Source organism: Acinetobacter sp. UC24323, assembly GCF_024151445.1.
Taxonomy (GTDB): domain Bacteria; phylum Pseudomonadota; class Gammaproteobacteria; order Pseudomonadales; family Moraxellaceae; genus Acinetobacter; species Acinetobacter baumannii.
The window spans coordinates 115,343-173,013 of record NZ_JAHIBY010000003.1; the positions used below are offsets into that span (position 1 = coordinate 115,343).

The 57,671-nt window shown below is 39.9% G+C and carries 52 protein-coding genes, 2 tRNA genes, 1 pseudogene and 1 riboswitch (2 of these 56 running past the window's edge); of the genes and pseudogenes, 26 read left to right on the forward strand and 29 right to left on the reverse strand.

Going from position 1 to position 57,671, the window contains the following annotated elements:
• Both hemH and KNQ97_RS05660 read left to right on the forward strand, forming a co-directional pair.
• A protein-coding gene (gene hemH / locus KNQ97_RS05655) for a ferrochelatase (protein WP_086442565.1) crosses the window boundary here: on the forward strand, window positions 1-753 show its 3' portion. Its footprint begins 264 nt before the window's first position; the window shows 753 of its 1,017 coding nt (coding positions 265-1,017); its start codon lies off the left edge, out of view; it ends in the stop codon at window positions 751-753.
• A gap of 23 nt (window positions 754-776) precedes the next feature.
• A complete protein-coding gene (locus KNQ97_RS05660; protein WP_000942273.1) occupies window positions 777-1,421 on the forward strand; it encodes an MBL fold metallo-hydrolase in 645 nt (214 codons plus the stop codon).
• Here the strand turns inward: KNQ97_RS05660 and KNQ97_RS05665 are convergent.
• Window positions 1,418-1,612 carry a DNA gyrase inhibitor YacG gene (locus KNQ97_RS05665; protein ID WP_001138289.1) on the reverse strand — a complete coding sequence of 65 codons (195 nt, stop codon included), beginning with the start codon at window positions 1,610-1,612 and terminating at the stop codon, window positions 1,418-1,420. The two genes, KNQ97_RS05660 and KNQ97_RS05665, sit on opposite strands and share 4 nt — an antisense overlap.
• An 87-nt stretch (window positions 1,613-1,699) precedes the next feature.
• Here KNQ97_RS05665 and KNQ97_RS05670 point away from each other — a divergent pair, with 87 nt between their 5' ends.
• The 5 genes and pseudogenes from KNQ97_RS05670 to KNQ97_RS05690 all read left to right on the forward strand — a co-directional run bounded on the left by KNQ97_RS05670 (window position 1,700) and on the right by KNQ97_RS05690 (window position 4,887).
• A complete protein-coding gene (locus KNQ97_RS05670) occupies window positions 1,700-2,338 on the forward strand; it encodes an SAM-dependent methyltransferase (protein WP_165946677.1) in 639 nt (212 codons plus the stop codon).
• Entirely contained in the window at window positions 2,328-3,533 is a 1,206-nt protein-coding gene (locus KNQ97_RS05675) for a TIGR03862 family flavoprotein (protein ID WP_253611966.1), read from the forward strand. The genes KNQ97_RS05670 and KNQ97_RS05675 overlap by 11 nt, the downstream gene beginning before the upstream one ends.
• Window positions 3,534-3,610: 77 nt before the next feature.
• Window positions 3,611-4,021: a GFA family protein gene (locus KNQ97_RS05680; protein ID WP_000075982.1), complete on the forward strand. Its 411-nt coding sequence runs from the start codon at window positions 3,611-3,613 to the stop codon at window positions 4,019-4,021.
• 44 nt (window positions 4,022-4,065) lie between these two features.
• A riboswitch (Fluoride riboswitch) is annotated at window positions 4,066-4,132 on the forward strand.
• Window positions 4,133-4,256: 124 nt separating this feature from the next.
• A complete protein-coding gene (gene crcB, locus KNQ97_RS05685) occupies window positions 4,257-4,637 on the forward strand; it encodes a fluoride efflux transporter CrcB (RefSeq protein WP_000291735.1) in 381 nt (126 codons plus the stop codon).
• A gap of 123 nt (window positions 4,638-4,760) precedes the next feature.
• A pseudogene (locus tag KNQ97_RS05690) lies at window positions 4,761-4,887 on the forward strand (hypothetical protein).
• 135 nt (window positions 4,888-5,022) lie between these two features.
• Here the strand turns inward: KNQ97_RS05690 and KNQ97_RS05695 are convergent.
• The 3 genes from KNQ97_RS05695 to KNQ97_RS05705 form a co-directional block, all read right to left on the reverse strand.
• Window positions 5,023-5,355, reverse strand: coding sequence for a HopJ type III effector protein (locus tag KNQ97_RS05695; protein ID WP_000046495.1), 333 nt, complete (start codon window positions 5,353-5,355; stop codon window positions 5,023-5,025).
• Between the two features lie 253 nt (window positions 5,356-5,608).
• On the reverse strand, window positions 5,609-5,863 hold the full coding sequence (locus tag KNQ97_RS05700; protein WP_001224256.1) for a type B 50S ribosomal protein L31: 255 nt from the start codon (window positions 5,861-5,863) through the stop codon (window positions 5,609-5,611).
• A gap of 101 nt (window positions 5,864-5,964) precedes the next feature.
• Window positions 5,965-7,263 (reverse strand): AarF/ABC1/UbiB kinase family protein, encoded by a 1,299-nt coding sequence (locus tag KNQ97_RS05705; protein ID WP_253611967.1) that lies wholly within the window; start codon window positions 7,261-7,263, stop codon window positions 5,965-5,967.
• Window positions 7,264-7,520: 257 nt separating this feature from the next.
• On the opposite strand from KNQ97_RS05705, the gene KNQ97_RS05710 reads away from it, so the two are divergent.
• Together KNQ97_RS05710 and KNQ97_RS05715 are read left to right on the forward strand one after the other, a co-directional pair.
• Window positions 7,521-8,768: an SfnB family sulfur acquisition oxidoreductase gene (locus KNQ97_RS05710; RefSeq protein WP_253611968.1), complete on the forward strand. Its 1,248-nt coding sequence runs from the start codon at window positions 7,521-7,523 to the stop codon at window positions 8,766-8,768.
• Between the two features lie 33 nt (window positions 8,769-8,801).
• Window positions 8,802-10,052, forward strand: coding sequence for an acyl-CoA dehydrogenase family protein (locus tag KNQ97_RS05715; protein WP_199988978.1), 1,251 nt, complete (start codon window positions 8,802-8,804; stop codon window positions 10,050-10,052).
• Between the two features lie 34 nt (window positions 10,053-10,086).
• Here KNQ97_RS05715 and abeM read toward each other — a convergent pair whose 3' ends face one another.
• Complete coding sequence (gene abeM, locus KNQ97_RS05720; RefSeq protein ID WP_005112202.1) at window positions 10,087-11,433, reverse strand: multidrug efflux MATE transporter AbeM; 1,347 nt, start codon at window positions 11,431-11,433, stop codon at window positions 10,087-10,089.
• A gap of 33 nt (window positions 11,434-11,466) precedes the next feature.
• On the reverse strand, window positions 11,467-11,928 hold the full coding sequence (locus KNQ97_RS05725; protein ID WP_001984522.1) for a DMT family transporter: 462 nt from the start codon (window positions 11,926-11,928) through the stop codon (window positions 11,467-11,469).
• Between the two features lie 117 nt (window positions 11,929-12,045).
• On the opposite strand from KNQ97_RS05725, the gene hemW reads away from it, so the two are divergent.
• A complete protein-coding gene (hemW, locus tag KNQ97_RS05730; RefSeq protein WP_130036937.1) occupies window positions 12,046-13,200 on the forward strand; it encodes a radical SAM family heme chaperone HemW in 1,155 nt (384 codons plus the stop codon).
• Window positions 13,201-13,252: 52 nt separating this feature from the next.
• Here hemW and KNQ97_RS05735 read toward each other — a convergent pair whose 3' ends face one another.
• Window positions 13,253-14,008, reverse strand: coding sequence for an SDR family oxidoreductase (locus KNQ97_RS05735; RefSeq protein WP_000207252.1), 756 nt, complete (start codon window positions 14,006-14,008; stop codon window positions 13,253-13,255).
• Between the two features lie 112 nt (window positions 14,009-14,120).
• Between KNQ97_RS05735 and KNQ97_RS05740 the strand changes: the two genes are divergently transcribed.
• Window positions 14,121-15,017: a LysR family transcriptional regulator gene (locus tag KNQ97_RS05740; protein ID WP_000375490.1), complete on the forward strand. Its 897-nt coding sequence runs from the start codon at window positions 14,121-14,123 to the stop codon at window positions 15,015-15,017.
• 63 nt (window positions 15,018-15,080) lie between these two features.
• Here the strand turns inward: KNQ97_RS05740 and KNQ97_RS05745 are convergent.
• The 4 genes from KNQ97_RS05745 to KNQ97_RS05760 form a co-directional block, all read right to left on the reverse strand.
• Window positions 15,081-15,156, reverse strand: a tRNA-Lys gene (locus KNQ97_RS05745).
• A gap of 22 nt (window positions 15,157-15,178) precedes the next feature.
• Window positions 15,179-15,254, reverse strand: a tRNA-Lys gene (locus tag KNQ97_RS05750).
• A gap of 232 nt (window positions 15,255-15,486) precedes the next feature.
• A complete protein-coding gene (locus tag KNQ97_RS05755) occupies window positions 15,487-17,328 on the reverse strand; it encodes a long-chain-acyl-CoA synthetase (protein ID WP_253611969.1) in 1,842 nt (613 codons plus the stop codon).
• A gap of 192 nt (window positions 17,329-17,520) precedes the next feature.
• Window positions 17,521-20,853 (reverse strand): Rne/Rng family ribonuclease, encoded by a 3,333-nt coding sequence (locus KNQ97_RS05760; protein ID WP_000827314.1) that lies wholly within the window; start codon window positions 20,851-20,853, stop codon window positions 17,521-17,523.
• 722 nt (window positions 20,854-21,575) lie between these two features.
• On the opposite strand from KNQ97_RS05760, the gene KNQ97_RS05765 reads away from it, so the two are divergent.
• The 4 genes from KNQ97_RS05765 to KNQ97_RS05780 all read left to right on the forward strand — a co-directional run bounded on the left by KNQ97_RS05765 (window position 21,576) and on the right by KNQ97_RS05780 (window position 24,603).
• A complete protein-coding gene (locus KNQ97_RS05765; RefSeq protein ID WP_001089416.1) occupies window positions 21,576-22,508 on the forward strand; it encodes an RluA family pseudouridine synthase in 933 nt (310 codons plus the stop codon).
• Window positions 22,505-23,179 carry an HAD-IA family hydrolase gene (locus KNQ97_RS05770; protein ID WP_000054127.1) on the forward strand — a complete coding sequence of 225 codons (675 nt, stop codon included), beginning with the start codon at window positions 22,505-22,507 and terminating at the stop codon, window positions 23,177-23,179. Before KNQ97_RS05765 ends, KNQ97_RS05770 begins: the two co-directional genes overlap by 4 nt.
• A 73-nt stretch (window positions 23,180-23,252) precedes the next feature.
• On the forward strand, window positions 23,253-23,948 hold the full coding sequence (locus KNQ97_RS05775) for a YafY family protein (protein ID WP_102759922.1): 696 nt from the start codon (window positions 23,253-23,255) through the stop codon (window positions 23,946-23,948).
• A gap of 49 nt (window positions 23,949-23,997) precedes the next feature.
• The gene (locus tag KNQ97_RS05780) at window positions 23,998-24,603 is read left to right on the forward strand and encodes a glutathione S-transferase family protein (RefSeq protein WP_000053842.1); all 606 of its coding nucleotides are present in this window, start codon (window positions 23,998-24,000) and stop codon (window positions 24,601-24,603) included.
• 57 nt (window positions 24,604-24,660) lie between these two features.
• Here the strand turns inward: KNQ97_RS05780 and KNQ97_RS05785 are convergent, their stop codons facing one another.
• Together KNQ97_RS05785 and hcaR are read right to left on the reverse strand one after the other, a co-directional pair.
• Window positions 24,661-25,338 (reverse strand): DUF1345 domain-containing protein, encoded by a 678-nt coding sequence (locus KNQ97_RS05785; protein ID WP_000232918.1) that lies wholly within the window; start codon window positions 25,336-25,338, stop codon window positions 24,661-24,663.
• Window positions 25,339-25,601: 263 nt separating this feature from the next.
• Window positions 25,602-26,501, reverse strand: a complete 900-nt coding sequence (gene hcaR, locus KNQ97_RS05790; RefSeq protein ID WP_000423241.1) for a DNA-binding transcriptional regulator HcaR — start codon at window positions 26,499-26,501, stop codon at window positions 25,602-25,604.
• 735 nt (window positions 26,502-27,236) lie between these two features.
• Between hcaR and KNQ97_RS05795 the strand changes: the two genes are divergently transcribed.
• Entirely contained in the window at window positions 27,237-28,289 is a 1,053-nt protein-coding gene (locus KNQ97_RS05795; protein ID WP_000653392.1) for an MBL fold metallo-hydrolase, read from the forward strand.
• A 67-nt stretch (window positions 28,290-28,356) separates the two neighbouring features.
• Here KNQ97_RS05795 and katG read toward each other — a convergent pair whose 3' ends face one another.
• The 3 genes from katG to KNQ97_RS05810 form a co-directional block, all read right to left on the reverse strand.
• The gene (gene katG / locus KNQ97_RS05800; RefSeq protein WP_253611970.1) at window positions 28,357-30,513 is read right to left on the reverse strand and encodes a catalase/peroxidase HPI; all 2,157 of its coding nucleotides are present in this window, start codon (window positions 30,511-30,513) and stop codon (window positions 28,357-28,359) included.
• Window positions 30,514-31,029: 516 nt separating this feature from the next.
• Window positions 31,030-33,324, reverse strand: coding sequence for a phosphoenolpyruvate--protein phosphotransferase (gene ptsP, locus KNQ97_RS05805; protein WP_031379580.1), 2,295 nt, complete (start codon window positions 33,322-33,324; stop codon window positions 31,030-31,032).
• An 85-nt stretch (window positions 33,325-33,409) separates the two neighbouring features.
• A complete protein-coding gene (locus KNQ97_RS05810; RefSeq protein WP_000567254.1) occupies window positions 33,410-33,895 on the reverse strand; it encodes an RNA pyrophosphohydrolase in 486 nt (161 codons plus the stop codon).
• 182 nt (window positions 33,896-34,077) lie between these two features.
• On the opposite strand from KNQ97_RS05810, the gene KNQ97_RS05815 reads away from it, so the two are divergent.
• On the forward strand, window positions 34,078-34,728 hold the full coding sequence (locus KNQ97_RS05815; protein ID WP_118978267.1) for an HAD family phosphatase: 651 nt from the start codon (window positions 34,078-34,080) through the stop codon (window positions 34,726-34,728).
• Between the two features lie 4 nt (window positions 34,729-34,732).
• On the opposite strand, the gene KNQ97_RS05820 is transcribed toward KNQ97_RS05815, so the two are convergent.
• Together KNQ97_RS05820 and KNQ97_RS05825 are read right to left on the reverse strand one after the other, a co-directional pair.
• Window positions 34,733-35,593: a LysR family transcriptional regulator gene (locus tag KNQ97_RS05820; RefSeq protein WP_253611971.1), complete on the reverse strand. Its 861-nt coding sequence runs from the start codon at window positions 35,591-35,593 to the stop codon at window positions 34,733-34,735.
• Between the two features lie 117 nt (window positions 35,594-35,710).
• Window positions 35,711-35,965, reverse strand: coding sequence for a DUF2061 domain-containing protein (locus KNQ97_RS05825; protein ID WP_000244900.1), 255 nt, complete (start codon window positions 35,963-35,965; stop codon window positions 35,711-35,713).
• A gap of 237 nt (window positions 35,966-36,202) precedes the next feature.
• Between KNQ97_RS05825 and leuC the strand changes: the two genes are divergently transcribed.
• The 4 genes from leuC to leuB all read left to right on the forward strand — a co-directional run bounded on the left by leuC (window position 36,203) and on the right by leuB (window position 40,102).
• Window positions 36,203-37,621 carry a 3-isopropylmalate dehydratase large subunit gene (leuC, locus tag KNQ97_RS05830; protein WP_000907607.1) on the forward strand — a complete coding sequence of 473 codons (1,419 nt, stop codon included), beginning with the start codon at window positions 36,203-36,205 and terminating at the stop codon, window positions 37,619-37,621.
• A gap of 18 nt (window positions 37,622-37,639) precedes the next feature.
• Entirely contained in the window at window positions 37,640-38,287 is a 648-nt protein-coding gene (leuD, locus tag KNQ97_RS05835) for a 3-isopropylmalate dehydratase small subunit (RefSeq protein ID WP_000649450.1), read from the forward strand.
• A 112-nt stretch (window positions 38,288-38,399) separates the two neighbouring features.
• Window positions 38,400-38,990 carry a hypothetical protein gene (locus tag KNQ97_RS05840; protein ID WP_001984507.1) on the forward strand — a complete coding sequence of 197 codons (591 nt, stop codon included), beginning with the start codon at window positions 38,400-38,402 and terminating at the stop codon, window positions 38,988-38,990.
• A gap of 32 nt (window positions 38,991-39,022) precedes the next feature.
• Window positions 39,023-40,102: a 3-isopropylmalate dehydrogenase gene (leuB, locus tag KNQ97_RS05845; protein ID WP_000043186.1), complete on the forward strand. Its 1,080-nt coding sequence runs from the start codon at window positions 39,023-39,025 to the stop codon at window positions 40,100-40,102.
• Between the two features lie 54 nt (window positions 40,103-40,156).
• Here the strand turns inward: leuB and KNQ97_RS05850 are convergent, their stop codons facing one another.
• Window positions 40,157-40,564 (reverse strand): hypothetical protein, encoded by a 408-nt coding sequence (locus KNQ97_RS05850; RefSeq protein ID WP_002056803.1) that lies wholly within the window; start codon window positions 40,562-40,564, stop codon window positions 40,157-40,159.
• Between the two features lie 169 nt (window positions 40,565-40,733).
• Between KNQ97_RS05850 and KNQ97_RS05855 the strand changes: the two genes are divergently transcribed.
• Window positions 40,734-41,102 (forward strand): lysozyme inhibitor LprI family protein, encoded by a 369-nt coding sequence (locus KNQ97_RS05855; RefSeq protein ID WP_002067188.1) that lies wholly within the window; start codon window positions 40,734-40,736, stop codon window positions 41,100-41,102.
• Between the two features lie 51 nt (window positions 41,103-41,153).
• Here the strand turns inward: KNQ97_RS05855 and infA are convergent, their stop codons facing one another.
• Window positions 41,154-41,375: a translation initiation factor IF-1 gene (gene infA / locus KNQ97_RS05860; protein ID WP_001284370.1), complete on the reverse strand. Its 222-nt coding sequence runs from the start codon at window positions 41,373-41,375 to the stop codon at window positions 41,154-41,156.
• Window positions 41,376-41,639: 264 nt separating this feature from the next.
• Here infA and KNQ97_RS05865 point away from each other — a divergent pair, with 264 nt between their 5' ends.
• Complete coding sequence (locus KNQ97_RS05865; protein WP_002009591.1) at window positions 41,640-42,650, forward strand: AraC family transcriptional regulator; 1,011 nt, start codon at window positions 41,640-41,642, stop codon at window positions 42,648-42,650.
• 19 nt (window positions 42,651-42,669) lie between these two features.
• On the opposite strand, the gene truA is transcribed toward KNQ97_RS05865, so the two are convergent.
• The 5 genes from truA to asd all read right to left on the reverse strand — a co-directional run bounded on the left by truA (window position 42,670) and on the right by asd (window position 48,465).
• Window positions 42,670-43,467: a tRNA pseudouridine(38-40) synthase TruA gene (gene truA / locus KNQ97_RS05870; RefSeq protein ID WP_002067320.1), complete on the reverse strand. Its 798-nt coding sequence runs from the start codon at window positions 43,465-43,467 to the stop codon at window positions 42,670-42,672.
• Window positions 43,468-43,481: 14 nt separating this feature from the next.
• Window positions 43,482-44,453, reverse strand: coding sequence for an asparaginase (locus KNQ97_RS05875; protein ID WP_000717075.1), 972 nt, complete (start codon window positions 44,451-44,453; stop codon window positions 43,482-43,484).
• Between the two features lie 58 nt (window positions 44,454-44,511).
• Window positions 44,512-45,774, reverse strand: coding sequence for a hypothetical protein (locus tag KNQ97_RS05880; protein WP_002067343.1), 1,263 nt, complete (start codon window positions 45,772-45,774; stop codon window positions 44,512-44,514).
• Between the two features lie 59 nt (window positions 45,775-45,833).
• The gene (locus KNQ97_RS05885) at window positions 45,834-47,198 is read right to left on the reverse strand and encodes a FimV family protein (protein ID WP_086374539.1); all 1,365 of its coding nucleotides are present in this window, start codon (window positions 47,196-47,198) and stop codon (window positions 45,834-45,836) included.
• Window positions 47,199-47,346: 148 nt separating this feature from the next.
• On the reverse strand, window positions 47,347-48,465 hold the full coding sequence (gene asd, locus KNQ97_RS05890; RefSeq protein WP_000862762.1) for an aspartate-semialdehyde dehydrogenase: 1,119 nt from the start codon (window positions 48,463-48,465) through the stop codon (window positions 47,347-47,349).
• A gap of 189 nt (window positions 48,466-48,654) precedes the next feature.
• On the opposite strand from asd, the gene KNQ97_RS05895 reads away from it, so the two are divergent.
• Window positions 48,655-49,776, forward strand: coding sequence for an endonuclease/exonuclease/phosphatase family protein (locus KNQ97_RS05895; RefSeq protein WP_253611972.1), 1,122 nt, complete (start codon window positions 48,655-48,657; stop codon window positions 49,774-49,776).
• A gap of 689 nt (window positions 49,777-50,465) precedes the next feature.
• Window positions 50,466-51,752 carry a glutamate/aspartate:proton symporter GltP gene (gene gltP / locus KNQ97_RS05900; RefSeq protein WP_000787680.1) on the forward strand — a complete coding sequence of 429 codons (1,287 nt, stop codon included), beginning with the start codon at window positions 50,466-50,468 and terminating at the stop codon, window positions 51,750-51,752.
• 56 nt (window positions 51,753-51,808) lie between these two features.
• Here the strand turns inward: gltP and KNQ97_RS05905 are convergent, their stop codons facing one another.
• From KNQ97_RS05905 to KNQ97_RS05915, 3 genes are all read right to left on the reverse strand, one after another.
• Window positions 51,809-52,909 carry a glycosyltransferase family 4 protein gene (locus KNQ97_RS05905; RefSeq protein WP_005133226.1) on the reverse strand — a complete coding sequence of 367 codons (1,101 nt, stop codon included), beginning with the start codon at window positions 52,907-52,909 and terminating at the stop codon, window positions 51,809-51,811.
• A gap of 265 nt (window positions 52,910-53,174) precedes the next feature.
• Window positions 53,175-54,110: a lauroyl acyltransferase gene (locus tag KNQ97_RS05910; RefSeq protein ID WP_000078868.1), complete on the reverse strand. Its 936-nt coding sequence runs from the start codon at window positions 54,108-54,110 to the stop codon at window positions 53,175-53,177.
• Between the two features lie 119 nt (window positions 54,111-54,229).
• Window positions 54,230-54,862, reverse strand: coding sequence for a LysE family translocator (locus KNQ97_RS05915; RefSeq protein ID WP_253611973.1), 633 nt, complete (start codon window positions 54,860-54,862; stop codon window positions 54,230-54,232).
• Window positions 54,863-55,001: 139 nt separating this feature from the next.
• On the opposite strand from KNQ97_RS05915, the gene KNQ97_RS05920 reads away from it, so the two are divergent.
• On the forward strand, window positions 55,002-56,012 hold the full coding sequence (locus tag KNQ97_RS05920; RefSeq protein ID WP_024436548.1) for an acyltransferase family protein: 1,011 nt from the start codon (window positions 55,002-55,004) through the stop codon (window positions 56,010-56,012).
• A 15-nt stretch (window positions 56,013-56,027) separates the two neighbouring features.
• Here KNQ97_RS05920 and KNQ97_RS05925 read toward each other — a convergent pair whose 3' ends face one another.
• Window positions 56,028-57,671, reverse strand: partial view of an ATP-binding cassette domain-containing protein gene (locus KNQ97_RS05925; RefSeq protein ID WP_000323470.1) — the 3' portion only. Its footprint extends 267 nt past the window's final position; 1,644 of the gene's 1,911 nt are visible here — the last part of the coding sequence; the start codon falls outside the window, past its right edge — the gene reads right to left on this strand; its stop codon occupies window positions 56,028-56,030.

A 57,671-nucleotide genomic window follows, 5' to 3' on the forward strand; every position in this document is an offset into this window, starting at 1 on the left:
GTGCAGGCTTATTTAGAGCGTGAAAATAAACAGTTTGATTTAACTGTGTTGCCCGCTATGACTTATGGTAATCCGGGTATTGATGCAGTTTTAGAAAAACTGGCGACTAATCCGCAAGAGCATGTCATTTTATTGCCTTTATTTCCTCAATATTCAGCCACTTCTACAGCACCGTTATACGACGCATTTGCTAAGTGGATTCCTACTCAGCGAAATTTGCCGGGTCTGACCATTATTAAAGATTATTATCAACATCCAATGTTCATTCAGGCATTGGCAGAAAGTGTTCTAGTTTACCAAGAGCAACATGGAAAACCTGAAAAGCTGTTGATGTCATTTCATGGTATTCCACAGCCTTATGCAGATAAAGGCGACCCTTATGCAGACCGTTGTCGTATTACCGCAAAGTTAGTCGCTGAAGCTTTGCATTTAAAAGATGATGAATGGGCAATTAGTTTCCAATCACGTTTTGGCAAACAAGAATGGGTTAAACCTTATACAGACCAACTTTTGCAAGATTGGGCGAAGCAAGGCGTTAAGTCAGTACAGGTTTTAAGTCCAGCTTTTTCTGCTGACTGTTTAGAAACGCTTGAAGAGCTCGCTATTCAAAATGCTGAGTTATTTCAGCAAGCTGGTGGTGGTAGCTATGCTTACATTCCTGCTTTAAACAGTGATCAAGCGCATATTGATTTGATTGCAGGTTTAGTTCAGGCTAATCTTGATGCCCTTACCTATACCTTAGCCCACCGTTAATTGCGTTTTAGCCAGAGGTTCTTATGCTGCAAGTCAAAATTGTTCCAGTTACTGCTTTTGCTCAAAATTGTTCTTTAGTTTGGGACAGTGAAACAAAAGAAGCAGTTTTGATTGATGCTGGCGGTGACGCTGCTGTTTTGAAGAAAGAAGTAGAAGCCTTAGGTTTAAAAGTAAAAGCGTTATGGCTTACTCATGGGCATTTAGATCACGCAGGGGCAGTGGGTGAACTCGCAAAAGAGTGGAGTGTTCCTGTTGTTGGTCCGCATAAAGAAGATCAGTTCTGGCTTGATATGATTCAGGAAGTTTCGGCACGTTATGGTTTTCCAATCCCACAGCCTGTAAAAGTCGATCAATGGCTTGAAGGCGGTGAAGTGCTAAAACTGGGTGAAGATGAGTTTGAAGTGCGTTTTGCACCAGGACATACACCAGGTCACGTCATGTTCTATAACAAGAATCATGGTTTACTCTGGACTGGCGATGTCCTGTTTAAAGGCTCAATTGGAAGAACAGATTTTCCACGTGGTAATCATGATCAACTGATTGAATCAATTCAGCGTGAGTGTTTTAGCTTACCAGATGAAACCCAGTTTATTTCAGGGCATGGACCAATGAGTACCATTGGCTATGAAAAACAATTTAACCCGTTTGTCGCAGGTAAAGCGGGTTAATCCTCATAATCATCTTCATGCTGACTACCCTTGTCTTGCTGAGGAGCATCTTGGGTAGGCAGTCTATATTCATCGTTTGCCCAAGCGCCTAAATCAATAAGTTTGCAACGTTCAGAACAAAACGGACGAAATTCATTACCTTCCCAAACACTTGGTTCACCACAGCGTGGGCAGGGAAATGTACGTGGCATAAAGCAGTAACCTCAAAGTGAAGAGAAATAGATTAGGCAAAAGTCAGGTGACTTGTTAGACTTGTGCCGATTTTTATTTAGTTTGATGTGATTATGCAGATTCGTCAATTTCAAGCACAACGTATGCAAGCGCCTCGCGATTTTACCCCAATTGAAAATACTCCGATTTGTGTAGAAATTGGGGCAGGCAAAGGTAAACATGCTTTGCTATTTAGTGGGCAAAATCCTCAGCACACGTTATATGCAATTGAACGAACTAGAGAAAAATTCTTGGCCATGCAAAAGCAGCATGGTTTGGAACCACGAGACAACTTGGTGCCTGTACATGCAGATGCTTTACCTTGGGTTGTACATGCTCTACATCCTGCTCAAGTAGAACATTTTTTTATTCTCTATCCGAACCCAGAACCCCATAATCCGGCACAACGCTGGTTGAACATGCCATTTTTTGAGTTCCTGTTATCACGCCTGAAAACAGGTGGAACGATTACATTGGCAAGCAATATTTCTGAATATATTGAAGAAGCTGAACAACAGTTATTAAATGTGTGGAAGCTGCCTTACCAAAAAGAAAAAATTGCGCAAACCTCTGCACGTACTCATTTTGAAATTAAATATTTAGAGCGTGGCGAGCTTTGTCAACAGCTCATTATGACCAAGCCTGAAGGTTATAAAACTCGATTTGATGAGTTTGCACCGCTGCAAGGGCAAGTGTATGGCGAATAAGCGGATTGCCATTATTGGTGCTGGTCCGGCTGGGTTAATGGCAGCTGAGGTACTGAGTCAGTATGCTTATGAAATTGATGTGTTTGAGCAAAAACCTTCGGCTGCGCGTAAGTTTCTGATGGCTGGTAAAACAGGGCTAAATATCTCGCATGCTGAACCATTACCCCAGTTCATTGAACGTTATGACCATGCAGAATGGCTCAAATCGTGGGTTGAAAAATGGGATGCAGTCTGGATTCAGAACTGGATGAAAGGATTGGGAATAGACTCGTATGTGGGTAGTTCCGGTCGTATTTTTCCTATTGAAATGAAAGCTGCTCCTTTGCTTCGCGCTTGGTTAAAACGGTTAGCAGAACAGCAGGTTAAATTCTTTTATCGTCATCGTTGTATTAATTTGCAAGGTACAACAGTGACTTTAGAAAACCAAAATAAACAGAACACTGCAACCTTTACCCAGCAATACGATGCAGTCGTGTTGGCTTGTGGAGCTGTCTCTTGGTCTCAATTGGGCAGTGATGGTGCTTGGCAACAATGGATGGATCAATCTAGTATTGAACCTTTTCAAGCAAGTAATGCAGGGGTATTGCATACTTGGTCAGCTTTTATGGAAAGCTGTTTTGGTGAGCCTTTAAAGCGTATCAATGCGTGGGTTGAACCCAGCCAAGTTACTCATGGTGATATTGTGATTACTCACTACGGTTTAGAAAGTGGGGTCATTTATAAACTCGGACGTGCCTTAAGAGAACAACAAAAACAAGGAAAAAGCTTAAATCTATTTTTAGATTTATTGCCTGATGTAGAGCTTACACAGTTAGTTAAAAAGTTACAGGCTAGCAAAAAGCAATCGCTCACCAATATCTGGCGTAAAGCAGGCTTAGACACAGCTAAAATTAACTTAATTAGAGAAGTGGTTGATAAAGCACTATGGAGTCAACCAGAGACGATGGCGCAAAAAATGAAAGCACTTCAAATTAAGTTAGATGGCTTTAGGCCTATTGAAGAAGCGATTAGCTGTGCTGGTGGTGTTAAGCAAGATGCATTAACTGAAAGTTTAGAGTTGAAACAAACTTCAGGTGTTTTTTGCTGTGGCGAAATGCTGGATTGGGATGCTCCTACAGGAGGATATTTGCTGACAGCATGCTTTGCTACGGGACGAGCAGCTGGTGAAGGTGTGCATTCATTCTTAGAAAAATAACAACGAATTCGGTGCTATGTTTGATATGTGAAAAGTGTTATTTTTGAGCGATCAATAATAATAGGAGTCGGAATCGTATGTCTCAAGCATCGCCAGTCTATCAGGGAAGTTGTTTATGTCAGGGTATTCGCTATGAAATTAAAGGCGATATCGGAGATATTATCCAATGCCATTGTCAACGCTGCCGAAAATCCAATGGAACAGCATTTGCAACGAATGCTCCTATCAACAGTGCAGATTTTAAAATTACGCAAGGTGAAGACCTTATCAAAAAATTTGCTGTGAATGGTGTGTACCGTTGGTTTTGTAGCGAATGTGGTTCACCGCTTATTAGCTCGCGTGATGCTCAGCCTGAACTGTATCGTTTAAGAATTGGGACACTAGATACACCATTAGACCAAAAACCGACTATGCATATTTTTGCTGCTTCAAAGGCAGAGTGGGAATGTATCCATGACGATTTACCGCAATATGATGAACGTCCATGATTTAAAAAGTATGTTTTAATCAAATTTTAGATGATTTAATATACCTAAAACAGGGAGATGGCATTCCTCCCTTGAAAAACCGCCGTATTGGCTAATGATGCCTACGTTACCCTCATGTATTTATAGCGCTGGGTACGTAGGTTATTGCGTACTCTGCTTATTTTTGGAGTGCGCCATGTCACGTTTCCCATCATTTTTGTTTGCTCTTTTAGCATCTCACTAAAGGGGTGGTTCTATGTATTATCCTTTACTTTCAATTGCCTTAGGTTCAGTTCTTGGGGCGTGGTTGCGCTGGTTTTTAGGTTTAAAACTGAACCCGATTTATCCGCAAATTCCGTTGGGTACTGTTACTGTTAATTTGGTCGGTGGCTTTATTATTGGTTTTGCGATGGCTTATTTTGCTCATAGTGATTTGAGTCCGAACTATAAGCTTTTTGTGATTACCGGTTTTTGTGGTGCTTTAACTACATTCTCAACTTTCTCAATTGAGATCGTCACCTTATTGCAAAGTGGTAAGTGGGGAATGGCGATGTTGGCTATTTCTATTCATTTAATTGGGTCGTTAATTTTTACGTGTTTGGGGTTGGCGACTTATTATTGGGTAGCGGGCAACTGATTATTGGGATGTTTAAGGAGCGAGATATACGGCACGGCCTCCGTTTTACGATATTCTCAAAGAGCATTTGTATAGGCATACCTTACTTTTGAAAGATCAAAAGTAAGCAAAACAGCGGCATCCATGCCGCTTGTCACGATAGTAAATGACGAATTAAAAACTTCTGATTTATTTTTGGGATTTGATACGCGTTAAAGTCATCAACAGCCTGACTGAAATCAGCTATATCTTGTTTTTGCAAGATAGTTGATAAGTGTAAACAGGGAACAGGTTCTGTTGATGACAAATGCCTTTGGTTACTTTGGGCAAAACCAAAGTAACAGAATTAGCTACTTTCATTTGAGAATAAACGGTAAGACTCCCTCGTGTATTCACAAATTCTTAATTACTTTTCAGTTAAAGCTTGACCTTCAAACTTCACACCATCCCAACCATTTTGCATAAACTGACGAATATTTTGGTGGTCAGTTCCCTCTGGGGTAGCCAATACAGATGCGTAGTGCTCTGCAAATAAACTTAAAGTTTGTGCTTGGTCTAAACCTTGTAACTTGGCAAAAGAGAAAACTTTCGCACTGCCTTGATTTTCAGTTGCAGCGTTATGCTGTGCGCCATTTTGAAAAGCTGTTGGAGTATGTTGGTAGCGTGCTTCAATATAAGCTAAAACATCTGAAAATTTTGCTGTGCCTGCTTGTAATTGGGCAAGTAACTCTTGTGCCATAATCTTAAACTTCCTATCAAATGGGGCTTAAGCATAGCATTGAATACATGTTTTGAAAGCTTGAGAGCTATAAAAAATGATGGGATATTTGGAAAATTGAGAATATTTTTTAGACAAGATGTGGATAAGTTTTAGTTTATACACAACTGAAAAAAATATAGAAAAAATCCACATAAAAAAAGAAGCCTAAGTGGAGGAGATGAGTCTTAGGCTTCCAATGATTTAAGTGTATTGGTTAAAACTTAACGTAAGATTAACTTTTACGATTGAAGCGGGCGAAGCGTTTATTAAAGCTTGCAACACGTCCTTCATTACTTGCTTGACGTACTTCACCTGTATAGAAAGGATGTGAAGCACTTGAAATATCAAGAGTCACATAAGGATAGACTTGTCCTTGATATTCTTTGGTTTGTTTAGTCTGAATAGTACTACCAATTAAGAAGTATACGTCTGCATTGGTGTCATGAAATAACACTTGTTGGTAAGCAGGATGAATATCTTTACGCATGAGAGATTGTCCTAAATTATTTTTGATTAAAGAAATGTTATAACATAACACTTAATAAGTCAATGTAACCCTAAAAAGGCTACATTGATAAGTAAATTAAGTTAGTTAGAAAGTGGTACAAGCTCTTTAAATAGATCGTTAAGATTGTCATGCACTTTTAAGTGAATGAGGTTCCAGTAGTGTCCTGAAATGGTTCTATTGACCATTAATGTATCTGGTGAAGGCTTAAAGACATCCCAATATTTTAAAGATTTCTTCACGAGTAGCATGCCATCATGATGTGATGAGTTCTCTGCAAAATCATAGGTTGTTGTAAGCGGACGCAATAACACTTCAATCCAGAGCTTATAAAGGTCACTCGGGAATTTACCTTTTTCTGCTAGTGAATGTAGTTCGAGTAATTCTGTTTCAATTAAGTCGATATCTTCATGGCGAGCTGCATTCACCAGTCGTTTGAAACTATACACAATTTCATTGGAAAGTGTTTTAACACTGCCATAGTCATAAATAATCACACTACCATCTTGGCGGAAGGCAAAGTTACCTGGGTGAGGGTCACAGTGGAAACGTTTTAAAAAGAACATTTCTTGACCCAAAGCGCGGATTAGACGACGGCCAATTGTGTTTCGAATTTCGATAGGCCAAGAACTAGCAATTTCAATACTGTCACCTTGTTCAAGGCTTAAGGTTAAAATACGTCTTGAAGAGTAATCTTTATAAACAGTCGGGATAATAATTTTGTCGTCTAATTTACTATGAAAAGTTTTAAAGACCTCAAGATTTTGAGCTTCGATTTCATAGTTAAGTTCTGCTGATAGACTATCTTGAATCTCTGCAAAAAGCTGATCTTGTAGCTTTTTATCAATCTTAAGTACACCCATTAAGCGAAGGGCTAAACGTACTTGTTTTAAGTCACTTTCACAGGCTTCATCAACACCGGGATATTGAACTTTAACCACAACTTGTTCGCCACTTGGCAGAACAGCTTTGTGAACTTGCCCAATCGATGCAGCAGCAAAAGGTTCTTGTTCAAAAGATTTAAAGGCAACATTCAGCGGTTTGCCAAGCTCACGTTCAACTTGTTGCTGAATCGCTGCAAAAGGCATAGCTGGAGCTTGGCGTTGTAGTTTTGATATCGCTTTGGCGACTTCGGGCGGGAAGATGTCTTTATATTGCGATGCAATTTGCCCGACCTTCATGACCGCACCTTTCATTTCTCCCAAGGTGTCTGCAATTTGAAGTCCGATATCTTGAAATAATTTTGTTTTTGCAGCCAGTTTCTGTTCTTCATCCGCAGTCAGGTTTCGAATCGAGTTAGAAACGGTTTTTGTTGCAATGCTCGCGGTCATTCCTGCAAGTTTCATAAATCGTTTGCCAGGTGAACTTGCATTCTTTGCCATATCTTCGATACCTCATTGACTACAACATAATATTGCCTAGGTTTGATCATAGGTGACAAAACTTAAAAAGCCTATAAGAAATTGTTTATCTCCTGTAAGAAAATTTTCGAAAAACAAAATGTTATTTTTATAGTAAAAAATATGAAAAGCTTTTGAAAATTCATTTCATAAACAAAGCTTTAATATCTATAAAGTCTCCGTTTTTTTAGTGCTAAGGTGAAGGGCATGTTAAATAAGAAATAGAGACAATAAAAGTTATGACCAGTCTAAATTCGTCCTATGGGCGCTCTCAAGCGGTTCCTTTATCTGTATTCGAGCAGTCAAAAGACGCACATATTATTCGTTCTGATGAAGAGGCAATAGAGATTGCCAAGCAACTTGCTCAAGAGTTTGCCACAGAAGCATCAGATCGAGATAGAGAGCGCCGTTTACCCTTAAATGAAATTCAACAGTTCTCACAAAGTGGTCTATGGGCCATTACAGTACCTAAGCAATTTGGTGGGGCGCAAGTCAAGTATCGAACTTTAGCGGAAGTGATCAAAACAATTGCGAGTGTTGATCCTTCTCTTGCTCAATTGCCTCAAAACCACTTGGCTTTTATTGAACATTTAAGACTAGATGCGAAACCTGAACAGCAACAATTCTTCTTTAACTTGGTGTTAAGAGGAATTCGTTTTGGGAATGCATTTTCCGAAAAACACAGTAAGACAGTCGCGGACCTCACTACCACATTACGAAAGACCGAGCACGGTTATGAAATTAACGGCAAGAAATTCTTTGCAACGGGTGCCTTGCTTGCACATTGGATTCCAATTGTTGCTATAAATGAACAAGGACAACCTTATGCTGCACTTGTGCCACGTGAAACATCTGGGGTCAATATTATTAATGATTGGTCTGGTTTTGGACAACGTACCACGGCTAGCGGCACGGTAGAGCTGAATCAGGTTCCAGTACGTGAAGAATATTTAGTCCCGATTTACCAAGCATTTGAGCGCCCAACACCAGCAGGTGCTATTTCTCAGTTTATTCAGGCTGCGGTCGATGCCGGTATTGCACGTGGTGCAATTGAAGAAACGATTCAATATGTCAAAAATCATAGCCGTGCATGGATTGATTCAGATCTGGAAAAAGCCAGTGATGACCCTTACACCATTGCAAATATTGGTGACCTAAAAATCAAACTGCGTGCAGCAGAAGCGGTATTGGATTTGGCTGGAGATGCAATTGATCAGGCCATTGCCAACACCACCGAAGAACATGTAAACCAAGCCACTCTATTGGTTGCCGAGGCAAAAGTACTCACCACAGAAATTGCTATTTTGGCAGCCAATAAACTTTTTGAGTTATCGGGTACGCGTTCTACTTTATCTGAACTCAACCTTGACCGTCACTGGCGCAATGCCCGTACCCACACTTTGCATGACCCTGTGCGTTGGAAATATCACATTGTTGGTAACTATTATCTCAATGGGGTTCAGCCACCTCGTCATGCATGGAGCTAAATTGAAAGAAAAAACAGAATTAGGAGAATAACGATGACAACAGCTCAAATTGAATTAGAAGAACTGTCGGTCGGTGCTGATTACGAAAAGGTTGCAAACAGATTCCGTCCCATTTTCGAAAAAATTGCACAAGGTGCAATTCAACGGGAAAAAGAGCGAATCTTGCCTTTTGAGCCGATTCAGTGGTTAAAAGAAGCCAAGTTGGGCGCTGTACGAATACCCCGTAAATATGGTGGAGATGGGGTTTCATTACCTCAACTGTTCCAGCTTTTGGCAGAGTTAGCAGAAGCTGATTCCAATATTGTGCAAGCTTTACGAGGTCATTTTGCATTTGTTGAAGACCGCTTGGTTGCTCATAAAGAGCATTCTCAGGAAGTCTGGTTTCAGCGCTTTGTACAAGGTGATTTAGTCGGGAATGCGTGGACAGAAGTTGGAAACGTACAGATTGGTGATGTCGTTACACGTGTCACCAAAGACGCTTCGGGTAACTTGGTGGTAAATGGTGAAAAGTACTATTCAACAGGAAGTATTTTTGCAGACTGGATTGATTTATTTGCTTACGATGAAGTAAATGACCGTCATGTGATTGCTGCTATTTACCGCCATGAAACAGGTGTGAGCGTAATTGATGACTGGGATGGCTTTGGTCAAAAGACAACGGGTAGTGGTACTTTAAAAGTACATCAGGTCCATTTGCCAGCTTCAAATCTCATTCCATTTGACCAACGTTTTAAATATCAGACCGCTTTTTATCAGGTGGTGCATCTTGCAACTTTAACGGGTATTGCGCGTGCCGCGGTTGAGACGTTTAGTCAGGAAATTCGTGAACGTAAACGTATTTTTAGTCATGGTAATGGGGACTTGGTTCGTCACGACCCACAAGTTTTACAAGTGGTTGGCAAAGCCTCAGCTCAAGCGTATGCAAGTGAAGCAATTACCTTAAAAACCGCTGAGGCACTGCAAAAAGCCTATGAAAGTCATTTTGCCGAATCCGAAGTGAAAGAGCATCAATTCAATGTAGATGCCGAGCTTGAGTCGGCACAAGGGCAGGTGGTGATTTCTAATCTAGTACTCGATTTAACAAGCCAGTTATTTAATGCTTTAGGCGCATCGGCGAGTAGCCAAGTGAAACAACTTGACCGTTTCTGGCGTAATGCTCGGACTGTGTCTTCACATAATCCGCTTATTTATAAAGAAAAGGTGATTGGAGATTGGGAAGTAAACCGTACGGATTTACCATTTGTCTGGCAAATTGGAGCAAGCCCACGGGCAAAGACTGCATAAAATAAAAAAAGCCGATGTTTCATCGGCTTTTTTATTAGGTTTGACTTAAACGTTTGGTATTCAAATAGAGTCGTGAGAGCAATAAAACACAGGCAATACTTAAACCAATAATTAAACCTAACCACACACCAGCTACGCCCCAATCGGTATAACGCGCTAAATAAAGACCGATTGGAAAAGCAATTACCCAATACGCCATTAAGGTGATCCACATCGGTGCCTGAGTATCTTGCATACCTCTTAAACAGCCGGCAGCGCTGACTTGTAGAGCATCCATTAATTGATATGCCATTGCAAACCAGAGCAAATACATGGCAACCGGCACAACATTTATATCTTGAGTATAAACCGAGACAATTTGTTCACGGCCTAGAGCAATAAAAGACATGGTCAATAGAGCAAAAAATACTGCTGTGCTTAGACCAATTTTTTGTACTTGGTACATGGAAGCCCAGTTCTTTTCACCATAATACGTCCCCACACGAATGGTTAAAGCAATGGCAAGAGAAAGTGGAATCATAAACAGTACCGAAGTGACTGAAATTGCTACTTGGTGTGCGGCAATAAAGACTTCCCCTAGAGGGCTAAGGACCAATGCCCCTGTACTAAAAATACTCACTTCAAAAAACACAGCTAAACCAATTGGCAGACCAAGCTGTAAAATTCTTTTAACCCAAGTCAGGTTAATTTTATCGAATCTGCTAAAAATAGATGTGTTTCGATAAGCCGAAGCCTTATAAATATAGCCTGCTAACGTAATGAGCATCAGCCACTGTAAAATGGATGTTGCAAAACCACAGCCTGCGCTACCCAAAGCAGGTATTGGTCCTAAGCCATACATAAAAATCATGTTAAGCGGGATTAAAACCACTAAGGCTAGTAAGCTAATGACCGTGACAGGGCGGGGATGGCCTAATGCTTCGGAATAGCCTCGTAGCGCTGCATACATGGTTACAGCGGGCATACCCAAACCAATTGCATGTAAGAATAAACTGGCTTTAGGCTGTAAACTTTCTGGTACGCCAAACACATGTAAGAAAAATGGCATAAGCTGCAAAATGAGCATCGCCAATATCCCTAGAATTACTGCAACCCATAATGATTGGCGGACAATCACTGGAATTTGCTCTGTATTTCTAGCGCCTTTTGCTTCGGCAACTAATGGTGTGGTTGCAATCATGATGCCACTGAACAAGAGCATGACTGGAATCCATAAGCCTACACCTACCGCAATAGCGGCTAAATCTGCGGCAGATAAATGCCCAGCCATAATGGTATCAATTAACCCGAACCCTGCTTGAGCAAACTGCGTAATTAAAATAGGTAACATTAAATGGAAGAGTTGTTTTAATTCAGACCGAAACGACGTGACATTCGACACAAAAGGTACTCTTTATAAATATAAAAAATGAAACTAGCGTTGCAAGGTAAGTAATACACCAACAAAGATGACCACTCCACCTAGAAACCGTTGCCATGTAACAGGTGTCTTTTCGGTACCTAACCAGCCAAAATGGTCAAGTAACATAGAAATGACCAATTGCCCAAAAACGACTAACCCTGTAAAGGTTAAAAAACCAAGCTTAGGTGCAGTATAAATGCTCATGCTAATTGCATAAACCCCAAGAAATCCTCCGGTCCAGAGAAGCCATGGAATATTGGATATTTCACTTAAACTCGGTTTCTCGGCACTTTGGAAGAACACCATAATGGCTAAGACGATAGTACCTATGAAAAATGATAACAATGCTGCTTGCAATGGTGAGTGTAATTGCTCACGAAGCTGAGCATTAATTGCAGTCTGAAAAGCCATGGCAACACCGATTCCCATAGCTAAGGGTAAGATCAGGAAAAGTTGACTAGAGAATTTCATCATTTTTATCAATATTTAAGTATGTTTAAAAACAGTCTAAAGCAATTAAGGTATGTTTTCATAAGCCCATTGATGCAGTCATGTTAAAATAGAAATATTGTGTAAATTGGACCCTGTTCCTTGGCCGTATTAAATCCTGCTTCTGTTCCTTTATCTTTATATATCCACATGCCTTGGTGCGTGCGTAAATGTCCCTATTGCGACTTTAACTCACATGCGGTGCCTGATGGCGCGCTTTCGGCAGAACTCGAGCAAACTTATTTAAAAGCATTGGTGGCCGACTTTGAAACTCAAGTCGAGATGGCACAAGGACGTTCAATTCACAGTGTATTTATTGGTGGTGGAACACCTTCACTCATTTCTGCTAAAGGTTATGCATGGCTATTTGAACAGCTTAAATCGCTGCTTAACTTTGAAGATGACTGTGAAATTACTTTAGAAGCTAATCCGGGAACACTAGAACATGACCCGTTTGCAGGCTATTTAGAAGCAGGAATTAATCGTTTATCGATTGGTGTACAGACTTTTAATACCGATCACTTGCAAAAACTTGGGCGTATTCATTCAGCCAACAATGCTATGGATGCAATTGAGCAAGCAAGACAAGCAGGCTTTAAGCGAGTTAATGTCGATTTGATGCATGGCTTGCCAGAACAAACACTAGAGCAAGCACTTTATGATTTAAAGACGGCTGTAGAGCAGGGTGCAACACATATCAGTTGGTATCAACTGACCATTGAGCCAAATACTGTGTTTTTCCGAACACAGCCTGTTTTACCTCAAGATGAGGTGTTAGAAGATATTCAAGAGCAAGGTGAAGCCTATCTAAAAGCAAATGGCTTTATCAATTATGAAGTGTCAGCTTGGCGTAAAGAGCAGCCTTCAGCTCATAATTTAAATTATTGGCAGTTTGGTGATTACCTTGCGATTGGTGCAGGGGCACATGGTAAAGTAACCCGACCAGATGGTGTATATCGTTTCCAAAAGACTCGTTTGCCAAAAGACTATTTGGCTAAGGTTCCAGCCGAACATTTGCAAATGAAAAAGATTGAGGCAGAAGAGCTACCTTTTGAGTTTATGATGAATGCTTTACGTTTAAATGATGGTGTAGAAGCTAAGCTATATGAGCAGCGTACAGGCTTAAGCTTAGATCATTTAAATAAGATACTCACTTCATTACGAGCTAGAAAGTTACTAGTAGAGGATAGCGGTCGTTTGGCTTGTACAGAGCAGGGGCATATTTTCTTAAACTCGGTACTCGAAGAGTTCTTATAATTAAATCAATATTAAGAAAAAGCCGCACGATGAGATTGCGGCTTTTGTAATTTTAGCGGGTGGTATAACCACCATTTGCGAAAATCGTCTGACCTGTAATCCACCAGCCGTCGGTGACTAAGAAGCGAACTAGAGGTTCAATATCTTCAATTTTAGTAAGTCCACCTAAAGCTGAAGCTGATTTATGGTAAGCGACTGCTTCGGCAGACTCTTGACCATAAAAGAATGGTGTGTCCATTGGTCCCGGTGCAACAGCAGTCACAGAAATTTGGCGATCTCCAAATTCTTTCGATGCAGCGCGGGTGTAATGCTCAACAGGTGCTTTTAAACCTTCATAGGTTGAATAGAACCCTGTGTAAGCAGCCAGAAGAGAAGTTACGATTGAACAGATTTTTCCGCCGTTATTTAAATGTCGACCCGCCGATTGAATAAAGAAATAGGCAATTTTTGAGTTGATATCACTCATGCTATCAAACTCTTGTTCGGTGGTTTCTAAAAACGGTTTTTTAAGGACTTTTCCGACGGTATTAATCGCAATATCGATACCACCAAAATGTTGTTTCGTATCTATAAACAGTTTTTCAATATTCTCAATATGAGTTAGATCTGCCTGAATTAGAATTGCATCTGCACCCAATGCTTTAACATCTGCTAAGGTCTGCTCTGCATCTGCCTGAGTTTCCGAACTATTATAATGAATTGCGAGTTTTGCACCCTGTTCTGCAAATTTACGACTAATGAGTCCGCCTAGGTTTTTAGCACCGCCAGTAATCAATACAACTTTATCTTTGAGGCTATGAGTTGTCATGATGATTGTTCCTATGATGAATTGTTTTAGTGTTTTTAAGTCTAGATTGGCAGTAATTTGTGATCAATTATGCTAGTTTGGTTTAACTATTCGGAAAATACGAACAATTAAAATGGATCGGTTGCAGCAATTTTATATTTTTACAGAAGTCGCTAAACGACAAAGCTTTAGTGAGGTAGCAAATCAGCTTGATCTACCTCGCTCGACAGTGACGAGTGCCATTCAACAGTTAGAAACTCACTATGGAGTACGCTTATTTCATCGGACTACCCGTAAAGTCAGTCTTACTCAAGATGGCCAACGAATATTGCCAGAATGCCAAAACCTGTTGTTTGATTATGAACAATTAGAACAGTTGATCCAGACACAAAAACAGCATTACCGGGGCACATTAAAAATTTCGATGCCTAGCCGAATTGTGCATCAAGTGATTATTCCTGAGCTGCCTGATTTTTATCATCGTTATCCGGATATTCATTTGCAGCTCAATAGTTCTGATGACCTGACTGACTTAATTGAAAAGGGAATTGACTGTGTTGTTCGGGTAGGAGAGCTAGATAACAGTAGTTTAATTGCAAGATTTATTGGCCATTTGGTGATGGTGAATTGTGCCAGCCCGCAATATTTACAAGATTATGGTATTCCTGAGCAGTTAAATGATCTTGAACAGCATAAATTAATTAATTACGCAGGAGCTGTAGGAGAAAAGCAGGGAGAATTTATATATCAAGGTGGAACTGTGATGATGGATAGTGCTTTAAGCGTGAACAATACCGAGGCCTATATCGCCGCCGCTTGTGCAGGTTTGGGAATTATTCAACTTCCTTATTACGATGTTCAGGATAAAATTGAACAGGGGATTTTAGTTGAGGTGCTGAGTGCTTACAGTGCACCATCGCTTCCACTTAATATTTTGTATCCCAACAGGAGTTATATTCCAAAGCGACTAGAAGTTTTTATGAATTGGGTGGGGGAAGTTTTAAATCGCAAGTGTATCGTCATCTTTTAGTCATAAAAAGAAAATAGGATAACAATAAAAAAAGCCTCTCGAACTGAGAGGCTTTTTAGAATTTGGTGGGTCGTCCGCGACTCGAACGCGGGACCAACGGATTAAAAGTCCGCTGCTCTACCAACTGAGCTAACGACCCAAATAGGTTCAAAACTAATAAGTGGTGGGTCGTCCGCGACTCGAACGCGGGACCAACGGATTAAAAGTCCGCTGCTCTACCAACTGAGCTAACGACCCTGAGCGAGAATTAAGTAAAACCTTGTTTTACTTGAATGCAGGAGAAAATCTATAATTTTCTTTAGCAATCAAACTCGAACTGACTCAGAGAGAAGTAACACTTCTAAACACTGTATCGTTTTGATGTCGCGTATTTTAGCAAGTTATTCAACTAACACAAGAGGAAATTTAAAAACATTTGCATGATTGCTTATAAAAAGCACGATTTCCTCTTGTTTAGCTAAAAAATAAACTAAAAACGGTATTTATACGCCTGAATATTGTCAAAAATTTCAGTTGTGATATCACAATAACTGCTTGCACCAGGTAATAAAGCGAGTAAACGTTCAGAAGTTTTGCATGGATTAAACGCTTCTTCCTTCAGTTTATTCTTCTGATATTTAAATGTACCTGTTGTTTCGACCTTTTTTTGTACACGTAAAAATACAGGTACTGCATAGGTAGGTAAACATTTCTTAAATACGGTCACCATTTCGGTTAAATCAGCATCATTTAGCTCTTCACCATCTGCGAGAGTGATCGCTGCCATACCGGCACGGCCATTGGTATTTGGAATTTCTACCCCATAAACGACAGCTTCGGCAATTTTGTCGTATTCGCATACCATGTTTTCAACTTCAGTCGTTGATACGTTTTCACCTTTCCATCGGAAAGTATCACCTAGACGGTCAACGAACTGTGCATGACGGAAGCCGATGTCACGGACCAAATCACCTGTGTTGAAATAAGAATCGCCTTTCTTGAAGACATCTTTCCAGATCACAGACTTGTTCTTTTCAGGGTCGGTGTAACCATCAAATGGCGAGCGGTTGGTAATTTTCCCGATGAGTAGGCCAACTTCACCTGCTTTTACTTTCTGGCACCAGCCATTTTTATCGCGTATTGGCTCGTTTTTCTCTTTATCGAATTGGATAATGGCATATGGAGTAGGAGAGAAGCCAACCGTATTGTCAAAGTTGAAAATATTACTAAATCCAACATTGCCTTCACTCGATGCATAAAGCTCAAGTACTTCTTTAACACCAAAGCGTTGTTTGAACTTGTCCCAGATATTTGGGCGCATACCATTACCAATCATTTTGGTTACACGATGGTTGCGGTCAAGCTCGGTGACAGGAGCATCCATCAAGTAGCGGCAAAGTTCACCAACATACCCAATGGCAGATGCATTAAATTTTTGAACATCTTTCCAGAATGCGCTAGTCGAATATTTACGTCGAATCGCAAGTGTTGCACTGCCTGCGATAACGCCACACCAGCAAACCACCACGCCTGTTGCATGGTAAAGCGGTAAGGTCACGTACATGACGTCATCTGGTCCTAAGTTTAAGATATGTCCATAGGTGCCATACGCTAATGTCCAGCGACTGTGCTTGAAAATAACCGCCTTTGGTAAACCTGTTGTACCTGATGTGTAGATATAGAACAGACCATCGTTACCAGTGACAGAGCGGGTAGTAGACGGATTGAATTTTGGAAATTGATCAATTTGGTCCGCAAGATTGACATAGCCTTCAGGCGCTGTACCCGAGTTTTGACGTGTTGCCTGATCTGCGAACCAATGGAAGCGGTCTTTAGGTACATTTAAGTCCTGACGAATTTCATCAATAGCAGCTCGGACTTCTTCACCCGCAATAACGGCAATAGGTTTTACAAGATTGATGCTATGAGCGAGAACCTTACCGACTTGAGATGTATTTACAAGTGCAATTGTCACACCAACTTTGGCTAAACCAACAATTGTTGCAATCAGCTCAGAGCGGTTTTCAATCATTACAGCAATGACGTCCCCTTTACGCGCTCCGAGAGAAAGATAGTAATGGGAAATCTGGTTTGCCCATTCATTTAAAGCTTCATAAGAATAACTTTGATCTTCAAATAATAATGCCGTGCCTTTCGGATTTCTTTTAACAGCTTTTTCAAAAGCAATACCCAAACCTGTTGGAGTATTTGATGTTCTTAAATAAGCCTGTTTAAGACCATTTAGGATATGGGGTACTTTGGGAATGAAGCTAGGAAGTCTTGTGGCAACATCACCAAGCGTAATGATATCGGTCTGTGTTGTCTGGCTCATATCAATCCTATTTATTTTTCGATCAATCCAAAAAAGGTTGTGTGGGCAAAAAGTCCAATAGTTTTCATGGTTCACCATGCTTTTAAAACTTTTCTTCTAGTGCAATCAACCTAATTGGCTAAAAATAACAAAAAAAACCTAGTCATCGAAATGACTAGGTTTGTTTAAATTAGCTGCAATTGAGCAAATGGCTTACTCAGCTACAGGATTAGCTTTTTTTGGCGGACGGCCACGAGGGCGACGAGGGCGGCTCGGTTTGTCCTTATCTGCCTTAACGTCTTCTGATTCGGCATCAGTTGTTGCTTCAGTCGGAGCTACTGTTTCTTCAGCCGCTGCTTTTGCTTTGCTTGCTGCTTTTGATGGCGCAGGTTCCTTCGCTGCAGGAGCTTCAGCTACTGTTTCTTCTGTAGCTTTTTCCTCTGCAGGAGCAGCTTCAGGTTGTACGACTTCAGTTGACTGATTAAGTTCAAGCGGTTGTTGTGCTGGTTCAACTGTTGCTTGTGTTTCAGCAGTTGGAGCAGCAACGGTTTCTTCTGCTACAGGAGCAGGAGTAGCAACTTCTTCTTGAGCAGAATGTTGTTGTTTCACTTGCTCAAATGCTTGTTCCGCAGCAAGTTTTGCTAAACGACGACGCTCACGCGGGTCATTTGCAACACGTGGAGCTGGTGCTTGTGGCGGAGTAAGCGGAAGTACTGGTGCAGGTTCTGCTTCTTCAGCTGGTTTGTGGCTTGGAAGTTCTGCATCACGAGTTACCGGCTTTTTCTCTTCTGTTTCAGCAGTAACTTCAACTACTAACGTACTTGCGTACTGTTCTGCAAATTTCTGCAAAGCACGATTAAACGTTGGGACTAGACCAAATTGTTCAATCAATACGGTGCAATCTTCACCATACACATGACGGATTAAACTACCGATTGTGTGTTGTGCCAAAGTTGGAATTTGCGATGGCGCAATAGATGGCGCAGCTGCCTTAGCGTGTTTAGCCTCACGTTGCTGACGACGACGCATACGAGGGTCATTGCTAGCACGTTTGATTTGTGGCTGAGCAGCTTCTTGGCTTGGCTGAGCTTCTTCTTTGGTTTCAACTACAGCAGCTTTCTCGGCTACAACAGGAGCTGGAGTTGGCTCTTGAGCAACTTCAGTAGAAGTCGTTTCAACTCGCTCAACGTGACGACGCTCAGGTGTAAGTGCAACAATCTCACTTTGACCTTGATCAACATTGATGATTAAAGCAGTGTTCATGACATCATGCTTAGGTGCATCAATCACATCAACCTTAATTTGTTTTTCATCAACAACAACCGGTGTATTTTGATTTTCATTTAATACACTTGGATCGCGGTGGCGATTTGGACGGTTTGGACGTTGTTGATTATTACGGTCACGACGTGGCACAGCATTTTCAGTGTGTTGTACATCATTATTTTGATGTTGCTGATCTTGCTGCTGTTGACGTTTTTGCTGACGTTTTAACTCACGTTGTTCTTGGCGTGACAATTGAACCACTTCTTCATGAACTTGATGTTGCTGTTCATGTGATTGGTGATGTTGTTCACGTTGCTCTTTATGTTTACGCTTTTTGTTGTTCTGACGTTGTTGCTGAGATTTATCATCTTTTTCAACATGTTCACGAACGTCTTGTTTCACAGGTGACTGTGAAATATAAGCGTTATTTGATTGAACTGGCGCAACTTCTGCAACAGCAGGTACGGCTACTTGACCGAACTGTCCGCGGCTTACTGCGCCTGTATTCACCATTTGCTCAATCGCAGCAGCAGCATTTTGTGCTGAACGAGATTGATCAACTGTTTGCGCTTGCTTTTGAACAAACAGATTTTCTAACCATGCACATGGGCTTGCTGCTTTTTGAGCAGAAGGTTGTGCTACAGGTTGAGTTGCATGATTTGCTTTTTTCTGAGCCGCAGCATGAGTTGAAGCTGTAGCAGTTACATGAGCATGGCCATGATCTGCTTCTTCTAAATGCCATTCAGAAGACTCATAACCTAACTCTTTCTCGCTAGAACGGGTTGCTTCTGTACGTTCATAGCTAGATGGAGCAAAGCCATCTGGGTTATATGCAATTTCGTAATGTGGAGTTTCTAAGTGCGGGTGTGGTAATACAGTCACACGTACACCAGAAGTTTGCTCTAAATACACCAGACTATGGCGTTTTTCATTAAGCAAGAAGGCTGCAATTTCAACTGGAACTTCAACCTGAACTTCACCATGACGTTCACGAAGTGCAATCTCTTCAACTTTACGCATAATTGAAAGAGAAAGCGAACGTAAATCACGAACCATGCCTGTACCATGACAGCGAGGGCATACATAACCTGTTGCTTCTTCAAGCGATGGGCGTAAGCGTTGACGGCTCATTTCCATTAAGCCAAAACGAGACAATTGACCGAACTGGATACGGGCACGATCGCTTTGTGTTGCTTCACGAAGTTTTGCTTCAACCATACGTTGATTGCGTTCTTTAGTCATATCGATGAAGTCGATAACAACTAAACCGCCAATGTCACGTAAACGAAGCTGGCGAGCAATTTCTTCTGCTGCTTCAAGGTTAGTATTCAGTGCAGTTTCTTCAACATCATGTCCACGAGTTGATTTCGCAGAGTTAATATCGATTGAAACTAAAGCTTCAGTCTGGTCAATGACGATTGAACCGCCAGAAGGAAGTTTTACTTCACGCTCGTAAGCAGTTTGAATTTGGCTTTCAATACCAAAATGAGCAAACAATGGCTCGTTTAAAGTATAAGTTTTTAATTTGTCTAATTGGCGAGGCATCACTGCTTTAACAAAGTTATATGCTTCGTTATAAGCCTGTTCGCTATCAATTAAGATTTCAGCAACGTCATCACGTAAGTAATCACGAATTGCACGTGTTACCACCCCCGCTTCTTGATGAACAAGCATCGGAGAAGGGCCTGAGCTCGCTGTACCTTGAATTTGTGCCCACAGGTCAAGCAAGTGTTGTAAATCGAGCTGTAATTCTTCTTGAGTACGCCCAATACCAGCAGTACGAACAATAACGCTCATACCACGAGGTACATTTAAAGAAGCTAAAATTTCTTTTAATTCTTCACGTACTGAACCTGAAATTTGACGGCTAATGCCACCACCTTTCGGGTTATTTGGCATAAGAACTAAATAACGGCCTGCAAGGGAAATAAACGTAGAAAGTGCTGCACCTTTATTACCACGTTCTTCTTTTTCAACCTGAACTAAAAGCTCTGTGCCTTCAGTAATAAGTTCACGAATGTTTGAAGTTTGACGTGGGTCTGCCTGAAAATAGCTGTTCGCAATTTCACGCATAGACAAGAAGCCTTGACGACCTGCGCCATATTCAACAAAAACAGCTTCTAAAGATGGTTCTACGCGGGTGACATGGCCTTTATAGATATTGGATTTTTTCTGTTCTCGGGTACGATTCTCTAAATCAAAATCGTAAAGACGATTACCAGTGATAAGTGCAACGCGAACTTCTTCGGCATGAGTTGCATTAATCAACATACGTTTCATGGGTGTGACACCTAATAGTGACTCACACAAACAAACCAAACAAACTTAAAGGTTCTGAACGAACATCGAACATGACGGATCATTTCCCAGATCTCAAAATACTTGTGGTCTGAGTCATCTGTTACCGGCTACATTTAGCCTTAGCTTCGATTCTCGTCTGTGATGTAGGCAATACTGCTTCAACCTTTAAATCGGAATTCCTTTTTGCTTCACTGGCGGGTGAGCGGTGCATTGGTTAATGACTTTCACTGTCATTGGGCGCGAAGTGACTTCTTTATTGGAAGTTTGATACGGAATGCTCATCGTATCGGTGCTTTCGGCAGTTCCAATGCATCAACGCTTTAGCCTGAAGGCAACATTAAGGAGCGATTTGTCTGATGTGTATCAGTTTACGTTCCATAACCAACTAGAGTTGGTAACATATTTTTTTGAACAAACTGAATTAAACGCAACAGTTTGTCATTTTGCCGATATAATAAGCCTTCGGCGTCGGCATAATTCTTTAGGACCTGTCCGAGCTGGTGATGAAAGCATCATTTTGATTGAGGTTTCAATCAGGGAAATTTCCCTTTAGATGTTCACTTACGGTGGTATCCGTGCGCTGACTATATCAAACCTTGCAGCATCTGCCTATGGGCTAAGCTTAGATTTCTTGTGAAAAAACTAAGCTAATCGGTCATTTATTAATCAAATTTCGTAAAATTTCAGGTTTAAATATTAGTATGAATTCTACACAGCAATGGCAAAGTGTCACTTGGTTTGAGGTGGATGAGCATCAAGCAGGACAACGAATCGATAATTTCCTGTTTTCACGTTTAAAGGGTGTGCCAAAGAGTCGAATTTATCGTTTGATTCGTGAAGGTCAGGTTCGCGTGAATAAAAAACGTATTAAAGCCGAGACCAAACTTACAATTGGAGACCAGATTCGTGTTGCGCCTATTCGCTATGAACAAAAAGATGAAACTGCTGTTCCTGTAAGCGACAGTGTGGCTCAAGGTTTATTAAGCCGTGTGGTCTATGAAGATGAAGGACTATTAGTTGTAAATAAACCATCGGGTATTGCTGTACATGGTGGTAGTGGCGTGGCTTATGGTTTGATTGAGGCACTACGCGCAGCAACAGGTAAAAAATATTTAGAACTGATTCACCGTATTGACCGCGACACTTCTGGTCTAGTTATGATTAGTAAGAAACGTAGCACTTTAAAACTGCTACAAGATATGTTGCGTGAACACAAAATTCGTAAGACCTATGCAGCGATTGTAAAAGGTCAGGTGAGTCTTGATAAACAGCTCATTGATGCTCCTTTATTTCGTTATGAGTTAGCCAATGGCGAACGTCGTGTACGTGTATCTAAAGAAGGTAAGCCAAGTAAAACCGAATGGGTAGTTGCAGAGCGCTTTAAAAATGCCACTTTAGTTCATGCATCTCCTTTATCAGGGCGTACCCATCAAATTCGTGTACATGGTTTAAGTATTGGACATCCGTTGGTGGGCGATGATAAATATGGGCACAACACTGCATATACGGGGCCTGAAGCACGCCGTTTGTGTTTACATGCCATGCGTTTGGATATTCCGGGTTATCCAACGATTGAAGCTCCGTTGCCAGAAGACATGACCCAGTTATTAGAGGCTTTGAGAGTAGCAAAATGAGTCTGAAAACCGAATTAGTGATTTTTGACTGGGATGGTACTTTATATAATTCTGTTGGTCAGATTGTTGCAAGTTTACAGCATGCGGCAGAAGAGCATAAGTTAACTCTGACTGATGAAGCCGCAAAGAGTATTATCGGTTTAGGTTTGCCGGAAGTGATGCAGACCTTATTTCCAGAAGTACCTGATTTGCATGATTCGATTTTAAAAGCATATGGCGATCACTATATTGCCAACTCGACAAATGATGCATGGTTTGAAGGTATTTCTGAACTACTTCATGACTTAAAAGCTCAAGGTTTAAAACTTGCAGTTGCGACGGGTAAAAACCGTCGTGGATTAGACCGTGTGATTGCAAAAACACAGAGTACTCATCTGTTTGATGTTACTCGAGCAGCCAATGAAACCCGTTCAAAACCAGACCCGCTCATGTTACAAGAAATCTTGACTGTAACTGGAGTAAGTGTCGAACAGGCAGTTATGATTGGTGATAGTAGTTATGACCTTGAAATGGCTCAGCGTTTAGGTATGCCTCGTATTGGGGTGGGCTATGGAGTGCACTCGGTCGAAGTTCTACAACAGTTCCAGCCTTTAACCATTGCTAAAGATGTATCTGAGCTGCACAACTTTTTAAGAGAGTATGCAAAGTTATCTACTGTAGACGTAGCGTAATTTAAAATGATGTAAGAAGGAGGAATTTATTCCTCCTTCTTTTTAAAACTAAAGAACAATAAGAAGAGAAAAAATGAGCCGCTCTATTCGTCTATTAAATCTTTTACAGCAACTCCGTGAATCTCGTTATCCCGTTACTGCTCAAGTCTTGGCTGAACGCTTGGGAATTAGTATTCGCAGTATTTACCGTGATATTGATAGTTTACGTGCTCAAGGTGTGAGAATAGATGCATCGGCAGGTTTGGGGTTTCAGCTTAAAGAAGACATTTTATTACCACCGGTTACTTTTAATGAGAATGAAGCCGAGGCTCTATTTTTAGCTTTAGAGTGGTTGAAAGACGTTCCAGATCAGGCAATGAAATCGGCAGCCGTTTCAATCTATTCTAAACTTTATGCGGTTTTACCAGAGCACCGGAAATATTTGATCGATGATATGACGCTAGGTGTTACACATTACTGGCATCCGGTTGATGAAGCTTTAGTAGAACAAGTACGTTTAGCGATCCGTAAACAAGTAAAGATCAAAGTCGATTATTGCGATGAACACAAGCGTATGAGTCAACGTTCTCTTTGGCCTTTTGCTTTAGGGTATTTACATGACAAAGTTGTACTTGCTGCTTGGTGTGAATTACGGCAGGCATTTCGCCATTTTCGGATAGATCGTATTCATGATTTGCAAATGAGTGAGGAAATATATCCTGAATTTAAAAAACATCTGTTTCAAAGATGGTGGAAACAAGAAATGCAAAGGACTACTGACAAAAACTGACAAAAGGTATTTGTAGACTAGGAATCACGATAAACAAGGAGCAATAAGAATGAGTCTTAAACTTTATACTAACAATGAATCGCGTGGTGTCGTTATAGACTGGCTTTTGGTTGAGCTTGGCGTGGAATGTGAACGTATTGAAGTAGCATACCGAACTGAGATGAAATCACCCGAATATTTAAAGCTTAACCCGTTTGGGAAAGTGCCTGTATTGGTAGATGGCGATGTCGTTATTTATGAATTAGGTGCAATTTGTGCATATCTGGCAGACAAATTTAGTGACAAAGGTTTGGCACCTGCTTTAGATGATCCGAAACGTGGTTTGTACTATCGTTGGCTTTTTATGATGGCGGGTCCTTGGGAAGCTGCTGGTGTCGATAAAGCTTTAGGAATAGAGATCGCACCTGAGCAAAAAATGTTTGTGGGTTATGGTGATTATAACGATGCTTATCAAGCTTTAGTTCAAGGACTGAGTGAAGCAAATCCGTATGTATGTGGTGAACAATTTACCGCCGCAGATGTAAGTGTTGGAGCCATGCTATTATGGCAATTAAAAATGAAAACGATTGAATCGCACCCAGCCATTACACGTTATGTTGAAACGATCAAACAGCGCGAAGGCCTAAAACAAAGCAGTATGGGCCAACTGTTGTAAATATAATTATTCTTAAAAGCCCCCAAAATGGGGCTTTTTTGTTTTTTAATAAAGGGTCTAGTTAGTAAGAAAGCCAGCAGCAACGTTAATACAAATCGCTAAAATGGTCGTGTTAAAGCCAAAAGATAATACAGCATGAAATAAGTTTAAAAGACGCATATGTTTGTTGGTAATTGAAACATCGGCGGTTTGTGCTGAGGTACCAATAATATAGCTAAAATATAAGAAGTCAGGGTAGGTTGGATGTTCGGTACCCGGGAAGTCTAACCCACCGTTCTCTTCATTTCTGGATAGAGCCATATAAAAGTCATGGGCATAATGCAAAGCGAAAACAGTATGCATGAAAAGCCATGCTGAAATAATGGTGAGTAAAGCTAACGCTACATGTCCTAACTTTTCATAATGCCCAGAAGGGAGCTGGGAAAGTTGTACCAAAATCGCAACTAGACTCATTGTGATGGCCAATAAAACAATGAGCATAATGACCCATTTACTTTCGTCCTGTTTTTTGGCTTGCTGTTGCATTTGTGAATGGTCGGCACTTCTCATCAGTTTCCAGACATGGAGTAAATATAAACTGATTGAGCCATTCCAGCTTGCTAATAAAATGGTAGACCATTTCCATGAAGTGAGCCATGCCAATAAACTTGCAACAACCACTCCAAAAATTAAAGCAATAAAGAAGTGAGGGCGGTTTTGTACACTACGTCCTAAATGCTGAAATAGTCCAACCATCTTGTTAACTCTCCTTGCTGTTATCTTAAATATATTTTTTACTGTTTGGTTAATTTAACATTAAGTTTTATATAACCTTTATACTTTAGATCGTCATTTTTGTTTTTATTAAGTGTGACAATCTAAAATATAATAAAAATTATCTCAAATTAATTAATCGATAAAAGATATTAAATAAATTTTAATTTCATTTTTTTATACATGCATTTAAATTTTCTAACTCATTTATTATTTAATAATAAGCGTAAATATACCTAAAGTGCTTAATCTAGATTTTTATCAAGATGAAATACTTTGTTGAGTTGATCAATAAATCTTTTTACACCGACTGACTCTGTATTTTTACGATAACTAACAAATAAATCTAAAGAAGGTAATTCGACATCTAGAGGGCGAACTACAGTGTTAGAAACCCCTAAAGGCGCGACATAGGCAGGTAAAATAGTACAACCTAGGCCTGAACCAATAGAGTTTATATTAAGTAAAATGCTATCGGCCTTTTGTACAATATTGAGGTCAATACCATGAGTTTTAGTAAACTCTAAAATTGTATTGTGTAGTGTATTAGATTGTTCAGCTGCCGGAATAATAAAATCAATACCATGCAAAGCTTTGACCGGAATACGGTCATATTTCGCAAGTGGATGGTTTCTTGGTAATAAAAAAATTAAAGGTTCTGTTAAGACAAATTGGCTTTGGATTTCATCATTTTCAGTATTATCACGGGTAAACGTGATGTCGAGTTCACCTCTTTTTAAGGCTTTGAGTTGCTCAGCGTTATTTAAACTTGATAATTCAATGGTGAGGTCAGGGTGTTGTAAGCGCAGATTTGGAAGTACGTATGGAAAAATTTTCATTTCTGCGATGGGGACGAAACCGATACGTAATAATTGTTGTTTAGCCTTTGAGACTTGGCGGGCCATCGCTACTGCTTTATCAGCTTGAGCAAGCGTTAAACGGGCATGCTCTAAAAATACTTCACCTTCTTCTGTTAACTCAACTTTACGTTTTGTGCGGTTTAAAAGTCGTACCCCGACATCTTCTTCTAAATCTTTAATTTGTTGGCTAAGGGAGGGTTGAGCAGTATAGAGTTTGAGAGCGGCCTTACTAAAATTTAATTCTTCAGCAACTGTAATGAAATATCGAAGATGGCGTAATTCCATAAGACTAATCCAAAAAATGTCTTACTATGATTTAAGTAAAGTATAAAGCATAAAACTATATAGCGTGAAGGTGCTTTAGGTATTTATAAAATAAATGAAAATTTATAAATCATTATGAAATTAATATGAAATTTTATTTAATTATTAATTTGTAAAATATATTAATTCATATTCATAACCAAAGTGATTTTAAATTTAGAAAAGAAATTTAAATTACTTTTCAGAAATTCACTTAAAGTTTTCTCATATTATGAAAAAAAGTATTGTTAATTTAACAATTGAGAATCTTAACTTCTAACAAAAAATGTGTAAGGAGTATTTTGTTAATAAATGTTTCGGTTCATCTTGCTATATTTTTTTAGTTTTTTCAATGCATGTGCTGCTTGGTTTAATAGTTTATATATGAAGCAAAATTGATAAAATTGAGCAGTTTTAAAAATAAGAGATTAACCACAAAGAAATTAGCTCACCTCTGTTGTAAGTCTTTGCTTATTATATTCTATTGTTATGTTATACAGTAGCTTTTAATAAGAATAGTAATTAACGAATCACAAACTCAACACATCTAAACATTTTTTTGTGGCACTTTAGATTGATCTATGTCGGCTGTGACAAAAATAAAAGGGATATTTATATGATAAATAAGTGTAAGTGTCATAGCTTAATTTATTTAAATCGCTAAGATAGAAAACTGAATGATTCATCCTCCTGATGCTACAACCATAGAATAAGCCCATGAAAGACAAGCCGACATTAACTTATCAATTGCCGACTCAGTCCTGTTGGACGCATACATGGATAAAACCGCCTTTTTGTCATCCTGAACTGGGCCATGAAAATGACACCCGTTTTTATAATCAGCAGCCTAGATCGCCTGCACGAGGATCGAAAGAGTTATTGCGTTGGTTAGTCACTCGTGAGTCTTATACTTGGAATGTTGATATTCAGAATGAATATGATGTACGTGTTAATACACCAATTGCTTTACCACAAAACCGTCCTCATGCGGATTTAGATGATTGGCAAGTTTGGTTTGTAGGACATGCTACGGTACTCATTCAAATTGGACCTTATAACTTTATTACCGATCCGGTATGGTGTGACTACGCAAGTCCTTTACATGGTCGTGGTCCACGTCGTGTATGCCCAGCGGGTTTTGCTTTAGAGCAGTTACCTACCATTCACGGGGTATTGTTGAGCCATAACCATTATGACCACATGGATTTAGCAACGCTTGAGTGGCTTCATAAGAAGTTTGCTATGCCGATTTATACAGGGCTTGGCAACGGATTTTACTTACCTAAAGAGTTCCATGTAATTGAAATGGATTGGTGGCAGGAAATTCCGTATCACGAATTAAGAATTGTTTATACACCTGCTCAGCATGGCTCGGGGCGGGGTTTACGTGACCAAAATAAGGCACTTTGGGGCGGTTTTTCGGTTTTGGCAAAAACAGGACATTGTTTTTTTGCGGGTGATACCGGTTATGCGGGCCACTTCAAACAAATTCATACGCGCTATGGCGCGCCGCGTGTGGCCTTACTTCCAATCGGAGCTTATGAACCTCGTAAATTAATGAGCTATGTTCATATGAATCCGCAAGATGCAGTTCATGCGCATTTAGATTTACAAGCACATCGGTCGGTAGCAATTCACTATCGAACTTTTCAGTTAACGGATGAGGGGCGTGAAGATCCTGAACATGCGTTAGCTCAAGCCATTAAAGCTTCATCAAAGCTTGCTAATCCTTTTTATTGCATTCGAGAAGGGCATAAATTGACTGTCTAAAAATTCATTGTTTTGTATTAAAAAAGCCAGTTCAATTTGAACTGGCTTTTTATTATTTTGGCTTAAATTAAGCTAAGTCAAAACGGTCAAGATTCATGACTTTAGTCCATGCAGCAACAAAGTCTTGAACAAATTTTTCTTTACCATCTGCCTGAGCATAAACTTCGGCTAATGCACGTAAGATAGAATTCGAACCAAAGACTAAATCATTACGTGTTGCGGTAAATTTCACTGTGCCTGATTTACGGTCTTTACCTTCAAATACTTCACTTGTTGAATCAACAGGTGCCCATACATTCGACATGTCGAGTAAGTTTGTGAAGAAGTCTGTGCTGAGTACACCAACTTGCTGAGTGAAGACACCATGTTGAGAACCATCCCAGTTAGTGCCCAGTACACGTAAACCACCAATCAATGCAGTTAACTCTGGTGCAGTCAAAGTCAGTTGTTGTGCTTTATCAATTAATAAGACTTCAGCTGGTGTGTTGACTCCCTGTTTTTTCCAATTTCTGAAACCGTCAGCAAGACCGAGCAGTAATTGGAATGATTCAACATCGGTTTGACTTTGTAATGCGTCAACACGACCAGGGGCAAACGGAACGGTAATATTGAAACCTGCTGCTTGAGCAGCTTGCTCTACACCAACGTTACCAGCTAACACGATTAAATCCGCCAATGACAATTGGGTTGATGCCTTGAGTTCTTCAATTTTAGTTAAAGTCTCAACAGCTTTTTTGTTTACTTCCCACTCACGTTGTGGTGATAAAGCAATACGTGCACCGTTTGCACCACCACGTTTATCTCCACCACGGAATGTTGATGCAGATGCCCATGCAAGGGAAACCAACTCACCAGCAGGTAATCCTAGAGCAACGATTTTTGCTTTTGCATCAGCAATGCTTGCAGAAGATGGTATAGCGCTAGCAGCAGGTAATGGATCTTGCCAAATTAAATCTTCAGCAGGAACTTCTGGACCTAAATAACGTGCTTTTGGTCCCATATCGCGGTGAGTTAATTTAAACCAAGCACGAGCAAAAGCATTGGCAAAGGCTTGTGGATCGTTAAGGAAACGACGAGAGATCTTTTCAAACTCAGGGTCAAAACGTAAGGTCAAATCTGTAGTAAGCATGGTTGGCTTACGTTTAATTGATGGGTCGAAAGGATCTGGAATGATGGCTTCAGCATCTGCCGCTACCCATTGAATTGCGCCAGCAGGTGAACGTTCTTGTACCCATTCGTATTTGAAGAGGTTTTCAAAGAAGTAATTGCTCCATTGTGTTGGCGTTTGTGACCAAATAACTTCTAAACCTGAAGTGATCGCATCTTTACCGACACCTGTGCCATAGCTGTTTGCCCAACCAAAGCCCATTTGTTCAATTGGTGCACCTTCTGGGTCTGCTTGGACATGGTCAGCAGGGGCAGCGCCGTGAGTTTTACCTAAAGTATGACCGCCAGCAATCAAGGCAACAATTTCTTCATCATCCATTGCCATGTTGCCGAAAGTGGCACGAATAAACGGTGCTGCTGATCGTGGGTCACCACTCGCTTGTGGCCCTTCAGGGTTCACATAAATTAGGCCCATTTCGGTTGCAGCAAGATTACTGCCCGCCAATGCTTCAGAGTTACGATGAGCTAACCATTCTTTTTCATCGCCCCAGTTTACATCGTTGTCTGGTTCCCAAACATCTTCACGACCAGCACCAAAACCAAAGGTACGGAAACCAGAAGACTCAAGTGCGATGTTCCCGGCAAGAATAAATAAATCGGCCCAAGATATTTTTTGACCGTATTTTTGTTTAACTGGCCATAGTAAACGGCGTGCTTTATCTAAACTTGCATTGTCGGGCCAACTATTTAATGGAGCAAAACGTTGTTGACCACGACCGGCACCACCACGGCCATCGCCCATACGATATGTACCGGCAGCATGCCACGCTAAACGGATAAATAAGCCCGTATAATTTCCCCAGTCGGCTGGCCACCAGTCTTGGGAATCGGTTAATACATTTTTGATATCGGCTTTAAGTGCGTAGTAGTCGAGTTTTTTAAATTCTTGACGGTAATTAAAATCTTTACCGAGTGGATTAGAGCGTTCTGAATGTTGATTAAGTAAGTCAACACGTAATTGATTTGGCCACCAGTGTAAATTAGCCGTGCCACCACCGACTGTTACTTGCGGTTTTGAGTTATGACCTGAAAAAGGACATTTTGATTCGTTTGACATGATTATATTCTCTCTGGGTAATATTTATTGAGCTCTTAATAAAACTGAAGGCTCATTTTCCTGGACTTCTGGGTTAAAAAAATGATGCGTATCGAATAAAGAAATGAGAGAACAAATGGTGAGAGAAACCGTTTTAAAAATTTTTCACTGTTATGTCAGCTCATCAGTTTTATTCAACAATACATGAGTTTCCTTTGTTTATTATTCCTTCAATTTACTGCATGAAGGCTAAAAAACAAGAGGGAAAATGGTTCAAATTTTGCAAATAATGACGCATGGCATGAGCTCCTTAATCATTGAAACATCGCAATATCTTTCAATTTCGTTCTTTAAATATACTAGAATCTGATTGTTTATTTTTCAAATGGATTAAATTGTCAATATTAATTGGTAAAACCGATTTTTAGAAAAAATAAAGATTAGGAGTGTGCTAAGTGGGAACTTAAAAATGAAGAGAAAATTTAAAAATAGATGAATTGAAAAAGGAGAGCTTTTTGACTCTCCTTTTTTGAGTATTTATACGCTTACAAGGCGGTTAGATTTAACCATATCGGCTAGACCGTGAGTTTTAAAGTAGTACTCAAGCCAGCTTTTTACAATAAGCGGATTATTCATTTTCATGACATCATCAAGCAGCTTTTGGGCATCTGACATTGGGACATGGCAAATTGCTTTTCGGACACGCAAGATGTTACTTGAACTCATCGAAAGGGTATTGAAGCCCATGGCCATCAGTAAGATCGCCGATAAAGGATCACCCGCCATCTCACCACAAATACTTACCGGTTTTTGGTATTTATGACATTCCTTCACGAGTCGAGTTAAAGCCCGCAAAATAGACGGATGGAAGTGTGAATAGACGTTTGCGACATGCGGATTATTACGGTCCACAGCAAGTAAGTATTGAGTTAAGTCATTTGAACCAACCGAGAAGAAATCGACAAGTTCGGCGAACTCATCAATTTGTAGTAGTACACTCGGTACCTCAACCATAATCCCGATTTTTGGTTTAGTAATTTTAACTTGTTCTTCTTCTTGTACTGCAATCCAGTCACGCTCAAGTAAATAAAGTACTTCTTCGACTTCACTTACTGTCGTTACCATTGGCAATAGGATATGCAAATTATTTAAACCAATACTGGCTTTAAGCATTGCCCGGATTTGTGCTGAGAAAATCTCCGGATGGTCGAGCGTGAAACGAATACCGCGCCACCCTAATGCCGAGTTCTCTTCTTCAATACTGAAGTAAGGTAAGTCTTTATCGGCACCAATATCTAGGGTACGCATGACTACCGGCTTATTGGCAAAGTGACTCAACTGTTGGCGATAGATGGCACGTTGTTCTTCTTCACCTGGGAAACGTTCCCGTAACATGAATGGAATTTCACTACGGTACAAACCCACACCTTGAGCGCCACGTTGTACACCGCGGACTACATCAATCATAAGGCCCGTGTTCACAAACAGTTGAACAGAGACACCGTCTGGTGTAATCGCTTCTTTGGTCTCATATTGTTTGAGATCTTTTGCGATTTGCTCGTCTTCTTTTTGAATTTCTTTATAACGTTGACGTAAACGACGTGGAGGGTTTACAAAAACACGGCCCTGATAGGCATCCACAATCATTTCTGCATCATCAAGCGTATTTACAGGTAGTTCGGTTACGCCGACAACCGTTGGAATACCTAATGCACGGGCAACAATCACCATATGCGAATTGGCTGCGCCTTCTGACGTCACAATCGCTGCGATATTGTCTACTGGTAATTCTACTAGCGCAGCGGTACTAATTTCTTCACCAATTAAAATACTGTCTGGGCTAAGTTCACGGTGGCTCGAATCTTCTTCTTGTAAGCACGCTAGAATACGCCGCCCTAAGTCTTTAAGGTCAGAAACGCGTTCACGAAGATAATCGTCCTCCATTTGTGCAAATAGGGCAGTGTGTTTTTCAATTACACGGCGCACCGCACCTTGTGCCCAATGCCCATCACGGATCAGTTCTTTAATTTCTGAAGGTAAGGCATTTTCATCTAGCATTCTTAAGAATACGCTAAACAAAGCGCGTTCTTCTGCCATGAGCGAGTCATGCATTTTTTCATCTAAAGAACGAATCTCTGAACGTACCGATGAAATAGCTTGATCTAAAATGCGGAGTTCATCGCTGATATCTTCTGCTTCGCGGTCAGGTACTGAACCTAAGTCGGCAGGTGGATATAAAATAATAGCGCGACCTAAAGCCACCCCACCTGCACCGGAAACGCCTTGAAAGGTTTTATAGGCAGGTCCATTGCTTGGCTTGCGAAATACATCAATATTTCCAACCGCATGCGCATGTGCAATAACTCCTGAGAGCTGTGCACATAAGGTGACTAAAAATGATTCGGCTGCTTCACTAAAGTCTTGAGGAAGTCTATTTTGGACAACTAAAACACCCATAACCTTACGGCGATACATGACGGGTACGCCAAGGAATGAGTTATAAATTTCTTCGCCCGTTTCAGGTAAATACAAAAAGCGTTCGTGCTTTGGCGCATTGTCAAGGTTAACAATTTCTTCACGTTGCCCAACCAGACCCACCAAGCCTTCACCTAACTGCAATGAAACATGCCCAACAGATTCTGGATTTAAGCCTTTTGAGGCCATCAATACATAACGTTGATTGCGTTCATCGAGTAAATAAATAGAGCAAACATCCACTTTCATGGCCTCAGCAACCTGATTGACCATAATGTCTAACGATTCATGCAAACTCACGGACGCATTAATCTCTTGAACAATGCGTCTTAGAGTGTCGAGTTGCATGTTTGACATGGATGTATACTCCAGTATTTTTTTAGACTATGAATGTATTTATAACAGCACTTTTAATAAAAATCATTTGCTAGATAAATGATTTTTAGGGTAATTGTTGCACTGGCAACTGTGTACACAACTCCACCATGGCTTTACGGTAAACATCACGTTTGAAGTTCACCACTTGACCAAGAGGATACCAATAGCTAACCCACTGCCATTCATCGAATTCAGGCGGGTCGGCGAGGTTTAACTGAATGTTTTTTGCAGGCGCAGTTAACTTCAGTAAAAACCATTTCTGTTTCTGTCCGATACATACGGGGTCAGAGTCTGACCGAATATACCGATGTGGCAAACGATAACGCAGCCATCCTTTGGTTTGCGCAATAATCTGGACATGCTCGGGCAATAAGCCGATTTCTTCTCTCAGTTCTCGAAAAAGTGCCTGTTCAGGGGTTTCTCCAAACTGGATGCCTCCTTGTGGAAATTGCCAAGCATTGTGACCAATGCGCTTTGCCCATAAAACCTGTCCATCATCGTTTGCCAAAATGATCCCGACATTGGGTCGGAAACCTTCTGAGTCGATCATTTGGCTACCTAAATATTGTCTATATCGTTGACTTCGATCACGGGGACAAACACTTTTTTATGTCCAGCTCGAAAAGATCAAAGTAAAATGTTTAAATTGTTACGATCTTAACGAATTTCTATCGACTAGCGGAGATAGATTTACATTTTTTTTCTTAAATTTCAGTTTAAACGAGAATTTTCATGAAACTGGCGTTGTTTGATTTAGACCATACCTTGTTAAATACCGATTCAGACCACTCGTGGGGTGAATTTTTAGTCAATGAAGGTTTGGTTGATCCGGTTCATCATCGTCAGATGAATGATAAATTTTATGAAGACTACAAAGCAGGGCGACTAGATCCATATGCTTATAATGAGTTTGTTTTCGGCTTTCTAACAAAGCATGACAATAACTACTTAACTGAGCTTCATCAGTTATTTATGGAAAAAGTGATTCGTCCTCAAATGCGACCAAAAGGTTTTGATGCAATCAAAAAACATCAAGATTTAGGCCATACCATTGTAGGTATTACAGCAACAAGTGATTTTATTACTGCGCCGATTTTCCGTGAATTTGGAATTACTGAAATCTTAGCAACTAACGCCGAGGTTGCTGATGGTAAATATACAGGTAAAGTGGCGGGTTTAGCGTGTTATCAAAAGGGCAAACTTGCACGTCTTGAGGCATGGCTGGACGGTCGTAGCGTTTCTGAGTCATGGGCTTATTCAGATTCAATTAATGACCGTTTTTTACTTGAATATGCAACGCATGCGATTGCGGTAAATCCTGATGATCGCCTTGAAAAGTTAGCTCAAGAGCACAACTGGGAAATTCAGGACTGGTCGATTTAATTGACTATTCCTGCATCATTTTAATCAACTCTTGCATGGCTCTAGATTGAGTACGTGCAGGATGCCATACCATACCTAGCTGACGGTTCATCTCGACATTTAAATCAAGCTGCTGCATATCTTGATTCAGCAGAGTTTTTGGTAAAACTGACCAACCTAAACCAATAGAAACCAACATACGAATTGACTCTAGTGGGTTATTGCTCATGGTAATTTTCGGTTTAAGGCCTTGTTTTTCAAACTCAGCTAAAGTGATTTGAGCTGTATAAGTCTGTGCGGCAGGCAGCAAACTTGGATATTCAATTAAATCTTGTAAGGTTAAATTCTTTTTTTGAGCCAATGGATGAAATGGAGCAGCTACAAAAACTAAAGGATCATTCCAGATCGTAATATAGTTAAGACGCTCATCACCTGAGGGCGGGAGTGTTAAAAAAGCTAACTCTAAATCGCCAGCAAGTACCTGTTCGTGTGCTTGTTCGGAATCAACAAAATGTACGTCTAGCTTGACTTGAGGAAACTGCTGAACAAAGTGTTTAAGCGGAGCAGGCAAGTGATGCAAACCGATGTGATGACTCGTCCCGATTTTTAAACGACCTTGTATTTGGGTTTGTTCATGACTTAGCGTGTGGTGAATATCTCGAAGTTCATTTAACCAGCTTTTAACTTTTGGTAATAATGAATGCGCAGCATGAGTTGCTTGAACCCCACGGCCTGCCGACTCAAATAGCTTTACGCCAAAGTACTCTTCTAGGCTATGAATACGTTTAGTGACCGCAGGTTGGGTAATAAATAGTTGATCCGCAGCCACAGAGATCGAACCTGTTTCCATAACTTTTACAAAAGCTTCAAAGGCTGCAAGATTCATAATACAACTCTACTTGGAATAGAAAAATCGAGAGAGGCTAAAGTTGCCAAGCCAAAATCGTATCATGCTTGCAGCTCAACGTTCTATAAAGTTGTGATTTAGCGTATTAATCTTAATCTAAGCAGTCGTCTCGTTTTCGCTTAAAGCTGATATACGGCGGTCTTTTGCTGCCCATACTTTTTCATGAAAGAAAAATGCAAAAGCTTGTACTGTTGGTTCTAACATACTTAATGTTAAAGCCATCCAAATATTACCCGTTACAAAGTAGGCAACTAACATGGCTACCGTAATATGCATTATGTAGTAACTTAAGGTTTTCTTTAATGTACGTTGATTATTAACAACGAATTTTTGAATATTAGCCATAACCATTCTCTCTACCTGTATTTGATATTTTTAGTATAGAGATGAGAGTATAAGATTAAAAATGGATTATGCAAATGATAATCATTAACAAATCCGATTTATATATTTTGACCGATATTAAAACATTCAGGAATGATTCCTAAAAGTTTTCTAATTTATAAAAATGATAAATTAGATTTATGTAAAACTCTGGCTATAATCGAAGAAAGATTAGAATTACCCAGTCCAATGGAGCAAGACGACATGGCAGGCAAAACTTTATATGATAAATTGTGGGATGACCACGTAGTTACTCAGCGTGATGATGGTTCGTGCTTACTTTATATCGACCGTCATTTATTGCATGAAGTAACAAGTCCACAAGCATTTGAAGGTTTGCAACTTGCTGGTCGTCAACCATGGCGTTTAAGTGCAAACGTAGCTACCCCAGACCACAACGTTCCAACCTCTAAAAAAGAACGTGATCAGGGCATCGCTGGTATTGAAGATGATACATCTCGTATTCAGGTTCAGACCTTAGATGATAACTGTAAGGCATTTAATATCGTTGAATTCGGTATTAATGATATTCGCCAAGGTATTGTGCATGTTGTTGGACCTGAACAAGGCTTAACTTTACCGGGTATGACTGTGGTTTGCGGTGACTCACATACAGCGACTCACGGTGCTTTTGGTTGTTTGGCACATGGTATTGGGACATCTGAGGTTGAACATGTGTTAGCGACACAATGTTTGGTTCAGAAAAAATCCAAAAACATGTTAGTTCGCGTTGATGGCGTTTTAGGTAAGGGTGTAACCCCAAAAGATGTGGTGTTGGCGATTATCGGTAAAATTGGTACCGCTGGCGGTACGGGCTATGCAATCGAATTTGGTGGTCAGGTTTTCCGTGATATGTCGATTGAAGGACGTATGACGGTATGTAACATGGCGATCGAAGCTGGTGCTCGTGTGGGTATGGTTGCTGTTGATGAAAAAACCATTGAATACGTAAAAGGTCGTAGCTATGCACCAAAAGGTGAGCAATGGGATCAAGCAGTTGCTTACTGGAACACATTGCATTCAGATGACGATGCTGTGTTTGATGCAGTTGTTGAATTAAATGGTGCAGAGATTGAACCACAAGTGTCTTGGGGTACTTCACCTGAGATGGTTATTCCTGTCTCGAAAGCTGTACCAACTTTAGAACAAGCGAAAGATGACGTACAACGCAATGACTGGACACGTGCATATCAATATATGGGCTTAAATGCAGGTCAGGCATTGGCTGATATTCAGCTTGATCGTGTCTTTATCGGTTCTTGTACGAACTCTCGTATTGAAGACATCCGTGCTGCTGCTGAAGTAGTTAAAGGCCGTAAAGTGGCACCTAGCATTAAGCAAGCCATGATTGTTCCGGGTTCTGGTTTAGTCAAACAACAAGCTGAAAAAGAAGGTTTGGATAAAATTTTCTTGGAAGCTGGCTTTGAATGGCGTGAGCCGGGTTGCTCAATGTGCTTGGCAATGAACGCAGACAAGTTACAACCGGGTGAGCATTGTGCATCGACGTCTAATCGTAACTTTGAAGGTCGTCAGGGTAATGGTGGTCGTACTCACTTGGTCAGTCCGGCAATGGCAGCAGCGGCTGCGATCGCAGGTCATTTTGTTGATGTTCGTTCATTTTAATTCGGTCTGGAGCAAACCATGAAAGCTTATACAGTTGAACAAGGTATCGTTGCACCATTAGATCGTGCCAATGTTGATACAGATTTAATTATTCCAAAACAGTTTTTAAAATCGATTAAACGTACAGGTTTTGGCGACAACTTATTTGATGAACTTCGTTATTTAGACGAAGGCTATCCAGGGCAAGATAACTCGGTACGTCCCAAAAATCCGGATTTCGTTTTAAATCAGCCACGTTATCAAGGGGCAACCGTTTTAATTGCTCGTACTAACTTTGGTTGTGGTTCAAGCCGTGAGCATGCGCCTTGGGCATTAAATGAATATGGTTTCCGTACTGTTATTGCGCCAAGCTTTGCTGATATTTTCTTTAATAACTGTTTTAAAAACGGAATGTTGCCAGTCATTTTGCCTGAAGACATTGTTGATCAGTTATTTAAGGAATGTGCTGCGCAAGAAGGGTATCAATTAACAATTGATTTGGCTGCGCAAGAAGTTCGTACACCAACTGGCGAAGCATTTAAATTCGAAGTGGATCCATTTCGTAAGCATTGCTTGTTAAATGGTTTGGATGATATTGGCTTGACACTTCAAAATGCGGACGCAATTCGCGCTTATGAAGAAAAAACCAAACAGGTTCGTCCTTGGGTATTCCAAGAGATAAATTAACCTTTCGGTACATTTTAAACATAGTCATGGCGTCGTGTTCAAACTCTTGCTAACATGCTAAAGCATAACAACAGCTTAAAATTATGCACTAGATGAGGATTGGGCTTGAACAATGAAGAGGAACGTTACTCATAGCTTTTTGTTGAGCCTGTGCGCGATAACACTAAGTGCTTGTCAGAGCACTTACAATGTAGTGGATACTGTTCGTATTAAGCAGGCTGAACAAGAAAATTTGGGGCAGAATGCAGCAATATATTGTTCGGGCGCAAAAAGTTGCGAATTTGAACGGCTAAATGATATTACTGTTGTTGATGCACAGACACGTCGTATTAGTAATCAGGCAATTCATCAAGGAATTGTGAGATTAAATGGTTCGGTGTTAAGTCAAAGCAATAGTTTGTATCTATCTGTGCCTGCCAAACAATATGAAGTGGTGATTCGTTACTATCCGATTTCTCCAGATCGGGCTGAAACGATTCATGTTATTCACCAATTCAAAGCTAACCATCGCTATATGTTTAAAATGTATCGAGACAAATCTAACCGTTCGGGTAGTTTGCTGAATGTTTCTGTACCAGATCCATTATGTGTTGACTTAGAGCAGGATGGGCGGGTAATTCGCCGTTTTTGTCGACCATTTGATGTCACCACAGGACTAGGTGAATTTCTCGAACAGAAAAAACTAACACCACGGCAGTCATAACGCTGTCTTGTCTTTGAAAAATGGAAAACTTCATGTCTAAACAGATTTTAATTTTGGCTGGCGATGGGATTGGTCCTGAAATTGTTGGGGCAGCAGAAAAAGTATTAAATAAAGTAAATGAAAAATTTAATTTGTCGTTGACTTGGGAACATGGCTTGTTAGGTGGTGCAGCGATTGATGCTCATGGAGAGCCGTATCCAGCCGTAACTAGCGAGCAAGCAAAGAAGGCTGATGCCATTTTATTAGGTGCTGTTGGCGGACCAAAGTGGGACACTATTGAACGTTCTATCCGTCCTGAACGCGGTCTTTTAAAAATTCGTAGTGAACTTAACTTATTTGCTAATTTGCGCCCAGCAATCTTATATCCACAATTAGCCGATGCTTCTAGCTTAAAACCAGAGATTGTTGCTGGTTTAGATATTTTGATCGTTCGTGAATTAACTGGTGGTATCTATTTTGGTCAACCACGTGGTATTCGTGAACTCGAAAATGGTGAAAAACAGGGCTATAACACTGACGTTTATTCTGAAAGCGAAATTAAGCGTATTGCAAAAGTTGCCTTTGAACTTGCAGGATTGCGTGGCGGTAAAGTGTGTTCTGTAGATAAGGCCAATGTTTTAGAAGTAACAGAGCTTTGGAAGCAAACGGTCACGGATTTACAGCAAGCCAACTATCCAAATATTCAGCTTTCACATATGTATGTGGATAATGCTGCCATGCAGCTTGTACGTGCGCCTAAACAGTTTGATGTAATCGTGACAGGTAACTTGTTTGGCGATATTTTGTCTGATGAAGCAGCAATGCTTACCGGCTCAATTGGTATGTTGCCATCGGCTTCTTTAGATGAAAATGGCAAAGGCATGTATGAACCTTGTCATGGTTCAGCGCCTGATATTGCAGGGCAAAACGTTGCAAACCCGTTGGCAACCATTCTTTCAGTTGCGATGATGCTTCGTTATACCTTCCGTGAAGAAGCTGCTGCTAAAGCAATTGAAGATGCAGTAGGGCAAGTACTTGATCAAGGTTTACGTACAGCCGATATTATGTCTGAAGGCATGACTAAAGTTGGTACAGCCGAGATGGGTGAAGCAGTTGTTGCTGCTCTTGCTTAATCGCTAGTTTGCTAAAAAACGCAGCTTAAAGCTGCGTTTTTTTTATGGTTGTGTTTAGCAAGCTTTACCTTCGTATTGAATAGATTCGGCAATGTCATTTTTGAGCTTAAAAATAACCTTGCAATTAAAGTTAATATCATAAGAGTTGCCGCTCAAATTACCTGATTGTATGGGAACAGAACCACCTCTCATATCGACATTACTCACCATTGGAATTGGGATGCTTAAGGGTCTTAAAATCGTATAAATAAGTTGATCAGAAGTTTTTTGTGGTGTGCGGGCGACTTGAAAGCCAAGACTCCGTAAGTTGAGATCTTGCTGAATCGTTGTAGATGATTTGCCTATAAAATTTTTTAAATATTCTTGCAAATCTACAGATTGGCGTGGATGACTAGCACAGCCGTTAATATTAAGCAGCATGAATGAAAGCAAACTCATTTGACATAAGGTAGATATATTCATTTTTTTCTCTATATAGAATTATATTTATCATTAAAGAACAATAGGTTGGATTTGCTAACTTGTAAAGTAAAAAAGCAGGATTATGATAAATAGAAGGTGAGTTTGCCTTTAGACTTATTCTTATATTTACAGACTAATAATAATTGCTCAAAACTTAAGGAAGAAGAGTATGAAAAAAATAGTTTTTGCCTTTTTGTGTTTCGGAATAACCACGGTCTATGCTGATAACTGTGATAGTGCTCGTAATACTTATGATGATATTTACTGTACCAATAAAATCTATGCGAGTGCTGATGCAGACCTGAATAAGAATTATCAGGCATTAAGAGCGAAATTAACTACAGCACAAAGAAATACGCTTAAGAAGTCGCAGCTTGCTTGGATACGCCAACGTGATGCTGAATGTACAGATTCTAATAGAAATAGCGTAGACGTGCAGTGTCGTTTACAGACAACGCAAGAAAGAAACCATTGGCTGCAAGAAAGATTGCGTGAATGCCAAACGGTGGGATGTAAAACCAGTCGATTAAGTGAATAAAAAACGCAATAAAAAAGCCACATGATGAAGTGGCTTTTTTGCATTCACTAATTAGCGAGCACGGTACGTAATACGACCTTTGGTTAAGTCATATGGAGTCATTTCGACTTTCACACTGTCGCCAGTAAGAATACGAATATAGTGTTTACGCATTTTACCAGAAATGTGTGCAATAACTTCGTGACCGTTTTCAAGACGTACACGGAACATCGTATTAGGAAGCGTTTCGGTGACAACGCCTTCGAACTCAATGAGTTCCTCTTTATTGGCCATAGCCTACCTGATGATCAAATTGGAAAGGCGCAAATTATAGTCAATTTATTTAAAAAAAACAAGATAGACATCTTCTTGTGAAAGCATCTGGTTAAAGTATGACTAATAAAAAAAGATGTAATTTTTTTCACAAAAGAACTCTAATTCTGTTGTCAGTTTGGTCAATCAACGCTAATCTAAAATCATAGTTATTAGGGACTGTTCATGCATAAAGAGTCAACAGCTCCTAAGTATCAATGAAGTATCTACATGGAAGGGCACTGCGTGGGTCAGCTAACAGATGCATCAGTTGTATTACGTTTTGGCTATCAAGCAATTCGTCGTGCAGGATTGCCAACAGAAGAAATATTAACTAAAGCGGGAGTCGCTTTAAATCAGGTCGATACAAACGCACGTACTCCGTTAAGTGCGCAGTATGCCTTTTGGACTGCTGCTCAGGAAGTCAGTAAAGATCCAGACATCGGTTTGCATTTAGGTGAGCATTTACCTTTGTACCGTGGTCAGGTGATTGAACATTTATTTATTAGTAGTGAAACTTTTGGTGAAGGGCTTAAGCGAGCTTTGGCTTACCAGCGTCTCATTAGTGATGCATTTGATGCAAAACTGGTGGTTGAAGATGGACGCTGCTATTTGACCAATGGTGAGCAGGTAGGGGCAGACAACCTTGTTAATCGTCATTTTTCAGAATGTGCGATTTCAGGTGTGCTCAGATTCTTCAAATTTATTACCGAAGGCCAATTTCATCCGATCTTTATTGATTTTAATTTCAGTGAAGGTGCTTCTGAAGATGAATACTTCCGTGTCTATGGCTGTCCGGTAAGCTTAGGGCAGAAAGAAACACGGCTATATTTTGACCCTGCCATTTTAGATTTTCAGCTTTGGCAGGCAGAGCCTGAATTACTTCAATTGCATGAACAATTGGCAATTGAAAAGTTACAAGAACTTGCCCGTTATGATTTAGTGGGGGAGGTTCGTCGTGCGATTGGTTCGACACTTGAAAGTGGAGAAACGACGCTAGAAACCGTAGCGGCACAATTAAATATTACGCCGCGTCGTTTACGGACGCAGTTAAGTGAAGCAAATACCAGCTTCCAGCAAATACTTTCTGACTACCGTTGTCGTTTAGCTAAAAAACTTTTAGCAAATACTAATGAAAGTGTTGAGCGTATTGTGTATTTAACTGGTTTTTCTGAACCGAGTACATTCTACCGCGCGTTTAAGCGCTGGACTAACGAAACACCGGTTGAGTACCGTAAGCGTAAGCAACACCGTTAGAACTAAAAATTGGTTAAGCCTACTCAGGTAGGTTTAACCAATGTGGCCCGAGTGGTGGTTGTGGTAAGTCAAACTGCTCGGGATAATAACATTGAATAAAATAGAGACCATCAGGTGGGGCGGTAATTCCTGCTGCCTTTCGATCTTCGGCTGCGAACATTGCATCAATATGGTCGATTTCATACATGCCTTGCCCAATTTCAAGTAAGCAACCCATAATATTTCGAACCATATGATGTAAAAAGCCATCAGCTTGAATATCTAAAACCAAATAACGTCCATGTTCAAACAAACGGCAATGCTTTACATGTCGTACAGGTTGATTTGACTGGCAGGCTGCTGCACGGAAGGTTTCAAAGTTATGCGTACCTTCAAATTTGCTGGCAGCTTTAATCATTTTTTGCACGTCTAATTTTTGATAAATATGCGTGACTTGTTTATGTAAAAGTGCAGGGCGATGTGGAGCGTTATATACAACATAGCGGTAGCGACGAGCAGTGGCTTTAAAACGTGCATGGAACTCTTCATCCATCTGTTTAATCCACTGAATTGAAATATCCTTAGGAAGTTGGCTATTTGCTCCCATGATCCATCCGCGCTCTGGACGAACCGCATTAGTGTCAAAATGAGCCACCATATTTGTTGCGTGTACTCCTGCATCTGTTCGACCAGCACCGTGAAGTGTGATTGGTTCATCAGCGATTTTGCTGAGTACACGCTCTATAGTTTCCTGAACGCTGGCAACGCCTGGCTGTTGTGTTTGCCAACCTCGATATTGAATACCACTAAATTCAATACCGACCGCATAACGTTGCATGGCTTCACCTCTATTTAATGCAGATTTTCATTCCAATGGTTCAACCATTGTTCTGGGGTTGGGTATTTTAAATAGATTTGAAGTGCTTTTGCATAGAGATCTGCATGGCTATGGGCATCATTAATGACAATTTTTGCAGTTTTGGCCCAAGCACTAATTGCATAACGTTGGTCAATACCCCCAAAAGTCACTTGTGTCGCCAAAATTGGTACACATCCACGAGCATAGAGTTCATCTAATGTTGCCAAAAATTCATCGTTTACGGCGATATTACCTGTACCGAAACCTTGCAACACTAAAAAGTGTGGTGGGGCAGGAAGTAAGTGACGTAATTGTTGTACTAAATGCTGTGTTGCAATCGGTTGCATCATCCAGTTTAAAATCTGAAAGGAAGCAGCTTTTTCAATTTGAGCATCTTGTACGATCAATTCATTTTGCTGAGGCGTAAACTCAACGTTACTACTTAACCCTGAAAATGCATCAAGTTCAGTGGTATGCGTTTTTAATGCAGTTTGTGCGTGAAATACTTGATGGTGGAATGCGAGATAAGCACCAACCGGAAGTGCAATGACCTGCTCTAATGCAAGATATAAGTTTTCAATTGCATCAGTAAATTCACGGGTGTTATCACCTTGAATATTGAGTAACGGGTATTGGCTACCAGTAATCACAATATGACAGCTTTGCCCTAAAAAGCGAGCTAAAGTCGCAGCTGCATAACTGAGCGTATCTGTACCATGAATCACAACAAAATGCTGATAGCCTTCTAGTTGTAGCTGTTGTATGCGTTGAATTAGGCGTAACCAGTCAGGTGCTGTACATGCACTGCTATCGACAATATTGGGCGCAGCAAAGCAATCAACTGTTAAGTGTGGGGGAATCACTTTCTCAAGTTGAGGTAGGAATTGGTCATAAGGCATAGGAGCTAAAGGTTCACCAATGCAACCAAAAGTACCACCCATATAAAATAAAGCTATTTTTTTCATCTTTTTGCAGGCATAAAAAAGCAGTCATCTCTGACTGCTTATGGTAAATCGAACAGTTCTAAGAAGCTATGCGATTAAGTAGGTTTTTCGCATGTTGTTGTTGTTCTGTGTTGAATTTTTGCTCATCACCCTGTAGTAAATTACGCGCTGCTTGGTTCGCTCCAAACTTAATGTATTGTTCAGCCAATTTTAAATCGAGTTCATTTTCATTTATTTGTTTTAATTCTGGAAAAGCTTCTAAAAGCGGATCCTCTATTTGGGTTTGAGTAGCTGCTTCATTTACTACATCTATATGGCTTTGAGTATCAAGCTCTGGCGCTGGAACTAAGGCAGGCTCATCTAACGAAAACTCAAGAGGTGCGATAGAAGCCGCTTCTAATGGGGTTTGTTCTACGAGTTTAATTTCATCTAATGATGGAGCTTGTTCAACAGATTTTGTCTCCGAACTTGAAGGATTTAAGTCAAGGTTAAAATCTAATGTATTGATACTATTTTCTTGGTCTGCTTTTATCTCTACTGCTTGAGATTTTTCCTCAGTTTCATGCGGAGGTGCCAAGTCAAAAGAAAACTCTAAATCGGCCAGCTCATTTGTTTCTTGAGTGGATGATAACTCAGGTTGTTGTGCTGGTTGGTTGGTATTTTCCGTAGCCGAATTCTGTTCGAATGAAAAGTTAAACTCTAAAGGTTCAATTTCAATAGCAGGTTCTTGTTTTACAGGGGTATAGTCTTTCTGTAGGTCATCAAAAGAAGCCTCGGAAGAACTTGTTGTTAATTCATCGAACTGAGCCGTTGTATCTGTGCTTTTCGGTTCTTCATATGTTTGAGCTTGAGGGAAATCAATAGCATCAGGTTGTCTGGATGATTCATATTCTTTTTGTCGAGTTTCTGCTTGAGCTGCTATTTCATTTAAACCTAAGCTACGAATATGGCTAATCAACTGTTGAATTGCAAATTCATCTTTCTGAGCAATATGAATTTCAAGAAGTAATAAATACAGTTCATGTTGAGTATTATCTTTTTTTAGCGCCTGATTGACTTGAGCTTCAGCTGCTGAAAACTGTTTTTCTTGAATGAGCTGTTGAATATTGTGTCGCAAAGCTTCAGGTACAGGATTGCTTTGAGGGATAGCAGGAGTATTTTCCTCAATGACCTTGGCTTTTGTTTTTTCACGCGAACTTTTGCTTGATTTAGCACTCGCTTTTTTGCCGGATTTTCTATTTATATTTTTTGGGGAAGTGGCCTCTTGTTTTTGACTATTCTCGCGTTTTTTTAAAATAACGGCGACCACGAGTAATATGATAAACGGAATCACATATAACATTACTTTCCCCTTAAAAAATAAATATTTGCAATATAAAGCGTGCTAACTCTGGTTTTAACTTAATGTTTTTGCTTGTGAGTTTGTTGCTGTGCCTGTAATTGCTGTTGTAACTCTGCCAAACGCGCATTCAAGAGTTGAATACGTTGGTCTTTTAAACTTAAAGTTTGATTTAGTTTGGTTACATTCCTTTGTAATGTAACGGTTTTTTTGCGAGTTGTCATAACTTTTACTGCTAACTCAGTATTGTTTTGACTTTGTTGTGTGCTCTTTTTTGCACTTCCATGAGCAGAATTTGGGCTGTTCTCTGCCACAATGCTCATTTCAGCTTGTTGTAAACGATATTTAGCTCTGCCAGAAGAGGGTTTTGCCAAGTGAGCTTCACTCGATTTAGGTTTTAAATGGGAAGCTTTAGTTGTATTTGTTGTTAAGTTTAGCGAACTTCCCTGACGTAAACGGTTTACATCACCTTGAATAAAAGCATGTCGGTTTTGTGCTTGGATATCTCGCATGACTTTAGCCACAGGTTGTTTGGTCTGTGCTGCAATACGATTGGCAATACTCCATAAAGACTCGTTACGTTGTACGACATATTTACCAGTAGGTGCCGGGCCTTTATAAGCGCTAATTTTTTGCTTTTTCGGCGTATTTTTACTTAATACATTTTTTTGTTGGGCAGTTTTAGATTGCGCTGCTTTTTTGACGGTAGTTGTTTGATTGCCATCACTTGATTTGAGTGAAGTCGAAGGTTGTTTCTCTACAGCCGATGATTCGGTATTCATTGTAGCTATAGTTGGCTGAAGTGTTTGAGTCGAAGGTTTTTCGGTAAAAGGAGCCACAGGAGCAGGGCTAGAACTATTCAAAGCTGGAGCAGTTCCAGTGCTAATATTTAGATTATGTTCATTACTTGTGGTTTCTGCCACCGTTGATGTATTTTCAGTAGGTGTGTACTGAGTACTTTCAGGCAAATTTAATGCGATATCTTTTTCATTTACGATAAATTGCGGTGAAAGTGGACTTTCGTTAATGGCGGCTTTTTTTATAGGCGATGGCTTTAAAACGGTTTTAATATGTTGAAGACGGGTTGCGTTACCTTCACTGACTTTTACGACAATATTCAGTTCAGGATCGATAATAGGACGCGATGAGGTAATCACAATAACGCCAGAACCCTGACCATTTTGGCGTGTATAAAAGTTTAAGTTACCCGGAGGTTGATGAGTTACTCCCAAACCATTGAGATCATCTTGAGTGGCCAAACTGACTTGCAATGGGGTATTAGGATCTGCTTGCTGAAAATTCATTTCTGCATAAAGTAATTCCCCAGGTGCAGATTGAATTTGAATAGGATCTAATGTAATCGCATAAAGAGAAGGCGAAGACATAATGGTGAAAATGGCAATTTTTAATTTGTTATATGCAGTCATCTCAATCCATGACCTGATCAGTCGTAAAGTCGTTCAAAATTATACAATAATGGAATGTAAATAAATTGTTAATTTTTTACAAACCAGTTACGAAAAAGCCGATCAAATGTGATCGGCTTTTTATTTTGACTGAATAATTCAGATCAAATTATGAGCTTTTGTATTCTACTAAAATACGTAACATACGACGTAGAGGCTCAGCAGCACCCCAAAGTAACTGATCGCCTACTGTGAATGCGCCGAGGTACTCTTTACCCATATTGAGTTTACGTAAACGACCTACAGGTACAGTTAGGGTACCAGTTACAGCAACAGGTGTAAGATCAGTCATTGATGCTTCACGTGTATTTGGTACAACTTTAGCCCACTGGTTTGAGTTACGAATCATATCTTCGATCTCATCAAGCGGAACATCTTTTTTCAATTTGATGGTTAATGCTTGAGAGTGGCAACGCATTGCACCGATACGAACACAGTGACCATCGATAGGAACGATTTGAGAGTTACCTAAGATCTTGTTGGTCTCAACTTGTCCTTTCCACTCTTCTTTTGATTGACCGCTTTCAAGCTGTTTATCAATGTAAGGAATTAATGAACCAGCAAGTGGCACACCAAAGTTCGCAGAAGGGAAACCCTCACCGCGTTGTAACTCGGCAACTTGACGGTCAATATCAAGAATTGCAGATTTAGGATCATCTAACAAAGTCTTGGTATTGTTATATAAATAACCCATACCTGTTAACAACTCACGCATGTTTTGTGCGCCAGCGCCTGATGCCGCTTGATAAGTCATCGCAGTCATCCACTCAACCAAATTATTTTGGAAAAGTGCGCCAACACCCATCAACATGAGTGATACTGTACAGTTACCACCAACGAAAGTTTTAGTACCTTTCGCTAAGCCGTCTTTAATTACATTAAGGTTAACCGGATCAAGAACGATGATTGCATCATCAGTCATACGTAAAGTAGATGCCGCATCAATCCAGTAGCCATCCCAACCAGTTGCTTTTAACTTTGGGAAAACTTCAGACGTGTAGTCACCACCTTGACAGGTAATAATGACATCCATTTGCTTCAGACTGGTAATGTCTGTAGCTTCCATAAGTGCTGGGGCAGTCTTACCACCAAATGAAGGAGCTTCACCACCTGCATTACTGGTAGAGAAGTAGAATGGCTCAATATGAGCAAAATCATTCTCTTCAACCATACGTTGCATAAGGACGGAACCGACCATCCCGCGCCAACCGACCAGACCTACTTTCATGTCATTTTGCCTCGGTGCGTTAAAATTGTTAAAGGGGGAGTTGAGTGTATCAAAAGTGCTCACAACTGCAAGCGTTACAGAATCAAAACAGCAATTTTATTGAGTAGAATATCTTGTTTATGTTACATACAAAATTGATAAAGATGACAAAAACATTAAAAAACAAATCATCTTAAAAGAGTAATTTCAATGATTTATATCGAAGTACTGGCAGTAGTGGTGATTTGGTTAAGCTTCTGGTCACTTATTCCTCGTGATGAGTGGTGGTTTCGAGGTGCAGATTTTCCAAGATTACAAATTCTGTTTATTGGCTTAATTGCTTTAATTGGTATGTTGTTTTGGCCGATCGAATGGGACGTATGGCGTGAGCTTTTGCTTGCGGTACTCATTGCAGCGATTGCCTACCAACTTAAAATGGTTTTACCGTATACGCTGTTTTGGAAAAAACAGGTTAAAAAGGTCAAACAGCATCAGCTAGATCCTAAAAAACAGATTTCACTGATAGTTTCTAACGTGCTCACCCCGAATGATAAATATCATTTACTACTTGAGCATGTACGGACGTTAAAACCTGATTTATTGCTTACTTTAGAGAGCGATACAACTTGGGAAAATGCTTTAAAAGAGATCGAGAAAGATTATCCATACCGTGTGCCCGTACCATTAGATAATTTATATGGCATGCATTTATATAGCCGGTTACCGCTTAAAAATACTGAGGTTAAATTCATTTTAAGTAATGAAATTCCTTCTATTCATACCACGGTAATTTTGCGATCTGGCATGCCTGTTCAGCTCTACTGTTTACATCCTAAGCCACCTAGCCCAACTGAAGCAAAAGATTCAACACTGCGTGACGCTGAGCTTTTAATTGTCGGAGACCAAATTAAAGATCTTGATGAAAGTTGTATTGTGATGGGGGATTTAAACGACGTAGCGTGGTCACGAACAACCCGTTTATTTCAACGTATTAGTGGGCTACTCGATCCACGAGTGGGGCGGCATTTTATTAATACTTTTCATGCGGACTATCCTTTATTACGCTGGTCACTTGACCATATCTTTCATAGTACAGACTTCGGTTTAGTAAAAATGCAGCGTTTATCTCATATTGGATCAGACCATTTTCCTGTCTATGTCGTTTTACAAACAGGTCGAATATTTGAAGAAATTCACGAGGAACTAGAACAAACTAAAGCCGATGAAGAAGAAGCTCAAGCCGCGATACAAGAAGGTATTGCTAAAGCTGAAAAAGAAGAAAAAATCGTGACTGATGAAATTGCACAGCCTTATAAAGAGAAAAATATATAAAGTGAGTTGTAAGCAATAACGTACAAAGATTTGAGTCTAGGTCCAATAGGCAGGCAGAGTTAAAACCCGTATTCTACATTCATCGGCACACGGAAGCGGGAATGGATAATCCCAAGTAAGGATGCACTAAGCTGATATGGAACGACATCACGGATAAGATGTTAGAACGGAAGCGATAAAAAGAATTATATACCCTGAAAGCACAACCTCATTTACCCGAGTTTTGCAGGACGCAGAACTCGGGTTGATATTTTATAGATATATCATTTAATTCGTTGTAAATAAAACCAATATTTTTAAGGTATTCTTAATTTTAAAATCTACTTAATTATAAGTCATCGTCCATAAATTTTTTTATATATCTGAGCAATTTTTAATGAAAATGGATACAAAAAACTTTTTTGTTAAGTTTTTGTTTTTATAGATTATTGATGGATAAATCTAGGCTTTGACCTATTTAGATATAAATTGGACTTGTTTAATTGGCAAATCTCAATAGAATGTGCCGATCGTTGACATGTTGGATCGTCAACAGGCATTGTTGTTTACTTCGCCGGATCGGCGGGTTGTGATTTGCTTGTGCATTTAAATTTCTGTTTGGAAATTCGTGTACATATTGAGGTTTCACTCTAAAGTAGTGGTCTTCTCCCTCTCATATTTGATACTTTGCGGTGCATAAGGATTGTCTTATGAAGAATTTTAAATTTAGCCTTGCATGGCAAATTTTAATTGCTTTAATCCTAGGGATAGTTGTCGGGGCTGTTTTACATAACCAGCCTGAAATCAAAGATAGTATTGTAAATAACGTTCTTACTCCATTAGGTAAGATCTTTATTAGCCTGATTAAAATGATTGTAATCCCAATCGTTTTCTCTACATTGATTTTAGGTATTGCTGGTGTTGGCAGTACAAAAAGTCTAGGGCGTCTTGGTTTTAAAACCATTCTCTATTTCGAAATTATTACTACTATTGCTATTTTGGTTGGCTTGTTTGCAGCGAATATCTTCCAACCAGGTGCTGGTGTAGATAAAGCGATGTTGGTGACGACTGATATTTCACAATATCAGCATACAGCTCAAGAAGTTGGATCACAGTCACATGGTTTGGTACAGACAATTTTGTCAATGATACCAACCAATATTGTTAACTCTATGGCACATGGTGAAATGCTGCCTGTGATTTTCTTTGCTGTGCTATTTGGTATTGGTTTATCTTCATTACCAGCTACAACAAAAGACCCATTATTAAATGTATTTCATGCTGTATCGGAAACAATGTTCCGTGTAACACACATCATCATGAAATATGCGCCAGTGGGTGTATTTGGCTTAATCGCTGTTACTGTTGCAAACTTTGGTTTTACTTCGCTTATTCCATTAGCTAAATTGGTTGTATTGGTTTATGCAGCCATCCTATTCTTTGCTTTAGTGGTTCTAGGTATTACTGCAAAAATGTTCAGCATCAATATCTTTACTTTATTTAAGATTTTGAAAGATGAATTAATTTTGGCGTATTCGACTGCAAGTTCGGAAACAGTTTTACCGCGTATTATGCAAAAAATGGAAGCTTATGGTGCACCAAAAGCGATTTCTAGTTTTGTAATTCCAACTGGTTATTCATTTAACCTTGACGGTTCTACACTTTACCAAAGTATTGCAGCAATCTTTATTGCTCAGCTTTATGGTATGGATATGTCGATCAGCCAACAAGTGATTTTGGTCATTACTTTGATGATTACTTCTAAAGGCATTGCTGGTGTTCCTGGCGTATCATTCGTGGTGTTATTAGCAACGTTACATACAGTTGGTATTCCGCTTGAAGGCTTAGCATTTATTGCTGGTGTTGACCGTATCATGGATATGGCTCGTACTGCGTTGAACGTTGTAGGTAACGCGCTTGCTGTACTTGTAATCAGTAAATGGGAAAAACAGTACGACTATGAAAAAGCTGCTGCTTATGAAGCATCTCTTAAGTAATAGAGAAGTTTTTTAGTCGAAAAAAACCCGCGAACATCGCGGGTTTTTTTATTGGGTTATTTCAATACACTTTGATATAGCTCAAGGGTCTGGTCACACATATCTTTTAAACTAAACATTGTCACAGGAGCGACTGTTTGAGGTTGTTCAATATGATGCTTTACTGTTTCTAATAAAGCTTTTTCATTTTCTGCTTCAACAAGACCCTGCGGGTACACATGAGATAAAATCTCGGCAACACCTCCACGGTTCCAACCAATCACTGGCGTACCGACTGACAGCGCTTCTAATGCTGTTCTACCGAATGTTTCTGCTTGATTGGATAGAGAGAGCACTATATCGCTAAAAGCGAGCCATTCGCGTATATCTGAGCGATGTCCTACAAAGGTAATTTTATCTGCAAGTCCTTTGCTTTGAATGGTGTTTTGCAACTCACTTAAATAGGCTTGTTTTTTTACATCAGCCCCACCCACAACAACAGCATGCAGTTGAGGATATTGTTCACCTAGTTTTTGCATCAGTTCAATTAAACTTTCATGTCCTTTTAAACGAGTAATACGGCCAGGTAGGCAAAGTAAAAATTTATTTTCGAGTTCGGGAAAGTCGTTAAAGACTTGGTTAAACCACTGTGCTGAAGGTTGGTAGTTATGCGGAAAAGCAGCAGGGTCAATGCCTCGATAAATACGGACAATATCTTGTGGTGGACAGTTTTTATAATGGTCTGTGATGTATTTAACTACGCTGTCAGAAACAGCGATCACTTTTTCTGCCTGAGTCATGATCGCACTATAACGATTAACTGAATAGAAACCATGTACCGTGCTAATGAGGTGAGGGCGTTTATTCGCTGGTATTTTTCTTAAAGCGAAGTGGGTTAGCCACGCAGGTACGCGAGAGCGCACATGTACAATGTCTGGTTGGTGTTCTTCAATAAGCTGACGTAATGGCCTAATTTGCCACAAGCTCGACAATGATTTTTTATGAATCGGCAGTGTTAAGTGTGTGGAACCTTCAGCTTCAAGTTGTGAGACCAAACGCCCGCCATTAGACACAACTAGAGACTGATGACCTTGTGCAACCAGTGCACGTGCAATTTCCAGTGTGCCGCGTTCTACGCCACCGCTATTAAGTTCTGGGAGAAGTTGCATCACTTTCATTGTTTTTTGCCTTATACGTTCATAAAAGATGGATCATCCATAGATACATCATCTCAAACTAAATCATTATCCAGAGTTTACTATCGTGATAGCGACATGGATGACGCTGTTGCGTTGTGTTACAAGGATGTAACATCAGCGGAACAAAGGATTTTTGCTTACTTTTTATCCCTAAAAAGTAAGGTCTGCCTATCCGAAAGTATTTGAATATCACTTTAAATCGAGGCTGTGCCTATTACTAATCTAAAATTATTACAGCCTTATCTTAATAAATCTCTTCATATCCCTCAGGACGTGTCTTAAAACGACGGTGAAACCACATATATTGAGTTGGTGCGATACGAAGCTGGTTCTCAATAATCTTATTCACACGCGTTGCATCATCGACTTCATCTTCACTTGGCATATTGTCAACCGCAGGTTCAATCAAAATATGATATTTAGGGTCTTGTACATTGCCATGACGATAAAAATATAAAGGAACAGCAACCGCCTTCGAGATTTTTAATAAACGACGGTGAGCGGTTACAGTGGCAGCTGGGACTCCAAAAAATGGTGCCATAACACCTTGTTTAAGCCCAAAGTCTTGATCGGGACTATACCAAATTGCATCACCCTCTTTAAGATGACGAATCAAACCACGCATGTCATCATGATCAATTTGTGCTTTATAAATTGTGCCGCGGCAACGATAAATTAGCATATCGAGGAGGGGGTTATTTTGAGGGCGATACACAACATCCGGCTCGAAATATTGGGCACATACATAACCACCTGCATCGAGTAAAGTACTATGTGTACCAAGCAATAAAACACCTTTGCCTTGAGCTTGAGCATTGGTAATGTGTTCTAAGCCTTCAATAGTGACACGGTTTTTAAACCAGTAAGGCTTATACCATGCGTTTAAAGTTTCAAATACCCCAAGCATCATATCCACAAAAACTTGTTTTGCTTGTTGCTGTACTTTTTCAGGTGTCCATTCTGGAAAGCAAACTTCTAAATTACGAATTGTGGTTTTACGACGAGATTTTAAATATTTCCAAGCGATATTTGCCAACCCGTGAGCCAAACGCCATTGAATTGCCCACGGTAAAATAGCCAAAAGCATCAGGAAAGTAATCGCAATCCACACACCCCAATATTTAGGCAACAAAAAGGACCATTGAAACTCACCGGGCGTATAAGGCTGCTTTTGGCTCATAACGATATAAAGAATTTAAAAAGTTAAAACTGCCAAAAGTGTATCACGAACTGAATTTATCGTCGTAATACACAGGAGTAAATTGAAGGTTTAGAGGAGATAAAGAAAAATAAAGTGGGTTATCGGCGGTGTTCTAGAAGAATACGAACCGCAAGGCCGGCTAATACTGTTCCCATGACCCAGAGTTGAATGCTTGCCCAAAGTGGTTTTTTCTGTAGAAAAAGAGCAATACTGCCGGCAGAAAATACAATCAGCGCATTTACTGAAACGCTTACAAAAATTTGTATGGTTCCGAGTTGGATAGACTGCGCTAAAATACTGCCTTGTTGTGGGTGAATAAATTGAGGTAATAAAGATAAATACATAATCGCAATTTTAGGATTAAGTAAATTTGTCAAAAACCCCATTAAAAATAACTTTAATGGTGAATCAACTGCTAAATCTTTAATATTAAAAATAGGTGCGGCATTGGGACGTAAAGCTTTCCACGCTAACCAAAGTAAGTACATTGCACCGACAATACGAATAGTGTCGTATGCATAAGGTACTGCAACAACAAGTGCTGTAATCCCGAAAGATGCGCAGAGCATGTAAAATACAAAACCAACGGCAACGCCACCGAGAGAAATAAATCCTGCGATTTTGCCCTGACTAATGGAATGAGAGATAAGGTAAATCATGTTCGGGCCAGGGGTGAGTACCATCGCCAGACAAATTAATCCAAATGCCAAAATTTGAGAGAGATCTAGCATGGAAATATCCTTAAATATTATTATACTGATAGGTATAACATAATTGTTTTGTATACAGCGAAACTTTATTCATTGTCTTTTGAATCAAAAAATAAGAATAATTCAGTATGATATGAATATCTTGAATTTATAGAAATTTATGAGAAATCTCCATATTGATGCCACAAAAGGTGTCTTAATTTTTCTGGTTGTATTGGGTCATTACCTTGAAAGGTTAATTGGCTGGAACGAACCTCTAAATCAAGCGATTTTAGGGAGTATTTACTTTGTTCATATGCCCGCTTTTATTTTTATATCGGGAATATTTTTTAAAGAAGAGAAAATCCTAGAAAAGTTAATTTACTTTTTATCGTTATATTTGCCGTTTCAGCTTTTATTTCAATTGCTTGATGCTTTTTATAATGGAAGTCTTTGGAATGGGACATTTCAATTCTTATGGTTTGCTAAACCTTATTGGGTGCTTTGGTATTTATTTAGCATGGGAATTTGGACGCTTTTAGCTTTTTTCCTAAAAAAGACAGCATATCCAGTTCTATTTTCTATTATTTTAGCTTTACTTATTGGATTTTCACCTATCAATAATTATAGTTATTCAATAGGTAGAATTTTCGTATTTTTACCTTTTTTTATGACTGGGGCGATCTATGGTAAAACTATTTTTCAGTATATTCCGCAGTTACCTTATGAAAAATTATTTGCTGTTATCATATTATTAATAATTACTATTGTAGCCGCTATAAGCCATTATAGTTATTATTGGTTATTTGGGAGTCTATCTTATATTCAGTTACATGTAGATTTATGGCAAGGAGTGCTGATCCGCAGTGTAATTATGTTGCTATCGGCTATGGGTGTTTTGAGTTTATTTGTATTCACTCAAAATTTTAAACAACCTTGGATTGGTTTAGGTCAAAAAACACTGCCAGTTTATATATTGCATGCTTTTGTAATTATTGTTTTGACCCATCAGTTAAGCTTTAAATATTCGGTAGAGATTAATATTTTCATTAGTCTTGTTTTGGCTGTCCTAACTTGCATGGTTTTACAGTTACAGATATTTGAACGTTTAATTCGCTTCATCTCTTTATTTGTATATAAGCCTTTTATGAAATTACTAGAAATTCTAAATCCAAAAAAGGGCTTTAATTAAAGCCCTTTTTATTGATTAACTGCCTTTACTCACTTGCTCAAGTTCATCCCAGCGCTCTAACTTTTCAAGGAGTAACTCTTCAATTTCTGCTAGACGCTGGCTTGCTTTGGTTGCCGCATCGGCATCCGTTACGAACCAGGAGCCGTCAGCAAGTTTGTCAGAAAGTTCAGCTTGCTCATTTTCTAACTTTTCAATTTCTGCCGGTAATTGCTCAAGTTCACGTTGATCTTTGTAGCTTAATTTGACCTTTTTTACGTTCGTTTGAGCTGCATTTTTTTCAGCTTCTGCTTTAGCCTGAGCTTTTTTTACATCGCCTTTTTGGTCAACGACTCTCTCATTTGGACGCTGAATTAAATAGTCCTGATAACCACCGATATATTCTGCAATACCGCCTTTGCCATCAAATACCCAAGTTGATGTCACAACGTTGTCCATAAAAGCACGGTCATGGCTAATTAGAAGCAAAGTACCTTTATATTCAGACAACATCTCCTCAAGTAGCTCAAGTGTGACCATATCTAAGTCATTCGTTGGCTCATCCATTACAATCAGGTTCGATGGCTTGAGCAACAGTTTTGCTAACAGGACACGATTACGCTCACCACCAGAAAGTGCTTTCACCGGTGTACGAGCTCGTTCCGGAGAGAATAGGAAGTCTTGTAAGTAACTGAGAATATGGCGACGTTGACCATTTACATCAACGAAATCTGAACCTTCAGAAACGTTTTCAGAAACCGACTTTTCAAGATCAAGCTGATTACGTAATTGGTCGAAGTAAGCAATTTCAAGCTGAGTTCCTGTTTTGACAACACCTTCGTGCTGAACTTCGCCTAAGATCGCTTTAATTAAAGTAGTCTTTCCTACGCCGTTATCACCGACCAAACCAATGCGGTCACCGCGCATAACAATGGCAGAGAAATCTCTAATGAGGGTTTGTCCATCGTAACTTACGCTTAAATGTTCAATATCAAATACAAGTTTGCCGGAGCGCTGTGCTTCTTGAACGCCCATATTGACTTTGCCTTGTTGGAAACGGCGAGCTTTTGACTCTTCTCGTAATGCTTTAAGGGCACGGACACGACCTTCATTACGTGTACGACGTGCTTTAATACCTTGACGAATCCATGCTTCTTCTTCGGCAAGTTTCTTTTCAAACAAGGCATTTTGTTTTTCTTCAGCTTCAAGTTGCTGAGCTTTTAGGTCAAGGTAACGAGAATAGTTTCCTTCATAGCTGCGTAATATACCGCGATCCAATTCCACAATACGAGTTGCAAGGCGGTCTACAAAAGAACGGTCATGCGAAATAAAGAGTAAGGTTAAATTATTTTGATCAAGCAGGAATTTCTCAAGCCACTCAATACTTTCAACATCTAAGTGGTTAGTTGGCTCATCGAGTAATAACACATCTGGTTGGGTAAGTAGGGCGCGGGCAAGTAAAACACGACGTTTACGGCCACCCGATAGGTCGGCTAGATCTGCATTCGGATCTAACTCCATTTTACCTAAAATCGTGTTGACCTTATTTTCTAATGCCCATCCATCAAGTTGGTCAAGTTTATGCTGTAAAGATCCCATACGATCGCAAGCTTCCATGTCACCAAGTACACAGGCATCACTTGCTTCATGATAGGCTTTAAGTACGGCAGCAGCTTCTCCTGC

Excerpts from the sequence above, each read along its gene's own strand:
- KNQ97_RS05660 (WP_000942273.1), top strand. The coding sequence starts at position 777 with ATGCTGCAAGTCAAAATTGTTCCAGTTACTGCTTTTGCTCAAAATTGT.
- KNQ97_RS05665 (WP_001138289.1), bottom strand. The coding sequence starts at position 1,612 with ATGCCACGTACATTTCCCTGCCCACGCTGTGGTGAACCAAGTGTTTGG.
- KNQ97_RS05675 (WP_253611966.1), top strand. The coding sequence starts at position 2,328 with ATGGCGAATAAGCGGATTGCCATTATTGGTGCTGGTCCGGCTGGGTTA.
- KNQ97_RS05680 (WP_000075982.1), top strand. The coding sequence starts at position 3,611 with ATGTCTCAAGCATCGCCAGTCTATCAGGGAAGTTGTTTATGTCAGGGT.
- crcB (WP_000291735.1), top strand. The coding sequence starts at position 4,257 with ATGTATTATCCTTTACTTTCAATTGCCTTAGGTTCAGTTCTTGGGGCG.
- KNQ97_RS05695 (WP_000046495.1), bottom strand. The coding sequence starts at position 5,355 with ATGGCACAAGAGTTACTTGCCCAATTACAAGCAGGCACAGCAAAATTT.
- KNQ97_RS05700 (WP_001224256.1), bottom strand. The coding sequence starts at position 5,863 with ATGCGTAAAGATATTCATCCTGCTTACCAACAAGTGTTATTTCATGAC.
- KNQ97_RS05705 (WP_253611967.1), bottom strand. The coding sequence starts at position 7,263 with ATGGCAAAGAATGCAAGTTCACCTGGCAAACGATTTATGAAACTTGCA.
- KNQ97_RS05710 (WP_253611968.1), top strand. The coding sequence starts at position 7,521 with ATGACCAGTCTAAATTCGTCCTATGGGCGCTCTCAAGCGGTTCCTTTA.
- KNQ97_RS05715 (WP_199988978.1), top strand. The coding sequence starts at position 8,802 with ATGACAACAGCTCAAATTGAATTAGAAGAACTGTCGGTCGGTGCTGAT.
- KNQ97_RS05725 (WP_001984522.1), bottom strand. The coding sequence starts at position 11,928 with ATGATGAAATTCTCTAGTCAACTTTTCCTGATCTTACCCTTAGCTATG.
- KNQ97_RS05735 (WP_000207252.1), bottom strand. The coding sequence starts at position 14,008 with ATGACAACTCATAGCCTCAAAGATAAAGTTGTATTGATTACTGGCGGT.
- KNQ97_RS05740 (WP_000375490.1), top strand. The coding sequence starts at position 14,121 with ATGGATCGGTTGCAGCAATTTTATATTTTTACAGAAGTCGCTAAACGA.
- KNQ97_RS05755 (WP_253611969.1), bottom strand. The coding sequence starts at position 17,328 with ATGAGCCAGACAACACAGACCGATATCATTACGCTTGGTGATGTTGCC.
- KNQ97_RS05760 (WP_000827314.1), bottom strand. The coding sequence starts at position 20,853 with ATGAAACGTATGTTGATTAATGCAACTCATGCCGAAGAAGTTCGCGTT.
- KNQ97_RS05765 (WP_001089416.1), top strand. The coding sequence starts at position 21,576 with ATGAATTCTACACAGCAATGGCAAAGTGTCACTTGGTTTGAGGTGGAT.
- KNQ97_RS05770 (WP_000054127.1), top strand. The coding sequence starts at position 22,505 with ATGAGTCTGAAAACCGAATTAGTGATTTTTGACTGGGATGGTACTTTA.
- KNQ97_RS05775 (WP_102759922.1), top strand. The coding sequence starts at position 23,253 with ATGAGCCGCTCTATTCGTCTATTAAATCTTTTACAGCAACTCCGTGAA.
- KNQ97_RS05780 (WP_000053842.1), top strand. The coding sequence starts at position 23,998 with ATGAGTCTTAAACTTTATACTAACAATGAATCGCGTGGTGTCGTTATA.
- KNQ97_RS05785 (WP_000232918.1), bottom strand. The coding sequence starts at position 25,338 with ATGGTTGGACTATTTCAGCATTTAGGACGTAGTGTACAAAACCGCCCT.
- hcaR (WP_000423241.1), bottom strand. The coding sequence starts at position 26,501 with ATGGAATTACGCCATCTTCGATATTTCATTACAGTTGCTGAAGAATTA.
- KNQ97_RS05795 (WP_000653392.1), top strand. The coding sequence starts at position 27,237 with ATGAAAGACAAGCCGACATTAACTTATCAATTGCCGACTCAGTCCTGT.
- katG (WP_253611970.1), bottom strand. The coding sequence starts at position 30,513 with ATGTCAAACGAATCAAAATGTCCTTTTTCAGGTCATAACTCAAAACCG.
- ptsP (WP_031379580.1), bottom strand. The coding sequence starts at position 33,324 with ATGTCAAACATGCAACTCGACACTCTAAGACGCATTGTTCAAGAGATT.
- KNQ97_RS05810 (WP_000567254.1), bottom strand. The coding sequence starts at position 33,895 with ATGATCGACTCAGAAGGTTTCCGACCCAATGTCGGGATCATTTTGGCA.
- KNQ97_RS05815 (WP_118978267.1), top strand. The coding sequence starts at position 34,078 with ATGAAACTGGCGTTGTTTGATTTAGACCATACCTTGTTAAATACCGAT.
- KNQ97_RS05820 (WP_253611971.1), bottom strand. The coding sequence starts at position 35,593 with ATGAATCTTGCAGCCTTTGAAGCTTTTGTAAAAGTTATGGAAACAGGT.
- KNQ97_RS05825 (WP_000244900.1), bottom strand. The coding sequence starts at position 35,965 with ATGGTTATGGCTAATATTCAAAAATTCGTTGTTAATAATCAACGTACA.
- leuC (WP_000907607.1), top strand. The coding sequence starts at position 36,203 with ATGGCAGGCAAAACTTTATATGATAAATTGTGGGATGACCACGTAGTT.
- leuD (WP_000649450.1), top strand. The coding sequence starts at position 37,640 with ATGAAAGCTTATACAGTTGAACAAGGTATCGTTGCACCATTAGATCGT.
- KNQ97_RS05840 (WP_001984507.1), top strand. The coding sequence starts at position 38,400 with ATGAAGAGGAACGTTACTCATAGCTTTTTGTTGAGCCTGTGCGCGATA.
- leuB (WP_000043186.1), top strand. The coding sequence starts at position 39,023 with ATGTCTAAACAGATTTTAATTTTGGCTGGCGATGGGATTGGTCCTGAA.
- KNQ97_RS05850 (WP_002056803.1), bottom strand. The coding sequence starts at position 40,564 with ATGAATATATCTACCTTATGTCAAATGAGTTTGCTTTCATTCATGCTG.
- KNQ97_RS05855 (WP_002067188.1), top strand. The coding sequence starts at position 40,734 with ATGAAAAAAATAGTTTTTGCCTTTTTGTGTTTCGGAATAACCACGGTC.
- infA (WP_001284370.1), bottom strand. The coding sequence starts at position 41,375 with ATGGCCAATAAAGAGGAACTCATTGAGTTCGAAGGCGTTGTCACCGAA.
- truA (WP_002067320.1), bottom strand. The coding sequence starts at position 43,467 with ATGCAACGTTATGCGGTCGGTATTGAATTTAGTGGTATTCAATATCGA.
- KNQ97_RS05875 (WP_000717075.1), bottom strand. The coding sequence starts at position 44,453 with ATGAAAAAAATAGCTTTATTTTATATGGGTGGTACTTTTGGTTGCATT.
- KNQ97_RS05880 (WP_002067343.1), bottom strand. The coding sequence starts at position 45,774 with ATGTTATATGTGATTCCGTTTATCATATTACTCGTGGTCGCCGTTATT.
- KNQ97_RS05885 (WP_086374539.1), bottom strand. The coding sequence starts at position 47,198 with ATGACTGCATATAACAAATTAAAAATTGCCATTTTCACCATTATGTCT.
- asd (WP_000862762.1), bottom strand. The coding sequence starts at position 48,465 with ATGAAAGTAGGTCTGGTCGGTTGGCGCGGGATGGTCGGTTCCGTCCTT.
- KNQ97_RS05895 (WP_253611972.1), top strand. The coding sequence starts at position 48,655 with ATGATTTATATCGAAGTACTGGCAGTAGTGGTGATTTGGTTAAGCTTC.
- gltP (WP_000787680.1), top strand. The coding sequence starts at position 50,466 with ATGAAGAATTTTAAATTTAGCCTTGCATGGCAAATTTTAATTGCTTTA.
- KNQ97_RS05905 (WP_005133226.1), bottom strand. The coding sequence starts at position 52,909 with ATGAAAGTGATGCAACTTCTCCCAGAACTTAATAGCGGTGGCGTAGAA.
- KNQ97_RS05910 (WP_000078868.1), bottom strand. The coding sequence starts at position 54,110 with ATGAGCCAAAAGCAGCCTTATACGCCCGGTGAGTTTCAATGGTCCTTT.
- KNQ97_RS05915 (WP_253611973.1), bottom strand. The coding sequence starts at position 54,862 with ATGCTAGATCTCTCTCAAATTTTGGCATTTGGATTAATTTGTCTGGCG.
- KNQ97_RS05920 (WP_024436548.1), top strand. The coding sequence starts at position 55,002 with ATGAGAAATCTCCATATTGATGCCACAAAAGGTGTCTTAATTTTTCTG.